Annotated in this window: 51 protein-coding genes (1 of these 51 running past the window's edge); 23 read left to right on the top strand and 28 right to left on the bottom strand. The window is 39.4% G+C overall.

Going from position 1 to position 57,671, the window contains the following annotated elements; all coding sequences use genetic code 11:
• Nucleotides 1-94: 94 nt before the first annotated feature.
• The 3 genes from MJX77_RS06285 to MJX77_RS06275 all read right to left on the bottom strand — a co-directional run bounded on the left by MJX77_RS06285 (nucleotide 95) and on the right by MJX77_RS06275 (nucleotide 5,730).
• Complete coding sequence (locus tag MJX77_RS06285) at nucleotides 95-2,068, bottom strand: 2-oxo acid dehydrogenase subunit E2 (RefSeq protein ID WP_252060887.1); 1,974 nt, start codon at nucleotides 2,066-2,068, stop codon at nucleotides 95-97.
• Between the two features lie 2 nt (nucleotides 2,069-2,070).
• Nucleotides 2,071-4,788 carry a pyruvate dehydrogenase (acetyl-transferring), homodimeric type gene (aceE, locus tag MJX77_RS06280; RefSeq protein WP_252060884.1) on the bottom strand — a complete coding sequence of 906 codons (2,718 nt, stop codon included), beginning with the start codon at nucleotides 4,786-4,788 and terminating at the stop codon, nucleotides 2,071-2,073.
• A gap of 249 nt (nucleotides 4,789-5,037) precedes the next feature.
• Complete coding sequence (locus MJX77_RS06275) at nucleotides 5,038-5,730, bottom strand: M23 family metallopeptidase (protein ID WP_005300632.1); 693 nt, start codon at nucleotides 5,728-5,730, stop codon at nucleotides 5,038-5,040.
• Between the two features lie 107 nt (nucleotides 5,731-5,837).
• Between MJX77_RS06275 and MJX77_RS06270 the strand changes: the two genes are divergently transcribed.
• Entirely contained in the window at nucleotides 5,838-6,278 is a 441-nt protein-coding gene (locus MJX77_RS06270; protein ID WP_252060880.1) for a DciA family protein, read from the top strand.
• 97 nt (nucleotides 6,279-6,375) lie between these two features.
• On the opposite strand, the gene lpxC is transcribed toward MJX77_RS06270, so the two are convergent.
• The 8 genes from lpxC to gshB all read right to left on the bottom strand — a co-directional run bounded on the left by lpxC (nucleotide 6,376) and on the right by gshB (nucleotide 15,611).
• Nucleotides 6,376-7,278: a UDP-3-O-acyl-N-acetylglucosamine deacetylase gene (lpxC, locus tag MJX77_RS06265; RefSeq protein ID WP_004790060.1), complete on the bottom strand. Its 903-nt coding sequence runs from the start codon at nucleotides 7,276-7,278 to the stop codon at nucleotides 6,376-6,378.
• 110 nt (nucleotides 7,279-7,388) lie between these two features.
• Nucleotides 7,389-8,564 carry a cell division protein FtsZ gene (gene ftsZ / locus MJX77_RS06260; RefSeq protein WP_252060878.1) on the bottom strand — a complete coding sequence of 392 codons (1,176 nt, stop codon included), beginning with the start codon at nucleotides 8,562-8,564 and terminating at the stop codon, nucleotides 7,389-7,391.
• A 164-nt stretch (nucleotides 8,565-8,728) separates the two neighbouring features.
• On the bottom strand, nucleotides 8,729-9,991 hold the full coding sequence (gene ftsA, locus MJX77_RS06255) for a cell division protein FtsA (protein WP_004790064.1): 1,263 nt from the start codon (nucleotides 9,989-9,991) through the stop codon (nucleotides 8,729-8,731).
• Between the two features lie 60 nt (nucleotides 9,992-10,051).
• Nucleotides 10,052-10,906: a cell division protein FtsQ/DivIB gene (locus tag MJX77_RS06250; RefSeq protein WP_005300619.1), complete on the bottom strand. Its 855-nt coding sequence runs from the start codon at nucleotides 10,904-10,906 to the stop codon at nucleotides 10,052-10,054.
• A gap of 2 nt (nucleotides 10,907-10,908) precedes the next feature.
• A complete protein-coding gene (locus tag MJX77_RS06245; protein WP_005300616.1) occupies nucleotides 10,909-11,835 on the bottom strand; it encodes a D-alanine--D-alanine ligase in 927 nt (308 codons plus the stop codon).
• Between the two features lie 36 nt (nucleotides 11,836-11,871).
• Nucleotides 11,872-13,320 carry a UDP-N-acetylmuramate--L-alanine ligase gene (gene murC, locus MJX77_RS06240; RefSeq protein WP_003654096.1) on the bottom strand — a complete coding sequence of 483 codons (1,449 nt, stop codon included), beginning with the start codon at nucleotides 13,318-13,320 and terminating at the stop codon, nucleotides 11,872-11,874.
• A gap of 11 nt (nucleotides 13,321-13,331) precedes the next feature.
• Nucleotides 13,332-14,429: an undecaprenyldiphospho-muramoylpentapeptide beta-N-acetylglucosaminyltransferase gene (murG, locus tag MJX77_RS06235; RefSeq protein WP_252060876.1), complete on the bottom strand. Its 1,098-nt coding sequence runs from the start codon at nucleotides 14,427-14,429 to the stop codon at nucleotides 13,332-13,334.
• 237 nt (nucleotides 14,430-14,666) lie between these two features.
• Nucleotides 14,667-15,611 carry a glutathione synthase gene (gene gshB, locus MJX77_RS06230; RefSeq protein ID WP_107880447.1) on the bottom strand — a complete coding sequence of 315 codons (945 nt, stop codon included), beginning with the start codon at nucleotides 15,609-15,611 and terminating at the stop codon, nucleotides 14,667-14,669.
• A 160-nt stretch (nucleotides 15,612-15,771) separates the two neighbouring features.
• Between gshB and MJX77_RS06225 the strand changes: the two genes are divergently transcribed.
• Complete coding sequence (locus tag MJX77_RS06225; RefSeq protein ID WP_252060861.1) at nucleotides 15,772-15,984, top strand: DUF1737 domain-containing protein; 213 nt, start codon at nucleotides 15,772-15,774, stop codon at nucleotides 15,982-15,984.
• A 229-nt stretch (nucleotides 15,985-16,213) separates the two neighbouring features.
• Entirely contained in the window at nucleotides 16,214-18,403 is a 2,190-nt protein-coding gene (locus tag MJX77_RS06220) for a TonB-dependent receptor (protein WP_252060858.1), read from the top strand.
• Nucleotides 18,404-18,452: 49 nt separating this feature from the next.
• On the opposite strand, the gene pyrE is transcribed toward MJX77_RS06220, so the two are convergent.
• Nucleotides 18,453-19,103 (bottom strand): orotate phosphoribosyltransferase, encoded by a 651-nt coding sequence (pyrE, locus tag MJX77_RS06215; RefSeq protein WP_005300604.1) that lies wholly within the window; start codon nucleotides 19,101-19,103, stop codon nucleotides 18,453-18,455.
• 38 nt (nucleotides 19,104-19,141) lie between these two features.
• Between pyrE and MJX77_RS06210 the strand changes: the two genes are divergently transcribed.
• Nucleotides 19,142-19,966, top strand: coding sequence for an exodeoxyribonuclease III (locus tag MJX77_RS06210; RefSeq protein WP_005300601.1), 825 nt, complete (start codon nucleotides 19,142-19,144; stop codon nucleotides 19,964-19,966).
• Between the two features lie 454 nt (nucleotides 19,967-20,420).
• Nucleotides 20,421-20,771, top strand: coding sequence for an arsenate reductase (locus MJX77_RS06205; protein WP_151827220.1), 351 nt, complete (start codon nucleotides 20,421-20,423; stop codon nucleotides 20,769-20,771).
• A 38-nt stretch (nucleotides 20,772-20,809) separates the two neighbouring features.
• On the opposite strand, the gene MJX77_RS06200 is transcribed toward MJX77_RS06205, so the two are convergent.
• Nucleotides 20,810-21,247 carry a DUF2147 domain-containing protein gene (locus MJX77_RS06200; RefSeq protein ID WP_002121971.1) on the bottom strand — a complete coding sequence of 146 codons (438 nt, stop codon included), beginning with the start codon at nucleotides 21,245-21,247 and terminating at the stop codon, nucleotides 20,810-20,812.
• Nucleotides 21,248-21,399: 152 nt separating this feature from the next.
• Here MJX77_RS06200 and MJX77_RS06195 point away from each other — a divergent pair, with 152 nt between their 5' ends.
• Together MJX77_RS06195 and MJX77_RS06190 are read left to right on the top strand one after the other, a co-directional pair.
• Nucleotides 21,400-22,311 (top strand): alpha/beta hydrolase, encoded by a 912-nt coding sequence (locus tag MJX77_RS06195; RefSeq protein WP_013196589.1) that lies wholly within the window; start codon nucleotides 21,400-21,402, stop codon nucleotides 22,309-22,311.
• Between the two features lie 174 nt (nucleotides 22,312-22,485).
• On the top strand, nucleotides 22,486-23,679 hold the full coding sequence (locus MJX77_RS06190) for a GGDEF domain-containing protein (RefSeq protein WP_252060855.1): 1,194 nt from the start codon (nucleotides 22,486-22,488) through the stop codon (nucleotides 23,677-23,679).
• Here MJX77_RS06190 and dsbD read toward each other — a convergent pair.
• The 4 genes from dsbD to MJX77_RS06170 all read right to left on the bottom strand — a co-directional run bounded on the left by dsbD (nucleotide 23,674) and on the right by MJX77_RS06170 (nucleotide 27,357).
• Nucleotides 23,674-25,509 carry a protein-disulfide reductase DsbD gene (dsbD, locus tag MJX77_RS06185; RefSeq protein ID WP_252060852.1) on the bottom strand — a complete coding sequence of 612 codons (1,836 nt, stop codon included), beginning with the start codon at nucleotides 25,507-25,509 and terminating at the stop codon, nucleotides 23,674-23,676. The two genes, MJX77_RS06190 and dsbD, sit on opposite strands and share 6 nt — an antisense overlap.
• An 18-nt stretch (nucleotides 25,510-25,527) precedes the next feature.
• Nucleotides 25,528-26,295 (bottom strand): transporter, encoded by a 768-nt coding sequence (locus tag MJX77_RS06180; RefSeq protein WP_023274357.1) that lies wholly within the window; start codon nucleotides 26,293-26,295, stop codon nucleotides 25,528-25,530.
• 12 nt (nucleotides 26,296-26,307) lie between these two features.
• Nucleotides 26,308-26,853 carry an ankyrin repeat domain-containing protein gene (locus MJX77_RS06175; protein ID WP_004790092.1) on the bottom strand — a complete coding sequence of 182 codons (546 nt, stop codon included), beginning with the start codon at nucleotides 26,851-26,853 and terminating at the stop codon, nucleotides 26,308-26,310.
• A gap of 153 nt (nucleotides 26,854-27,006) precedes the next feature.
• The gene (locus MJX77_RS06170) at nucleotides 27,007-27,357 is read right to left on the bottom strand and encodes an HPF/RaiA family ribosome-associated protein (RefSeq protein WP_001019316.1); all 351 of its coding nucleotides are present in this window, start codon (nucleotides 27,355-27,357) and stop codon (nucleotides 27,007-27,009) included.
• 252 nt (nucleotides 27,358-27,609) lie between these two features.
• On the opposite strand from MJX77_RS06170, the gene puuE reads away from it, so the two are divergent.
• The 5 genes from puuE (at nucleotide 27,610) to MJX77_RS06145 (ending at nucleotide 31,737) form a co-directional block, all read left to right on the top strand.
• Nucleotides 27,610-28,575 carry an allantoinase PuuE gene (gene puuE, locus MJX77_RS06165; RefSeq protein WP_252060849.1) on the top strand — a complete coding sequence of 322 codons (966 nt, stop codon included), beginning with the start codon at nucleotides 27,610-27,612 and terminating at the stop codon, nucleotides 28,573-28,575.
• 99 nt (nucleotides 28,576-28,674) lie between these two features.
• Complete coding sequence (gene uraD, locus MJX77_RS06160; protein ID WP_252060846.1) at nucleotides 28,675-29,178, top strand: 2-oxo-4-hydroxy-4-carboxy-5-ureidoimidazoline decarboxylase; 504 nt, start codon at nucleotides 28,675-28,677, stop codon at nucleotides 29,176-29,178.
• Nucleotides 29,175-29,498, top strand: coding sequence for a hydroxyisourate hydrolase (uraH, locus tag MJX77_RS06155; RefSeq protein ID WP_198307380.1), 324 nt, complete (start codon nucleotides 29,175-29,177; stop codon nucleotides 29,496-29,498). The genes uraD and uraH overlap by 4 nt, the downstream gene beginning before the upstream one ends.
• Nucleotides 29,499-29,522: 24 nt before the next feature.
• Nucleotides 29,523-30,890 carry a nucleobase:cation symporter-2 family protein gene (locus MJX77_RS06150; protein ID WP_252060843.1) on the top strand — a complete coding sequence of 456 codons (1,368 nt, stop codon included), beginning with the start codon at nucleotides 29,523-29,525 and terminating at the stop codon, nucleotides 30,888-30,890.
• 121 nt (nucleotides 30,891-31,011) lie between these two features.
• Entirely contained in the window at nucleotides 31,012-31,737 is a 726-nt protein-coding gene (locus tag MJX77_RS06145; RefSeq protein ID WP_009391378.1) for an outer membrane protein OmpK, read from the top strand.
• Between the two features lie 52 nt (nucleotides 31,738-31,789).
• On the opposite strand, the gene hpxO is transcribed toward MJX77_RS06145, so the two are convergent.
• The gene (gene hpxO, locus MJX77_RS06140; protein WP_252060840.1) at nucleotides 31,790-32,947 is read right to left on the bottom strand and encodes an FAD-dependent urate hydroxylase HpxO; all 1,158 of its coding nucleotides are present in this window, start codon (nucleotides 32,945-32,947) and stop codon (nucleotides 31,790-31,792) included.
• A gap of 199 nt (nucleotides 32,948-33,146) precedes the next feature.
• Here hpxO and alc point away from each other — a divergent pair, with 199 nt between their 5' ends.
• Both alc and MJX77_RS06130 read left to right on the top strand, forming a co-directional pair.
• Nucleotides 33,147-34,157 (top strand): allantoicase, encoded by a 1,011-nt coding sequence (gene alc, locus MJX77_RS06135; RefSeq protein ID WP_151988761.1) that lies wholly within the window; start codon nucleotides 33,147-33,149, stop codon nucleotides 34,155-34,157.
• Nucleotides 34,154-34,657, top strand: coding sequence for an ureidoglycolate lyase (locus MJX77_RS06130; protein WP_252061312.1), 504 nt, complete (start codon nucleotides 34,154-34,156; stop codon nucleotides 34,655-34,657). The genes alc and MJX77_RS06130 overlap by 4 nt, the downstream gene beginning before the upstream one ends.
• Nucleotides 34,658-34,779: 122 nt before the next feature.
• Here the strand turns inward: MJX77_RS06130 and parE are convergent, their stop codons facing one another.
• Both parE and MJX77_RS06120 read right to left on the bottom strand, forming a co-directional pair.
• Nucleotides 34,780-36,663 (bottom strand): DNA topoisomerase IV subunit B, encoded by a 1,884-nt coding sequence (gene parE / locus MJX77_RS06125; RefSeq protein WP_252060837.1) that lies wholly within the window; start codon nucleotides 36,661-36,663, stop codon nucleotides 34,780-34,782.
• A 14-nt stretch (nucleotides 36,664-36,677) separates the two neighbouring features.
• A complete protein-coding gene (locus MJX77_RS06120) occupies nucleotides 36,678-37,259 on the bottom strand; it encodes a YqiA/YcfP family alpha/beta fold hydrolase (RefSeq protein ID WP_252060826.1) in 582 nt (193 codons plus the stop codon).
• Between the two features lie 210 nt (nucleotides 37,260-37,469).
• Between MJX77_RS06120 and MJX77_RS06115 the strand changes: the two genes are divergently transcribed.
• On the top strand, nucleotides 37,470-38,813 hold the full coding sequence (locus MJX77_RS06115) for an alpha/beta fold hydrolase (RefSeq protein WP_005300558.1): 1,344 nt from the start codon (nucleotides 37,470-37,472) through the stop codon (nucleotides 38,811-38,813).
• Nucleotides 38,814-38,845: 32 nt separating this feature from the next.
• On the opposite strand, the gene MJX77_RS06110 is transcribed toward MJX77_RS06115, so the two are convergent.
• A complete protein-coding gene (locus tag MJX77_RS06110) occupies nucleotides 38,846-39,529 on the bottom strand; it encodes a hypothetical protein (RefSeq protein ID WP_252060823.1) in 684 nt (227 codons plus the stop codon).
• A 139-nt stretch (nucleotides 39,530-39,668) separates the two neighbouring features.
• Between MJX77_RS06110 and MJX77_RS06105 the strand changes: the two genes are divergently transcribed.
• Nucleotides 39,669-40,325: a haloacid dehalogenase-like hydrolase gene (locus MJX77_RS06105; protein ID WP_252060822.1), complete on the top strand. Its 657-nt coding sequence runs from the start codon at nucleotides 39,669-39,671 to the stop codon at nucleotides 40,323-40,325.
• A gap of 131 nt (nucleotides 40,326-40,456) precedes the next feature.
• On the opposite strand, the gene MJX77_RS06100 is transcribed toward MJX77_RS06105, so the two are convergent.
• The 6 genes from MJX77_RS06100 to gshA all read right to left on the bottom strand — a co-directional run bounded on the left by MJX77_RS06100 (nucleotide 40,457) and on the right by gshA (nucleotide 49,683).
• A complete protein-coding gene (locus MJX77_RS06100; protein WP_151821831.1) occupies nucleotides 40,457-41,140 on the bottom strand; it encodes a hypothetical protein in 684 nt (227 codons plus the stop codon).
• A gap of 6 nt (nucleotides 41,141-41,146) precedes the next feature.
• On the bottom strand, nucleotides 41,147-43,507 hold the full coding sequence (locus tag MJX77_RS06095) for a hypothetical protein (RefSeq protein WP_252060820.1): 2,361 nt from the start codon (nucleotides 43,505-43,507) through the stop codon (nucleotides 41,147-41,149).
• Nucleotides 43,504-44,067 carry a hypothetical protein gene (locus MJX77_RS06090; protein ID WP_151821835.1) on the bottom strand — a complete coding sequence of 188 codons (564 nt, stop codon included), beginning with the start codon at nucleotides 44,065-44,067 and terminating at the stop codon, nucleotides 43,504-43,506. Before MJX77_RS06090 ends, MJX77_RS06095 begins: the two co-directional genes overlap by 4 nt.
• A gap of 11 nt (nucleotides 44,068-44,078) precedes the next feature.
• Nucleotides 44,079-47,408, bottom strand: coding sequence for a type VI secretion system Vgr family protein (locus MJX77_RS06085; RefSeq protein WP_252060817.1), 3,330 nt, complete (start codon nucleotides 47,406-47,408; stop codon nucleotides 44,079-44,081).
• 165 nt (nucleotides 47,409-47,573) lie between these two features.
• Nucleotides 47,574-48,089, bottom strand: coding sequence for a disulfide bond formation protein B (locus tag MJX77_RS06080; protein WP_005300544.1), 516 nt, complete (start codon nucleotides 48,087-48,089; stop codon nucleotides 47,574-47,576).
• 16 nt (nucleotides 48,090-48,105) lie between these two features.
• Nucleotides 48,106-49,683 carry a glutamate--cysteine ligase gene (gshA, locus tag MJX77_RS06075; protein ID WP_005300539.1) on the bottom strand — a complete coding sequence of 526 codons (1,578 nt, stop codon included), beginning with the start codon at nucleotides 49,681-49,683 and terminating at the stop codon, nucleotides 48,106-48,108.
• A 168-nt stretch (nucleotides 49,684-49,851) separates the two neighbouring features.
• On the opposite strand from gshA, the gene MJX77_RS06070 reads away from it, so the two are divergent.
• The 5 genes from MJX77_RS06070 (at nucleotide 49,852) to MJX77_RS06050 (ending at nucleotide 54,994) form a co-directional block, all read left to right on the top strand.
• Nucleotides 49,852-50,391 carry a DUF924 family protein gene (locus tag MJX77_RS06070; protein ID WP_252060814.1) on the top strand — a complete coding sequence of 180 codons (540 nt, stop codon included), beginning with the start codon at nucleotides 49,852-49,854 and terminating at the stop codon, nucleotides 50,389-50,391.
• A gap of 59 nt (nucleotides 50,392-50,450) precedes the next feature.
• On the top strand, nucleotides 50,451-51,014 hold the full coding sequence (locus MJX77_RS06065; protein WP_016139827.1) for a CC0125/CC1285 family lipoprotein: 564 nt from the start codon (nucleotides 50,451-50,453) through the stop codon (nucleotides 51,012-51,014).
• A gap of 13 nt (nucleotides 51,015-51,027) precedes the next feature.
• Nucleotides 51,028-52,338 (top strand): DUF445 domain-containing protein, encoded by a 1,311-nt coding sequence (locus MJX77_RS06060; protein ID WP_049837549.1) that lies wholly within the window; start codon nucleotides 51,028-51,030, stop codon nucleotides 52,336-52,338.
• Nucleotides 52,339-52,366: 28 nt separating this feature from the next.
• Complete coding sequence (locus MJX77_RS06055) at nucleotides 52,367-53,521, top strand: pyridoxal phosphate-dependent aminotransferase (protein ID WP_252060812.1); 1,155 nt, start codon at nucleotides 52,367-52,369, stop codon at nucleotides 53,519-53,521.
• A gap of 105 nt (nucleotides 53,522-53,626) precedes the next feature.
• The gene (locus MJX77_RS06050; RefSeq protein WP_252060810.1) at nucleotides 53,627-54,994 is read left to right on the top strand and encodes an MATE family efflux transporter; all 1,368 of its coding nucleotides are present in this window, start codon (nucleotides 53,627-53,629) and stop codon (nucleotides 54,992-54,994) included.
• 56 nt (nucleotides 54,995-55,050) lie between these two features.
• Here the strand turns inward: MJX77_RS06050 and MJX77_RS06045 are convergent, their stop codons facing one another.
• Complete coding sequence (locus MJX77_RS06045) at nucleotides 55,051-55,884, bottom strand: SDR family NAD(P)-dependent oxidoreductase (RefSeq protein WP_004790118.1); 834 nt, start codon at nucleotides 55,882-55,884, stop codon at nucleotides 55,051-55,053.
• A gap of 212 nt (nucleotides 55,885-56,096) precedes the next feature.
• Here MJX77_RS06045 and MJX77_RS06040 point away from each other — a divergent pair, with 212 nt between their 5' ends.
• Nucleotides 56,097-56,768, top strand: a complete 672-nt coding sequence (locus MJX77_RS06040; RefSeq protein WP_016142718.1) for a TetR/AcrR family transcriptional regulator — start codon at nucleotides 56,097-56,099, stop codon at nucleotides 56,766-56,768.
• Nucleotides 56,769-57,022: 254 nt separating this feature from the next.
• Nucleotides 57,023-57,671, top strand: the 5' portion of a protein-coding gene (gene phoB / locus MJX77_RS06035) for a phosphate regulon transcriptional regulator PhoB (RefSeq protein ID WP_000650776.1). 62 nt of this gene lie beyond the right edge of the window; only the first 649 of its 711 coding nucleotides appear in the window; its start codon is at nucleotides 57,023-57,025; the stop codon falls past the right edge of the window.

The raw sequence follows: 57,671 nt of genomic DNA, 5'->3' as shown, positions 1-57,671 counted from the left end.
CCTTCTTAATCTTTAGATTAACCTAAAATCAATTAAATTAAATACCAAAATAAAACCCCGCCGAAGCGAGGTTTTAATGATTCATTTCAAAATATTAGATTAATAAAGTACGAATATCTTTAAGAAGTTTCGTAAGTTTATTGGTAAATCGAGCGGCATCGGCACCATTAATTACACGATGGTCATAAGACAACGACAACGGCAACATTAAGCGTGGATCAAAGTCTTTACCATTCCAAACTGGTTGCATCGTTGCAGGTGAAATACCCAAAATCGCAACTTGTGGCCAGTTTACAAGTGGTGTAAATGCTGTACCACCAATTGCGCCTAAACTTGAAATGGTGAAATTCGCACCTTGTAAGTCTTTCGGTGTTAATTTCTTATCACGTGCTTTTTGACCTAACACACCCAATTCAACTGCGATTTGCTTAATTGATTTTTGGTCTGGGTTACGAAGTACTGGCACAGTTAAACCATCAGGTGTTGCTACCGCAATTCCCATATGGATTTCATTGCGTAAGAGCACTGATTTACCGTCATCAGATAGATGACCTGCGAACTCACGCTCTTCTTTTAACAAATACGCAACTGCTTTGATAATGAATGCCATAATCGTCAGGCTGATACCTTCTTTTTTGAAGTTGCCTTTTAGCTCATTACGCCAATCTTCTAACTCAGTAATGTCAGCCAAATCAAACTGGGTGACTTGCGGAATAAAGTTGTTCAATGACAATTGCGGAATTGATACTTGCTGCAAACGCGTCAGTACTTTTTCTTCCACGCCACCAAACGCAGTGAAGTCAGGAAGCTTTGGCAAACCCGAAACAGCTGGTGCAGCCGCAGCAACTGGTGCAGCTTGTGGCGCAGTTAAACGAGTCTTCACATAAGCAAAGATATCTTCTTTAACAACACGGCCATGCTCACCAGAAGTTTTAACTTGTGACAAAATCACACCAAGTTCACGAGCAAGCTTACGTACAGCAGGACCTGCATATACTTTAGCGTTTTCGGCTTCTTGCTCTTTGGTTAACTTGTCACTACCAGATGCTGGAGCAGATACAGCCTGAGTCGGAGCAGGAGCTGCCACTTTAGGTGCTGCTGCCTGTGGAGCTGGAGCTACTTCTGCTTTTGCCGCTGGTGCAGCAGCAGGAGCTTGGCCTTCAGCTTCAATTGTTGCAAGCAATATACCTTGTGAAACCTGTTGGCCTGCTTGCAAGTGAATCGCTTTCACAACGCCCGCAACAGTACTTGGTACTTCAACAGTCGCTTTATCTGACTCAACCACAACAAGGCTTTGGTCTACATCAACTTTATCGCCAACTTGTACCAAAATTTCAGCAACAACTGCTTTGTCTACACCCAAATCAGGAACGTTAATATCAACTGGTCCAGATTGAGTAGCAGCCGCAGCTACAGTTTCTTGTTGAACTGGTGCAGGCGCTGCCGCTGGAGCTGCTGTAGAAGCAGGAGCTTCAACTGGCGCATTTGATGCAGATGTTGTTTTCACTTTAATGAGCACAACACCTTCTTTAACTGTATCGCCTTCTTTAACTTGAATGCTTTCTACAGTACCAGCAACACTACTTGGTACTTCTACAGTTGCTTTGTCAGATTCAACAACAACGATGCTTTGCTCAACATCGATTTGTTCGCCAACTTTTACTAAAATTTCACCAACAAGTGCTTTTTCAACACCAATGTCAGGAACTTGAACTTCAACCACTTGGCTAGTGGTTGCAGCTGCTGGTTGTGCAGCAACTTGTGGCGCTGCAGCAGGTGCTTCTTTTTCAGCTGCTGGTGCAGGTTTTGCCACTTCTTCTGCTTGAGCTACAGGTGCAGCACCCTCAGCTTCAAGTTCAAACAATACCGTACCTTCAGTTACGCTATCGCCTTCCTTGATTAAGATGCTTTTTACAACACCTGCTGAAGTGCTAGGCACTTCAACAGAGGCTTTATCTGACTCAAGCAGAACAAGGCTGTCATTTTCAGCAATGCTGTCACCAACTTTTACCAAAATTTCGGCAACAACTGCTTTATCTACACCAATATCAGGGGTCTTAATTTGCATGCTTAGTTCCCCTCACCTGTTTGCGTTTCATGGTATTCAGCAACTGCCTGAACTTCTGGATGTGCTTGTGGAGCCCATGCCACTGGACGATCAGTATCTAACTCAAAGTTAGAAATTGCATCTTTAACTAAACGTGCATCTACTTCACCTTCGTCAGCTAATTTTTTCAAAGTAGCAACAACGATATGTGCAGCATCAACACCAAAGAAACTACGCAAGTTAGCACGTGTATCTGAGCGACCATAACCATCTGTACCCAATGCAACAAATGGGCGACCATCTGGAAGATAAGCACGGATTTGTTCGCTATACGCACGCATATGGTCTGTTGCCGAAACAACAATACCTTCTGTACCGCGTAATTGTTTAGATACCCAAGACTCTTTCACTTCTTCAGTAAGTGGGTGTAAGCGGTTGTATTCTTCACATGCCATACCATCACGCGACAACTCATTGAAGCTTGTTACACTCCAAACGTTTGAATGGATTTGGTATTCATCACGTAAGATTTTCGCAGCTTTGATCACTTCACGAAGAATTACACCTGAACCAAGTAATTGAACAGTTGCTTTTTCATCTTTTTCGAACAAGTACATACCACGTTTAATGCCTTCCTCAGCGCCTTCTGGCATTGCAGGATGCTCGTAGTTTTCGTTCATTACAGTTAAGTAATAGAACACACGCTCTTGGTTCACATACATACGTTGTAAACCGTCATGTACGATTACAGCTAATTCGTAACCAAAACATGGATCATAAGATACACAGTTTGGAATCGTGTTCGCCAAGATATGTGAATGACCATCTTGGTGCTGTAAACCTTCACCGTTCAATGTGGTACGACCAGCAGTTGCACCTAACAAGAAACCTTGAGCTTGTGCATCGCCCGCAGCCCATGCAATATCACCAATACGTTGGAAACCAAACATTGAGTAGTACATGTACATTGGAATCATTGGCAAGTTATTAGTTGAATAACTTGTTGCCAACGCAGCCCATGCGCTCATCGCACCAGCTTCGTTAATCCCTTCTTGAAGCATGTGACCATCACTTGCTTCACGGTAATGCATTAATTGCTCTTGGTCTTCTGGAGTATATTTCTGACCGTGAGCAGCATAAATACCAAGCTGACGGAACATACCTTCTAAACCAAATGTACGTGCTTCATCTGGAACGATTGGCACTACGCGGTCTTTAATTGCTTTTTCTTTAAGTAAAGCAGCAATTAAACGAACCATCACCATCGTAGTAGATTGCTCTTTACCACCTGAACCGTTTAATACTGCATCAAATACAGATAATTCAGGAATCGCTAAAATTTCACTCTCACGACGACGTGCTGGCAGGTAACCACCTAACGCTTCACGACGCGCTTTCATGTACTTCATTTCTGGAGAGTTTTCACTCGGGCGATAGAATGGAAGCTCTTCTAACTTATCATCTGTAAATGGCAGGTTAAAACGGTCACGTACATATTTTAAAGAGTCGATCTGCATTTTTTTGATTTGGTGAGTTTTGTTCACCGCTTCAATTTCTTCAGACAAACCATAACCTTTAACAGTTTTCGCAAGAATAACTGTTGGTTGACCTTTGGCTTTCATTGCTTCTGCATAGGCTGCAAAAACTTTGTAAGGGTCATGGCCACCACGGTTGAGATTATCGATGTCTTCATCGCTTAAATCTTTTACAAGTTCCGCAGCTTCTGGGTACTTGCCAAAGAATTTCTCACGTGTATATGCTCCACCTTTCACTTGATAGCGTTGGTATTCACCATCAACAGTTTCTTCCATTACCGCTTTTAAAGCGCCTGTGTTGTCTTTTGCAAGTAGCGGATCCCAATGACGGCCCCATACTACTTTAATGACACGCCAGCCCGCACCACGGAATAAAGATTCTAATTCTTGAATGATTTTACCGTTACCACGTACAGGACCATCTAGACGCTGTAAGTTACAGTTAACAACCCAGATCAAGTTATCAAGTTTTTCACGACCAGCAAGTGAAATTGCACCAGTACTTTCTGGTTCATCCATCTCACCATCGCCAAGATAAGCCCAGACTTTACGATTTTCTTCTTTGATCAAGCCACGGTTCATCAAATATTTTTGAATGTGCGCTTGATAAATCGACATGATTGGACCAAGACCCATTGATACAGTTGGGAATTGCCAATAGTCCGGCATTAAATATGGATGTGGATAGCTTGGTAAACCGTTACCGCCAACTTCACGGCGGAAATTACTTAACTGTTCTTCAGTTAAACGTCCTTCAAGGAATGAACGTGCATAAATACCAGGAGCACAGTGTCCTTGGTAATAAATCATATCTCCGCCAAAGTTATCGCTATTTGCGCGGAAGAAATGGTTAAAACCTACGTCATATAATGTTGCACTTGATGCGAAGCTCGCCAAGTGTCCACCTAAATCATCACCTGTTTTATTCGCACGAAGTACCATTGCTAAGGCATTCCAACGAATCAATGCACGAATACGGCGTTCCATATCTTGGTCGCCTGGCATTGCAGGTTGTTCTTCAACAGAAATTGTATTTAAGTAAGGTGTATTGAGACGTTGAATTGGAACATGCTTAGCAATTGCTTGTTGGTAAAGTTTTTCCAATAAGAATGCTGCGCGCTCAGTTCCCATATGTTGTAAAACTGAATCGAATGCATCTTGCCACTCTTGGGTTTCTTGTGCATCGGAGTCACCGTAAAACGCCATAATTCACCTGTTCCTTGTTCTTTAATCTACTTTGTATTTTTACCACGTTTTACCCCTCTCTAGTTATTGCCACGGGTGAATGTGAGGGGGGCCTATTATTTTCTGAATGAATAGTCATTGACCGAGCATTAAACAAAATAACAAAAAAACGCCAATAATGGCGTTTTTTTATACAATCCTTACGTTAAAAAAGGTTTAGGCTAATTTCAGATTCATAAATTTAATAACCTTAACTTTTTAACCATGCTTTTAAGGAAGCATCGCCAAGTAAGTCGTTGGATTCTTACGTTGACCATCTTTTACTACTTCGTAGTGCAAATGTGGGCCAGTACAGCGACCAGTACAGCCTACATTGGCAATATGTTCACCTGCAGATACTTGGTCGCCTACACGTACCATTAAGCGCGAAGCATGAGCATAGCGTGTTAAGTACCCATTACCATGGTTAATTTCAACATATTGACCATAGCCAGTGCCCCAGCCAGATTTCGTTACAATACCTGGGCCTGTTGCATAGATTGGCGTGCCACTCGGAGCAGCCATATCTAAACCACCATGATGTTCGGCACGACCACTCATTGTACGACCACCGAAGTTTGAAGAAACTCGTACAGTATCAGGAAGAGGGTGAGAAACTAACCAAGAGTAAGCATTTGAAGAAGAGGCATTAAAAGAATTCTTTGCACTCGTATTGCCATATTTTTTTGCGAGCGATTCATTGTTGAGCTCAACCGTTTTTTGGCGTAAGGTCACTGAAACTTTCGCACTCGCCGGAAGATCTAAATCATCAGGATGGGTGTATGAACCTTGAGATAATGTTTTTGATAGTTGTTCCAATCGATCTGAATCAGTAGATTGGTTAATTGTTTGATAATCTGCAAAAGCAACTGATGCTGCCGAAGCGGCAAGTGAAAACGCTAATAAAATACGACGCGTGTGCATAAAAACCTCTTGAAACTGTTCTTACTCAAGTTCCTTATGATCTCTTCCTTGATATCAATCGAAATGAACGCTTAAGATGAAGACAAGAATCTATCCGAGAATGACCCATGTCTAAACCCGATAACGTTTTTCAACAAACCGGAAAACACATAAAAACAGGAAACCTTACGTTTCTAACAACGCAAGTCGCGCAATGGCAAAGACTTACGAAAATAATCCAACCCTTATTGCCCCAACCGGAACAATGGCAGGTCGTGTGTTATCAAAATGGTTCTTTAATCATTACTGGTGAAAATCAGGCGATGATTAGTCAACTCAGTTACTTACAGAACCAATATGTATCTAAATTATCTCAACTTGAAGGGTTAAAAGACTTACAAAGAATTCAGGTTCGCTTGAGAAATAAAAACCCTCCCAATATACCCTCATCTGAGCCATCTAAACCCATCCCCCCGGAAACACAAGAAATGTTACGTAGTGCAGCCGACTTTGTGAGCGACCCTAAGCTTAGCCAAGCTTTACTACGTTTGGCAAGCAATAAAAAATGATGAGCTTTCTATTTCTTAATTAGAATCGTTCTTATTATGTGATAATAATCACACTTTGAAACGTTACAATATAACGTAGCCAAGTAAAGACAATGACTTATGTCACACTGACATATGGAATTGGACATTCATTCTCGTCATTAAATGTTACAATTTCATAATTACTCGGATCACTTTGAACATTGCGTAACAACTGATTATTTAAAGCATGTCCCGATTTATAGCCATCAAACTTGGCAATAATTTGATGACCAAGTAAATACAAATCACCTACTGCATCCAAAATCTTATGTCTCACAAATTCGTCAGCGAAACGTAAGCCTTCTTCGTTCACAACACCTGTGTCATCTACACCAATGGCATTATCTAAACTTGCACCCAAGGCTAAGTTATTTGCTTTGAGGTAATCTAGATCTTTCATAAAACCAAAAGTACGAGCTTCACTGACTTCATATACAAAAGTTTCAGTAGAAAAGTCGATAGTGGCAGATTGATATTCTTTAGCAAATGCCGGATGGTCAAAATCAATCGTAAAATTTAACTGAAAACCATTATGCGGGCTAAAAATCGCTTTTTTATCATCTATTAATGCTTCAACTGGTTTTAATATTCTTATAAATTTTTTCGGCGCATCCAGCTCACGTAATCCACCTTGCATTAATAGGTAAATAAATGGGCCGGCGCTTCCATCCATAATCGGAACTTCGGACGCAGATACCTCAACAATAAGGTTATCAATTCCTAAGCCTGCAATTGCGCTCATTACATGCTCAATCGTTCCAACTTTTATATCTCCAATCACTAAATTGGAACACATGAAAGCTTCTTGAATGAGTAAAGCATTCGCATGGATTTCAACGGGCGGATCTAAATCGATACGACGAAATACAATACCTCCATCCGCGGTATGTGGAATGAAATTGATCATCACTTTTTGACCGCTATGAAGACCTATTCCACTCGCTTTTACCACACGATTGAGAGTACGTTGTTTCACCATGCTTTGTAACTTCTTTTTTAAAACCGCTATACGTTAGCATATTTAGTCATTGATCAAAAACAAAAAAAGGCAGTGTTTAAACACTGCCTTTTTTTAAATTTAATAATTTTTTACTTACGTTGCTGATTTTTCAAGTAATCTTGAATACTCATCGGAGAAGAACGCGGAGAAGAACTTGCGTTGCTACTCACTTCATTGTCTACGTTTTGACGCTTATTAATAGCAGGAACGTCATCTTCATCAACAGATTGAGCTGATTGAGTTGATGCATGACTTACTGTATTACGTTTTCTCGGCTCTGCATCTGCTGCATTACGAGTTAAACCAGTCGCAATCACTGTTACACGCAATTCATCACGCGCATCTGGATCAAATACTGTACCGTAGAAAATTTCACCTTCATCAAGGTCAACAATCTGGTTCACGACATCAGTAATGATTTCTGTTTCACGTAGAGTAATATCATCACCGCCAGTAATGTTAATCAACACACCTTTAGCATTGATAATATTTACGTTATCAAGCAATGGACTACGAATAGCCTGTTCAGCTGCTTGACGTGCACGATCTTCACCACGACCTAAACCAGCACCCATCATTGCGTAACCACGAGTACTCATTGCAGTTTTCAAATCGGCGAAGTCAAGGTTAATGTGACCACGGTTTACAACAAGGTCAAAGATACTACGTACAGCGTTTAACAATACATCATCAGCTTTTTTATAAGCATCTTTCATTGAAATATCACCATATACGCTGAGTAAGCGTTGGTTAGGGATAATAATCAATGAATCAACATGTGCTTCAAGCGCTTCAATACCGCGTTCAGCAGATTTTAAACGGCGACGGCCTTCAAAGTTAAATGGGGTTGTTACAACACCAACGGTCAAAATACCCATTTCTTTGGCAACTTCAGCCACGACAGGAGCCGCGCCCGTACCCGTACCACCACCCATACCAGCGGTAACGAACACCATATCCGTACCTTCAAGATGGTGACGAATAATTTCACGGCTTTCTTCTGCTGCAACTTGACCAACTTCAGGGTTAGCACCAGCACCTAAACCACGCGTACTTTGCTCGCCTAACTGAATTTTGAAAGGTGCATTCATACAGTCTAGTGCTTGTTTGTCTGTATTGGCACAAACGAATTTAACACCTTGAATATCAGACTGCACCATATGTTGAACGGCATTACCGCCACCACCACCTACACCAAATACAGTGAAACGGGCTTGACCGTTGCCATCGTTTAGTTCATCTTCTATAAATTCAAATGAGGCCATGACCTTTAGGGTTCCTAATACATTATGGCAGTCACTTCAGCCCGTATACTGCCTTGATTTTCAAAAATAACTAATTTTAAGAATGCTGTGCAATACAAACCTTGTCAAGTACAGTGGTTTTCTCTTACAACTTCCTAACAATTCTACCAATAAATCCATACATCCTAAAAAATGGCTTTTAGCTTGCTATTAAATGCATTCCAGCCATTTACCATTCGCTCCCATACCGAACGGTCATTTGCCTCTTCAGGCTCTTCAACAGCTTCTTGCAACTCACTTTGGCTAAACATGAGCAAACCAGCTGCTGTTGCATACATCGAACGACGTAATGCTGCTTGATGTTGATCATCAGCATAAACCTGTAACGGCGGATTACCCAAATGGGCAGATACCCCCAACATACGGCGAGCCAAACTCACCATACCTTCGATTTGACAAGCATCCCCTGTCAACACTACACCATGATATAAACCATGAATTGCACCGCTGTTTTCAAGCTCATCGCGAATCTGGCTAAAGATCTCTTCATAGCGGGCAATAATAATTTCTGACAACTCAATTCGACTAATAGTTTGAGGGCCGTCAATTCCTTCTACCTGAATCATGTGATCTGGCTTTACAGCACTTAAATCAACACAACCATACAGAATTTTAATACGTTCAGCTTCTTCTGTCGTAGTTTGCAATACAGCAGCAATATCACGCGTAACGTGTTCACCACCGCGTTGCAATGTACGTGCCAGAGCCAAACGTCCATCTAGATAAACGGCAAGATTGGTAATGCCTGCGCCAATATCGACCAGACAAACACCATACTCTTTTTCATCTTTAAGTAAGCTTGCCTCAGCGGTTGCCAGACAAGATACCACCATTTTTTCAACCCCGATATTTGCACCTTTCATAGCGCGATCAAGGTTTTGCATAGTCGCAATTGGCATCATCATTAACTGATAATGTCCGGTCATACTATGGGCAGTCATGTTAATTGGATTCTGCACCCATTCAGCAGAATCACCTAATTCAAAGCCTAACGGCACTGCACTTGCTAAATAGTAATCAGAAGTCACATGACTTGCTTTTGCCAATTCTAACGCGCGCACGACTTCATTTGTTGTAATAACATGTGCTGGATTAGCAACTGGTGTGCGGCCAGAGGCATAAAAACTTTGCAACTCGGTACTCGGAATCGATACCCATGCGCTATGAATGCGACATTCGGCCATATTTTCCGCTTCAGCGACAGCATTTTTAATCGCAGCGATAACTTTATCGAGGCTTACGATTTTTCCTTTATTCATGCCACGATTGCGAGCAGTTGCCATACCGATAACTTGAATGTTATCCGGCGCATGAATTTTTCCAATCAAAACTGAAACTTTATGCGTCCCAATGTCAATCGCAACAACTGAGGGAACAGCTTCATTCATCACTCATACCATTTCTTTGTTGTTTAATACCAGGCAAATTGCCTATTTTAAAGCCACGTATTATGGCTTTGCTTTTGTTCCACCTGCAATGCTTGTGTCATCAATCGTTACAACAAACTGACCATTCACAATTTTAGGTGGTGTTGCGTTCTTCCATTGAATAGATAATCCATTACGATATCGCAAATCAATGGCTGAGATTTTCGACCACACCGGTTTTAAGTCAGATTGTGCCAGATGGCTTAAACGTTGCAACTTATTCATTGTTTGATCTTGGTCAACAATAATTCGTAAACCTGAGTCAAACTGCATAAACCAAGTCATTCGCTCCGTCAGATATAACTCTTTTAGACGCAAATTGGCAGGGTGGAATAATTGATTGATTTCATTATAGCGTCGCATCATCATTTTCGACTGGCTCACCGGACCATGGAGTAACGGAAGCTCAGGATGAATTGTCGGCTCTGCCTCACTGAATACATCGCCTCCATCGCTTAACAAGCGACCTGTTCCCCAACGGGCGATGGCATGTCTAGGCATGACACGAACACGAATACCATTGGGCCAAGCACGAGAAACGACAACTCGGTCTACCCACGAAATTTCCAATGTCTTATCACGAATCTGTTCTAAATCAGATGTGAAATAATTCGCTTTTATAATTGGAGCAACATGCTGCATCACTTGTTGGGTTTCAACTGAAGACGTCGACCCCACAACTTCTAGCTTTGCAACTGTTGCATCTGTAATAACTTTATATAGCCCATAAATTCCGACTGCCAGCACTACAAAAGCAATAACCAACAGCACCCATCCACCAGCATTTGCAAGCTTCTGCTTACGTGTAGGTGGTTTATCATGAATAGAGGTGATGGCCGCACGTTTACGGCGCATGGAAGCCGGAAGTTGTGCCATATTTAAGCCGTACCTTCCAATGTTTGCTCAAGAATGGCAACACACAATTCATCAAAACTATAGCCAACAGCTTTCGCAGCTTTTGGAACTAAAGAGTGGCTGGTCATACCTGGCACAGTATTTACTTCTAAAAGCCAGAAATTACCCTGCTCATCCTGCATCGCATCAATACGGCCCCAGCTTTCTGCACCAACTGCCTGAAAAGCACGTAAGCACAATGCTTGTAGGTTCTTCTCTTCTGTCTCACTTAGACCGCAAGGAATACCATACTCTACATCATTACGTTGATATTTCGCTTCGTAGTCGTAGAAAGCAACATCTGCTGGTGGCTGTAAACGAATAACAGGTAAAGGCTGACCATTTAGGAATGAGATTGTGAATTCACGACCTGTGATCCACTTTTCTGCCATCACAACAGCATCGTGCTGAGTCGCCTTCTCAATTGCAGCTGCAAAATCTTCTGCTTTCTCAACCTTACTCATGCCGACACTTGAGCCTTCATGTACAGGTTTGATAATGACAGGTAAGCCTAACTCAGCAATCACCGCATCTAAATCTGTTTCTTTAGTAATAATGCGATATGGCGCTGTAGGTAAATCGCTACCTTGCCAGATTTGCTTGGTTTTGACTTTATCCATGCCAATCGCAGAACCTTGCACACCAGTTCCTGTATAAGGCAAATTTAACCATTCAAGCACGCCTTGAATCTGGCCATCTTCACCGCCACGACCATGCAACACAATAAATGCACGATCATAATTTACAAGTTCAGTCACACTGCGGTCTTGCGGATCAAATGCTTCAGCCTGAACACCTGAACGCAATAAAGCGTCCAGAACTGCCTGACCACTATCTAAAGACACAGCACGCTCAGCCGATTTCCCACCAAATAGCACGGCAACTTTGCCGAATTTTGTAGCATTTGACACGTTTAAATCCTTAACCCGATAATTCAATATTTTTGTTTATTTCACATACAAATGGTGTTGTGCAAGTTCTACAGAAATTGCTCCCACGTTACCCGCACCTTGCGTTAATAACAAGTCATTTGGTTGTAACACATTTTGCATGATGTTTTGCAAATTACCTTCAACCGGATCAACCAAAATCGGTTCAACCTGTCCACGTAAACGAATACTACGCGCTAGAGTACGGCTGTCTGCACCTACAATAGGCTTTTCGCCAGCAGGATAAACTTCCAATAATAATAATTGATCGACCTGAGAAAGCACTTCAATAAAGTCATCAAAACAATCGCGGGTACGAGAGTAACGGTGTGGCTGGAATAACATCACCAAACGACGATCTGGATGGCTCTGACGAGCAGCTTTAATAGTTGCTTCTACTTCTTTCGGATGATGTCCATAGTCATCAACTAACTTAACGTTACCATCGGCAAGTTCGAATTCGCCTTGTACTTGGAAGCGACGACCAACACCACTGAAGCCTGCTAAAGCACGGCTAATTGCGTCATCAGAAACACCTTCATCAGTTGCAACACCAATAGCAGCCAAAGCATTCAAAATATTATGCATGCCCGGTTGATTAATCGTTAAACGTAGCGGCTCACGACCTTTACGTAACACGGTGAAGTGTGAACGCATACCATCTTGTTCAACATCAATTGCGCGAATGTCGTTGTCTTCGTTAAAACCATAAGTAATGACTGGACGGCCTACACGCGGCATAATTTCACGAATGTTGGCGTCATCACCACAAACGACGGCCAGGCCATAAAATGGTAAGTTATGAAGGAACTGTACGAACGTATCTTTTAATTTATCAAAGCTACCTTCATAGGTATCCATATGGTCAGCATCAATGTTCGTTACAATCGCTGCCATTGGTTGTAAATAAAGGAAAGATGCATCGGATTCATCAGCTTCAGCTACGATAAAACGGCTTTCACCTAATGCAGCATTTACGCCTGTACTATTAAGTAAACCACCAATAACATAAGTTGGATCAAGGTTTTCTTCAGCCAACATGGTCGTTAAAAGACTTGTGGTTGTCGTTTTACCATGTGTACCAGCTACAGCAATACCATGACGGTAACGCATAAGCTCACCTAGCATCTCTGCGCGGCGTACGATTGGAGTACGTTGCTCAATCGCTGCTTTAATTTCCGGATTTTCTGGATCAATCGCTGTAGAAACTACAAGCACATTGGCATTTTTAATATTTTCCGCTTGATGGCCGATATAAACCTTGATGCCATTTTGCTCTAATTGTTCTGTAGTTTTAGATGCTTTAATGTCTGAACCAGAAATTTTATAACCTTGGTTACCCAATACCTCTGCAATGCCACACATCCCAGCACCGCCGATTCCCACAAAATGAATGTGTTTGATACGGCGCATTTCAGGCACTTTAATCAGTTTTTTTGCTTGGTTCGCAGCTGTTGATGGAGACATAGTAAATCCGATTACATTTTTTGGATAAGATCAACCACATGCTGAGTCGCATTTGGTTGGGCATGTTGACGCGCTTTCACTGCCATTTCTGTAAGTAACTGGCGGTTCATCAGCGAAGTGAACAATTCATTTAAAACATCTGGTGTCATAGTCGATTGCTGACAAATTTTTGCAGCACCGAAATCGGCCAGAAATTTGGCATTTGCAGTTTGATGGTCATCAACTGCTATAGGAAGTGGCACAAAAACTGCGGCCACACCTGCTGTTGCAACTTCTGTTACCGTGAGTGCTCCAGCTCGGCAAATAATTAAATCTGCCTCACTATAAGCCTTTGCCATATCTTCAATAAACGGCAAAACGTGTACAGTTAAATTGGCTGGTGCATCTGCATAGAGTGCTTGAGTTGCCTCAACTTGTTGCTGACCGCACTGGTGAAAAATATTAAGTGGAACTTGTAATTGTTTTAATGCTGGAGGTAAGCGTTCGTTGAGTGCTTTGGCACCTAAAGAACCACCAACAATTAGAATATTTAGAGGCTGCCCTGCTTGCGCACGCTCATCATAGCGCCACTTTGGGCTTAAAATATCTGTGATTTCATGACGAACAGGATTTCCTGTTGTAACGACTTTTACACCCGCAGGAAATGTATTTGGAAATGCTTCACACACGACTTTAGCAACACGAGATAACTGCGCATTGGTAAAACCAGCAACCGCATTTTGCTCGTGAATAAGTACAGGAATACCTAACAAACGTGCTGCTAAACCACCTGGGCCTGCAACATAACCGCCAAAGCCTGCAACTGCATCAACTTTAAGCTGTTTCATATAACGCATTGCGCTTAAAGTAGCTTTTAAAATTTTAAAAGGTGCAGCAATTTTACGGACTAATCCATTGCCACGAACACCTTGAATATCAATTTGATATATTGGAATATTTTGATCTTTTAATAATCGGTTTTCCATACCTGTTGGCGTGGCTAACCATGAAACCTGACAACCTTGTTGTTGAAGTTTTTTGGCTACGGCGAGGGCTGGAAAAACATGTCCACCTGTACCGGCAGCCATCATCATGACATGTTTAGGTTTGCTTTGCTGTGAATCGGTCACGGTCTAATTCTTCAACTCAAAAAACAATGGAAATTGTCATCTATTTTTGTAGCCGTTTATTTTAATCCTAAAGCTTCATTAACGAAAAGCTAATTTCACTCGTTTATAACAGAAAGATGTGCTTTTTTGAAAATATGCCTACAAAGCTGTGGTGTATTTAGTATTGTTATTTTATTAATTCATATATTTTCAGGTGATTTCCAATAAATACCGCTGAAAATCACCTGAAATAAATAATTAAGCTGTGCGACCAGCTTCTAATACATCAAATAAATCATCGGCAATTGATGTACCAAATTGAGCATCAATTTCACGAATACACGTTGGGCTAGTGACATTAATTTCAGTGACATAATTACCAATTACATCTAAACCTACAAAAACTAAACCTTTTTCGCGTAAGAAAGGACCAATTTTAGCTGCAATCAGCTTATCGTTTTCAGTAAGCGGACGCGCTTGGCCTAAACCACCTGCCGCTAAGTTGCCGCGTACTTCACCATTTTGTGGAATACGAGCTAGACAGTAAGGAATAGGTTCACCATTCACCATTAAAATACGCTTATCCCCTTCTACAATTTCAGGAATATAGCGCTGAGCCATAATTGGACGGTTGCCTAGCTCTGTAAGCATTTCTAAGGTAGAACCAATATTTACACCGTCTTGGTATAAACGGAAAATCCCCATGCCACCCATACCATCAAGCGGCTTAACAATGACATCGCCATGTTCTTTAATAAATTCACGAATTAAACTTTGCTGTGATGTAACAAGTGTAGGTACTTGTAGCTCTGGAAATTGCGTTGCAAAAAGTTTTTCGTTGCAATCACGCAATGATTGAGGCTTATTAATAATCCATGAACCTTCACGTTCAGCTTGTTCAAGCACGTAAGTCGTGTAGACAAAATTCATGTCAAATGGCGGATCTTTACGCATGAGTACTACATCGTAAGCCGCGATAGATTCTTTTTTCTTTTCGCCAAGCTCATAGTAATGATTGTAATCTTCAAAAACTTTTAACGGTGAAATTAGACCGTAAGCTTTACCTTGATCGATATATAAATCTTGCTGTAATGCATAACCTAATTCATGTCCACGACGGCTCGCCGCCCACAACATTGCCATGGTTGAATCCTTTTTAAGGTTTACGGTTTCAATCGGATCCATGACGACAAGTACACGCATGCTCAAGCTCTTCTTAAAATTTAAATTAACATGAGTATAGCTGAGATTTTTCACTGGTTTTTCTTAATTTCAGTAAAACATTATCTGTTATTTCTTGATCTGGAATTTAAGTAAATTCAGTTAAACTATGACCATAAAATATTATTTTTAAAGGCTAAACATGAAACTTTATCGCTATTTAACTGGTCCTGATGACTCTGCTTTTTGTGCACGCGTGACTAAAGCACTGAATCATGGCTGGGAATTATATGAAGCGCCAACCATAACCTTTAATGGCACGCATGTCATTGTTGGACAAGCAATTTGCAAAACAATTGACGAGAATTATGACCCAGAAATGGATATTTTAGATGTTCTGAAAAATAACGCTTAATCTCAAGGAGGAGTTTTTATTGGTAAAAGCCCCTCTCCAAAAACAAATTAACAAGAAAAACTAATGAGTTAATTCACATAGTTTGCTTAATTTACTCATTACATTCCTAAAAAATAGTTATTAAAAAATAAATATGTCATTTTTTAAGGCAATAGTTCTTTTATTCTAAACAATTAAATGATTATAATTATCATTTATACTTTTATTTTTGTTAACTGATTTTATTTTTATGTTAAGAATTTCTATATCATCTCCCCAAATTAAGCGTCTTTTCCCGCTGAGCTTACTCAGTTTAATGATCTTGAATATTCAAGGTGCCTACGCAGAAGACTTGAGTGACTCATCATCGAAAGTGGCAGCTACTATGCCCACTATAAAAATTGAAGCTATGAGTGAACTCGACCCAATTAAAAGTTATATCGACTATGACAAAGCCAATGTCACACGTAACGGTTTAGACAAAAAAGATATTCCTCAAACCGTTGATACGATTGATGTTCAGAAATATAAAATTTATGGATCAAATGATTTAAGCGTTATGCTACAAGGCACCCCAGGCGTATCAACCAGTTACGATATGCGTGGTGATGGCATCACGATTCGTGGCTTTGGTGCCGATACAGGTGATATTTACCGTGATGGCATACGTGAAAGCGGACAAGTACGTCGTAGTACAGCAAATATCGAACGTATTGAAATTTTAAAAGGTCCCGCTTCTGTTTTATATGGTCGTAGTGCTGGTGGCGGGGTTGTGAATATGGTGAGTAAGTTCGCCAATTTTGACTCTAAAAGTTCAGTTGGTGCTTATGCAGGTTCTTATGATAACTACGGAACAACTGCCGACATTAACCAAGTCATTAGTGACAATTTAGCAATACGTTTGACTGGAGAATATGGTGAGTCAGGGAGCTTCCGCTCGGGCATTGAAAATAAAATTGAAATGTTTTCACCAAGTTTCACTTATAAAAATGATGATGGAACTCTCACTTGGACTACACAATATACCTATGACAAATTAGGTCGTGTGCCTGATCGTGGTCCAGCATATGAAAACTTGCCTGCGGGAACCTCAATTAAAATGGGATTTGCCCAAGACGGCGATTATGTTGATGATATTTTGCAAGTGATTCGCACCGATGTGAATTATCAATATGCGCCTGATTGGAACTTTCACTGGGCAGCAAGTTACCGACAAGCAGAACAAAACTTTGATCACTTTTACTTTGGAACTTATTGTGGGTTAGATGGAAACGACCTAAAAGGTAAAGAATGCAACACTAAAAAAGGCTACATCAATCAAATTTACTACTGGCAACAAACCAGCAATAAGACCACCACCAATACATTTGATATTAAGGGCAAGTTCAAAACAGGCTCACTTGAACATCAAATCATGATGGGTACAGACTGGACATATGAACAACGAGAGCCACGCTTAGCAAATGAAGCTAAAAATGGTTCTATTTACGGCTACGTTAATCCAATCACTGGTGAACGCGAGTACAGTCGTGGTAATGGCCCATTAAAGATGAGACAGCATAACTATAATGAAGGCACAACTTATGGTGTATTTATTCAAGATTTAATTGGTCTAAATAACCAACTTAAACTGATGATGGGTGTCCGCTACGATTACTTCGATTTTTCAACCACCAACAAGTTAACTAATGAACACCGTAATGTAAAAGATAGCAGCTTTAGCCCAAATGTTGGTTTGGTATGGCAACCGCTTCCGGAACATAGCTTTTATACATCTTACTCTAAGAGCTTTGCACCATTTGGCGGACAAATGGGTGTTAACCAAGTTACTGGAAGCACCGATGTCACAAAAATGGATAAAGAACCTCAATATAACGAACAGTACGAAGTCGGGGTAAAAAGCGAATGGTTAGATAGTCGTTTAAATACTCAATTTTCTGTCTTTGATATTCGTAAAAATAATATCCGCTATAAACCAAATCCTAATGACCAACCAGATGTATGGGCAACTGCTGGTCAGCATCAATCTCGTGGTCTTGAATTTAGCTTTATTGGCCGCGTACTTGATAATGTTTTCGTCCGCGGTGGTTATGGCTACACAGATGCAAAAGTAAAAGAAGACAAACAAAAGCCTGAACAAGAAGGCAACTATTTAGCCAACACATCTAAAAACACGGGTAATTTATTTATTCGCTATTTACCAACCGAGCAGTGGTATACCGAGGTGGGCGTGACTTATGTCGGGTCTTATTATCCAAATATTAATAATCAAGTAAAAATGGAAGGCTTTAACCGTGTTGATGCGGCGATTGGCTATAGTGCAGACCCATGGAATGTCACACTTGCGGTGAATAACTTAACCAATAAAGAGTATTGGCGTTCAGACAGCATGCCAGGCACACCACGTAATGTGTTATTGCGTTTGAATTATCAGTTTTAAGTAAATATTAAAAAGGCATACCCCTATTTAGAGGTATGCCTTTTTCTTTTTAGATACCGTATTTTTCGCGATACGCTTGCATATTTGCTAGCGCTTCTTTTTCGCCTTTCGCCTCTAAATAATCCATTAAATCTTTCATGGTAATCAGTGCGTGCACAGGAATTTCTAATTCTTTTTGAACTTCTTGAATTGCAGAAAGCTCACCTTGACCGCGTTCTTGACGATCTAATGCCACCAAAACACCCGCAATAGTTGCGCCTGCATTTTTCAAAATCGTTACAACTTCACGAATCGCTGTACCTGCGGTAATTACGTCGTCAATAATCCAGACTTTTTTACCCTCAACCGCAGCACCAACTAGAACACCGCCTTCACCATGATCTTTGGCTTCTTTACGGTTAAAGCCCCATGGCACACTTTTGTTATGTACTTGCGACAAAGCAACAGCAGTCGCTGCTACAAAAGGAATACCTTTGTAAGCTGGCCCAAAAATCACATCAACATTTTGGCATTGTGTTAATTTATCAGCATAGCCTTGCGCTAAAAGAGATAAAGCTTCACCATCGTTGAGTAGGCCTGCATTAAAAAAATAAGGACTCACGCGTCCAGATTTTAAAGTAAACTCACCAAATTTAAGCACACCGCGTGATAATGCGAGTTCGATAAATGCTTGCGGGTGAAATGACACAGGCGTTGTCATGAGGTGCTCCAAATTCACAATTGAGGTTAAATTTTCGCATGATACCAAAGGATCAGTATCCAAGTGATGTAAAAATTCTTCGAGTCGTTTCCATTAACGTAAATGGCTTACGTTCTTCAGTAACGAAAGGCTTACTTGAATGGTTAGAACAATCAGATGCCGATGTCGTATGCATGCAGGAAAGCCGCATTACCCATGAACAATGGACTGAAAAATTTAGACCCGAAGGATGGCATACCCATCTCTTTCCAGCAGAGCGTGCAGGTTATGCGGGGACTGCGATATATAGCCGCCTACCCTTCGTCTCTGTTAAAGATGGTTTAGGGTTTGAGCTAGCAGACAGTCAAGGCCGCTTTATTTCTGCGGAATTCGATTTAGGTTTGTCACATCCGGTACATATTGCATCATTATACTTACCTTCAGGCTCAAGTGGTGAAGAAGCGCAAGCACGTAAAGATTTATTTTTAGGTGAATACGCAAAAATCTTGAAACAATGGCGTGATGAAAACAAGTCAGTCATCATTTGTGGTGACTACAACATCGTTCATAAACGCATTGATATCAAAAACTGGTCAGGTAACCAGAAATCATCTGGCTGTTTACCACATGAGCGTGCATGGCTTGACCATATCTACGATGAGCTTGGCTATGTCGATACCTTCCGTGTAGTTCGCGCAGAAGCAGAACTTTATTCATGGTGGTCAAATCGCGGTCAAGCTCGTGCAAAAAATGTAGGATGGCGTATTGACTATCAAGCGTGTTCCCCAGACTGGAAAACACGTGTAGCAAACGCCTGGGTCTTTAAAGATCAATGGTTTAGTGACCACGCACCCGTTATCATCGACTATAAAATTCAAGAGTAAGTGAACACTTGTTCACTTGCATTGTCGTTTTCGCTTACAGCATATGTCGTTTTTGAGTATTTTTCTTACACAGCTTTAACGGCATTATAGCTGCACGGCACAGGGAAGCAGTCAGGATGACGCAAAAGGATAGGACGCCGTAGGAAGATAAAATAAACTTATGATAAGTTTATTTGCAAGGATGTGACATTGGACGTTGAAATGAGACCCGCATGATCAGGATGATTAAATGCGGGTTTTCTCTTTTCTGTCTCTTCTTTTTTGCGCTAAGTTCTTTTAGTTTTAATTTCTTCTTATTAAGCTCATTATCGCTTTGTCTTATGACAATAACATGACATTTCTCTTTCGATTAATCATTAATTTTCATTTGTTTTAAAAGTATCGGTATAAAGTAGTGCTCACATGCATTTTGAGTTAGGCTGTGTGCTCTCTCTTTTTGACATGGTCCGATAAAATGTTAAAAATTTATGGAATTAAAAACTGTAATTCAATGAAAAAAGCATTTGATGCTTTGCAAGCCAAATCGCTTAACTATGATTTTCACGATTATAAAAAACAAGGCATTGATGCAGATACTCTAAAGATCTGGTTAAAAGAAATTGGGCAAGATACAGTTCTCAACAAAAAAGGAACGACTTGGCGCAAGCTTTCAGAAGAAGAACAAAATCGTGCTTTAAGCAGTGAAGATAACCTTATTGAAGCACTCATTGCTCAACCTAGTTTAATTAAAAGACCTGTTTTACAAACCTCACAAGGTTTCATTGTAGGTTTTGATGAATCTACCTATCAAAACATCCAAGCATAAAAAAACGAGCCATATGGCTCGTTTTTTTATTAAAACTTTTAGTTAGCGCGAATCCATGTTTGGTTACGACCAAGTGCAGAAACGCCAATATAACCACGTAATTTAAGCTTTTTGCCGCCATCGGTTAACTCACCTTTCAGTTTGTAAGTTTTACCAGATTTTGGGTCTAAAATCGTACCGTTTTCATAACTGTTACCACCTACATTTTTTAAATTATGTACAATGGTGACACCTTTAAGTGGTTTGTTTTTATACGGACCTTCACATTTTGTACAAGCGTTTTCTTCGCCCGGTGTCAAAATGTTTTGAATGGTTGCAGTTAAGGTTCCGTCCTTCTGTTCCGTAAATTTCACTACGGCTTTTGGCTTGTTGGTCTGATCATCAATCGTTTTCCATACCGTTCCATTGAGTGAATCAGCCGCATTGGCAAATGCAGCCATACCAATGAGTCCTAAAGCTAAAGCAATCTTTTTCATTTTTGTAATATCCTTGGGTCTTTCAAGATTTTTAGTATTCAGAAGTCGCAAAGATATTGCAATTTTTGAATGTGACTGTTTCGTGTAACCTTGTAATCTTGCAAAATAAAATTTACAAGAAAACAAGAAACTAGCATAAAAATGGATGCTCTATGAATATATCAAATGTTTGGAAATATTATTTTACAGAAACTTTTCTTAAAACAACAATTCGCAAGCCAAGTCAGCTAAATTTGCCGGCTACCGCCTTACGCCCCGTTCTAGATCAGATGTGTCGTGCTTTCCCAAGACAAAAAAATGTTTCTGTACGCCCAATTCGACTAGCAGGCATTAAAGGTGAAGAAATCAAACCACAAGATTCTGCCACTCAACTGATTTTTCACATTCACGGCGGCGCTTTTTTTCTTGGCAGTGTCAAAACACACCATGCTTTCATGACGGATTTAGCTGCTCGTACTCAAATGCAGATTATTCATGTGGACTATCCACTTGCACCTGAGCATCCTTATCCTGAGGCAACTGAGGCTCTATATGACATCTATCAATCTTTAGTGGTACAAGGTGTTCAGCCTAAAGATATTATTTTGTCAGGTGATTCATGTGGAGCAAATTTAGCGCTAGCACTTTGCTTACGTTTAAAAGAACAACCTGAGCTCATGCCAAGTGGCCTGATTTTGTTATCTCCATTTTTGGATTTAACACTCACGAGTGAGTCTCTCAGATTTAATAAAAAACATGATGCCTTACTATCTATTGAAGCGCTGCAAACAGGAACTCAGTACTATATAGGCAATCATATTGCAGCTGATGACCCACGTGTTTCGCCTATTTTCGATGACTTGCATGGTCTACCGCCCACTTTGGTTCAAGTCGGGTCTAAAGAAATCTTATTAGACGATGCCAAACGTTTTAGGGAAAAAGCTGAAGATGCTGGCGTTAAAGTTCAATTCAAACTTTATACAGGCATGTGGCATAACTTCCAGATGTTTAATGCATGGTTTGATGAGGCTAAACAAGCATTGGCAGATATTGCTGAATTTGCTCACGAACTTGATAAAACTTAATTTATCTATAAATGATGTGAACGGTAAATAAAACTTTTCACATCATTTACTTTATAAAAAGTGATCATGTATAAATTGAAAATCATGTTATGTTTAAAATGTAAATTATTTAAACAATCCAATTTTAGGATGGTCCAACAAAGAGGCATCTATATTTAGGAGCCCTTACTTATTATGAAAAGTCGTTTAATCACTCATCTAATACATAGAATAAAACAGGTGATAATCGATTTCATCCACAATAATCACATCATTAACTGGACGCCATTACAAAAGAGCGCCCTGATGCTCACACTTGCCTGTGCAATGAATTTCAGTTGGATTTTATGGAAAGGTTATATTCTAATTACCCCCAGTGTCTGGCAATGGACACATTTACCTTTAGTTGAATCGCAACTCTGGCTCAATTTATTAACCTTATTTTTATTGGCTCTTTTAATTATCCCCTGCTATCGCTATAAAAATGATGAATGGGCTCAAAGAATTATTCCTTTAGTGAGTGTGCAGTTTTTTACGCTTATGCTATGCCACGATGGATATTTAATTGGCAGTATTAGCCCCGCTACCATGGTGGGTTATGTCGGTACCATTGGTGTCGGTCTGGTGTTATTTGACCGAAAAATTGTTTATAGCGCTTTCGTACCGGCGACAATTATTTTAACTGTATGTACTTATTTAAGTATGAAAGGTGCTTTGCCTTATGCGCCTTTATTTAATCTTATTGCTATGCAACGTGCCCAAACTAATCCATTTTGGTTAGGAAGCATGGCATTTTTTATTATGCCCATCTTATTGGCCTGTTTTATTTTATTTGAAATATTACTCACCCAATGGCGTCAGCGAGAAACTTATATTCAACGCTTAAGCCAAATCGACCCATTAACGAATGTATTAAATAGGCGGAGTTTAAACACACATTTAGAATCAATGCACCAACAGCAATTTGAATATGCGGTGGTACTTCTTGATATCGATCATTTTAAAAAAATTAATGATATATACGGACATCACCAAGGTGATCAGGTTTTAATAGAAATTGCTCAATGTCTTTCTGAAAACTTGCGCAATGAAGATATTATTGGTCGATTTGGTGGAGAGGAATTTATTTTACTACTCCCCCATACCGATATTATTCAAGCAGAAACAATTGCTGAGCGTTGTCGTCATGCTTTGCAAGAATTGCCTGTTTGTAGCACTCAAAATAATCCAATTCACATTAGTGCAAGTTTTGGAATAAGCTGTTCAACTTTTGCACAGGACCCTTATCTTGTTATTCGACAGGCAGACCAAGCTCTCTACGCGGTAAAAGCTTCAGGACGTAATCAGGTACGTACATTTCATCAAACTGAAGCTGTTAATACACTATGATTTTTTTAGTTTTGCCAAACTCACGAGTTGCTGCAAAAGCTCTTGCTGACTAAAAGCACCCGTTAAACGCAAAGCGCGAATTTCTTTTTGCTCTGGGCTTAAAAATAGATAAGTCGGCGGCCCTAAAATATTCCACTGCTTGAGTAGCGCTTCATGTGACTGATCATAATGGCTCAAATCAAGCTTAATGAGATAGTAAGGTGCAAGAGCTGACTGAACTTCTGGTGCTTTTAAAATACGGTGCTCAATTGGTTGGCAAGCAACACACCAATCTGCATAGACATCAACCACAATAGCCCGATCAGTAGGCGCTGCTGCTAAAATCTTTTGGAAGTCTGCCGCGCTAGTCGCAACATGCCACTCGGCCATGTGGTCAGAACTTTGCAAAGTTCGATTTTGAATATGTTGATATTGGTTATAGGCTACAAAAGGGGTAACGATTAATAATAAGATCGCGTAGAGCCATTGTAGCTGCCCTTTTTTCCAGAAAAACTGATAAACAGCATAGGCTATAAAAGCGAGGCCTAGTACTAAACTAAGTACTTGCATACCCCAATCTGGCAATAAAGGACGAATAAAGTAGAGGCTTAACCCCAACATCAGAAAAGCAAAAATCACTTTAATCTGATGCATCCAGTCGCCCGCTTTAGGCAAGAATTTTGCCCCTAAAATACTTGCCAGCAGTAGCGGAATTCCCATTCCAAAACCTAGGCAAAATAAAAGCAAAGCACCTTGCCATTGGTTTTGTGTTTGAGAAATAAATAATAAAGTTCCAGCGAGAGGTGCGGTCATACAAGGACCCACTAAGAGTGCAGAAACCACACCCATGACTCCCGCACCGACTAAAGTGCCGCCTTGTTGCATCGACTGAATACGGTCAAGTCGATTTAACCATGTTTGCGGTAAACGAATTTCAAATAAGCCAAATAAGTTCAGAGCAAAGATAATAAACAACAAACTAAAAGCAATTAAAGTCGCAGGCTGTTGTAACCAGCGTTGAAAATTTAAGCCTGCTGAAGAAGCAATTAAACCCAAGCCTGCATAAACCAATGCCATGCTACAAACAAAAGTAAGTGCAATGGCCCAAGCCTTTAGACCTTTATGTTCTCGAATAATTAATGAAGTTAAAATAGGCAACATCGGTAAAGAACATGGCGTAAATGCGAGCAACGTACCTAAACCGAGAAATAATAAAATTCCATACCAAAGCGAGTGTTCAATTAACTTAGCTGACCAGATCTGATCTTGTGCAATTTGTGGCTCTGAATCTGTAGATGATTCTATTACTGGCTCTTTACTCTGCTCTTTTTCTAAAAGTTTTGAATCTGAGGAAGCTTCTGGTTGATTATTTGCCAAATCCAGCAATCGTTTTGGCGCTGTTCCTGCTTGGTTTTGCACACCAACCAAACCATCTGCATCAGTTTGAAACTCAATAGTTTGTGGCGGATAACAAATACGATCTTTAGCACAGCCCTGCCAAGTCACACTATAGTGCTCTGAAGGCTTTGTTTTAATTTGGAAATTAACTTGATGGTAGTAAACCTGACTTTGCCCATAATTTTCATCATATTGAGCAATCGCTTTAGGTAACTTTAAAGCTAAAGGTTGAGTACCTTGTTGTACGGTAAATTTATGCTGATATAGATAATAATTTGGCTGAATCTGCCAAGACAAACTCGCTGTATGCGGCTCAGAAGATTCAACCGAAAATGAAAAAGCTTGTTCGGGTGAAAGCAGCTTATCTTGTGCGGAAACCAACTGGCTAAACACACAAACGGCGACTGCTAGAAAATAAAGAATTCCCTGATGAATAAGCTTTTTCATTAACATAAATTTAAATTGCTTCGATTAGAACAAGAACGCCACGCCTAAGCCACCGTTGTAGCTCTTATCTTGACCTTCTAAATCGACCCCGATACTTGCGTCAAGCTGAGTACGATTATTTACAGCGTAAACTAAACCTGTACCTAAACCGTATTCATAGTCTTGGCTTTCAGCTTTACGGTAAATGAATTCAGAATATCCAGAAAGTTTACCAGCTATCTTATAGTTGATTGCTGGAATTGCAGTCACAGCCCAATTACTGTTTTGCACTTCGTAACGCATAGTAATTGAGGTATCAATCAAGTCATCATATTTATAAGCCACTGCTGAGCTTAGGCTATAAATATCATCATGCGCAGTAAATTCATCATTACCAGTTGCAATGACAGCCTGAGCTAACACAGCCATTGATAAGTTTTCATCATCAAGATCAATTGCTTTTTTCAAACCGATGCTTACATCACCAAAGCCTGAATTGTCAGTTTTTTTACCAGCACGTTTGGTTTGAGTCCATGCTGGACCTTGCCAACCTAATTGTAATTCTAAGCCATCAGCCAAACCTGTACGGAATAGCATATCTTCACTTACAGTTACGGTTTTTTCTTTAACGCCATCGACAGTCGACTCTGTATAAGTCGCGCTAGGTAAACCTTGTTCCCAAGCTAACTTACCCACTGGTGTAATACCTGTTCCGAAGCCTGCTCCAGGACGGTCAAAAGAAAACTCTGCTGCGAAAGTACTTCCGGCAGCAACAGTTGTAAGGGCAAAAGTTAAAATTTGTACTATTTTCATTTTAATGTCCAATCAAGTAGTTAATTCTTTTGTCATTTTAGCCCCATGACGGCGCAATAATTCTAATGTTTCACGCTCTTCTTCAAGTGATTCTGACCAATCTATTTCATCAAAATCACAATCAAAGAACAACTGACTGATTGAAGATAAAACGGTGAGTCCTTCTTCATCACGTGAGTTTGGATCAACTTTTTCATCGAGTAAACGTTGAACAGCTGGAGCACATGCCGAGCTTGCAGCATCCCATAACGGACCATAAAACTCTTCTGCATCCCAAAGGTGTACATTGGCTTTAGCTTGAATTAGGGCTTCAAGAATATCGAGATAAACTTGTAACGCTTGTTGCTTCTCTTCTTTTGATAATGGTGTACCTGCTTCATAAGCTTCCGATACATTTTCCCACCATTTAAAAATTCCGTCACAGATAATTGATACAGGTGGCCCTTGCTCCGGATCAATAAAGTTCGGATCAAGTCCGTCAGCAAGTAATTTCTGCACTTGCGCGAGTTCTAATTCTTCTATGGCTTTAATTAAAGCTTGCTGCTGGGTGGTTAACATGACCATCTCTCAAAAATATATTAGGGCTATTATGCCTAATCTCTTCTCCAGATTTTAGAGGTTGATTGCATCGCATTGCAAACCTAATGTTGTGAATAGTTTTATTTTCATCGAATATAAAAAAAGCCCCGAAGGGCTTTTTAGCATTTTCAATTAAACTTCATCATCAATGAATTCTGGTTGCCCACCTCTCGGGTGTTCTTTTTTCTCAAAAGTATGTTCGAGGCTACGTTTTAATTTTTCAATCGCGCCATGAATTGAAGCGTCAATATTTCCTGCTTTATGGTGCACTGCAACCGGTTTCAAACCTGAAGGACGCGCTTCAATCATACAGTGGATATCTTTGTCACCACCTTTGTCCCCATTTTCATCACTAAAATGAACCGAAAAATGCGTAATACGTTCGCTATGACGTTGGAATTCTTGAGTAAGTTCTGCACGTACATAAGTAATTAAACGTTCGCTGTTATGGATGTTTTTATCTGTGCGGATTTCAATATTCATAAATACCATCCTCTCTTTCTTACTGTGGATCTTTTCTATGCAAAACTTTTTTATGTTGGCATGTTTTAAGCATGCATGAACTGACTTCAATTGTACATTTTGATGGTGTAATGGTTTGTTATCTCCTGACTTAAACGTACTGGTTTTAATTTATTTTGAAGATCTTCATATCTTCAATATCAGTCCATCTATAAAAATATGCAAGCTGATTTTTTAAATATTTATGAAAAATTGAACAAAAGGAGAGCAATCGTGTCCAAATCTTATCTATCTGGAGCCGAGCTCATTGAGCAAATTCAAAAGTCTCCTTATTCACGTGATTTGATCGGTTATCACGGACAGCCTCCACAGGTGAAATGGCCTAACAATGCCAAGATTGCAGTGCAATTTGTTCTTAATTATGAAGAAGGTGGCGAAAAACATATTGAGCACGGCGATGAAGGCTCAGAACAGTTTTTATCGGAGATTATTGGTGCTGCAAGTTACCCAGCCAAACATATGTCGATGGACTCGATGTACGAATATGGTTCACGTGCTGGTTTTTGGCGCATTCATAATGAATTCCAAAAGCGCAAACTTCCAATGACCATTTTTGGAGTTGCAATGGCACTTGTCCGCAATCCTTATATTGTGGAGGCGATTAAGCAAGCTGATTATGATGTGGTTTCTCATGGTTACCGTTGGCTTCACTATCAAGATACTGATATTGAGTTAGAAAAACAGCATATAGAACAAGCTTTATCTGTTTTAGAAAACTTGTTTGGAAATAAAGTGATCGGTTGGTACACTGGACGTGATAGCCCTAATACACGTCAATTACTTGCAGAATTCCCGCAAATTCAATACGACTCTGATTATTATGGCGATGATCTGCCTTTTTGGACGACTCTCAACAATGCTGCGGGTGCATCACGCCCTCATCTGATTATTCCGTATACTTTAGAATGTAACGATATGAAATTCTGCTCACCCGGTGGATTTAATAGTTCAGAACAATTTTTTCAATATTTAAAAGATAGTTTTGATGTGCTGTATGCAGAGGGAGAAAATGCACCAAAAATGATGTCGATTGGAATGCATTGCCGTATTTTAGGGCGCCCAGGCCGTTTTAAAGCACTACAAAAGTTTCTCGACTATATTCAAATGCACGATCGAGTCTGGATATGTAGTCGTCAAGACATTGCTGAACATTGGTATAAAAATCACATAACTAAATAATTGATTTTTTAATTTTCCAAATTCACAACCGAATCATGCCCCCTCTTGGCACTGTTATTGCTAAAACTCTGTATCACGACAACGAGTTTAGGAATAACAGTGTTTTTAGCCGAGTTTAATCAAGCCCCACCCGAACAACTCAAGACTTTGTTAAAAAACTGTGTCCACATTCCAGCATGGGCCGAGAAAATCACCTCAGAACGTCCCTACTCATCAAAAGTATCTCTTTTAGAGCATGCAGAAAATTTAAGTCAAATGTGGTCATGGCAAGACATTGAAACTGCTTTAGCAACCCACCCAAAAATTGGTGAACGACAAGCAAAAAAACAACTCAATGCAAAAGAGCAACATTTTTCAAATCAGGAACAAGCTGGCATTTCTTTAGATGAACAAACGCAACAAGCGCTGCTACAAGGCAACCTCGATTATGAACAAAAGTTTGGCTTTATTTTTTTAATTAAAGCAGCGGGTCTCAGTAGCGATGAGATTTTAAAAAAGCTACACGAACGTTTACAACATGACTTAGCTATCGAAAAAATAATTGTACATGAGCAACTCTCAGCGATTGCTCTATTACGTCTATCTCAGGAAATACAAGCATGATCAGCACTCATATTTTAGATACGAATTTAGGCAAACCAGCTGCACACGTAGAAGTGAAGTTGTTTCATGCAGAAACCCATGAGCTGATTGCAACCGCAACCACTAATCCAGACGGTCGAGTGGGTGATTTTGGAATAACCGACTTTGCCAAAGGTGCTTATCAACTTGAATTTGAAATTGCACCTTATTTTTCATCTCAGCAAATTAAAACTTTTTTCCCACGTGTTTGTATTCAATTTTTTGTAGAAGACGTCAATCAGCATTATCACATTCCATTACTGATCAGCCCGTTTGCTTACTCCACTTATCGCGGTAGTTAATTCAAATATAAATAGGAGAAAAATATGAATCATCAGCAAAAAAATGCGATTTCTCCAGAGCATGAATATTTAGGAATTTCCAAAAGTTTTGCTTACGGCTTACAGCATGTGCTGACCATGTATGGTGGTATTGTAGCCCCGCCACTCATTATTGGAACAGCAGCTGGCTTAAGCTCAGCACAAGTCGGAATGCTCATTGCAGCTGCCCTGTTTGTCGGGGGATTGGCAACACTGATTCAGACCATTGGAACGAAATATCTAGGTGCAAAATTACCTTTAGTTCAGGGTGTATCTTTTGCGGGCGTGGCTACCATGGTAGCCATTATCACCACTGGTGGCGGCTTACCTGCTGTGTATGGTGCGGTGATTGTCGCATCTCTGATTGGACTATGTCTTGCGCCTTACTTTTCAAAAATTATTCGGTTTTTCCCACCCGTTGTGACTGGATGCGTCATCACGATTATTGGGCTATCGCTGTTACCCGTTGCGATTCGCTGGATGATGGGTGGCAACAATAAAGCACCTGACTGGGGTAGCGTAGAAAATATCTCTTTAGCCTTACTGACCTTAGGTATTGTGATTGTTCTAAATATGCTGCCGCAAGCAAGCATTCGCCGCCTATCGATTTTGTTGGCTATTGTTGCTGGTACCACCCTCGCCTACTTTATGGGTTTTGGTGATTTTACTCAGGTCAGTTCAGGCGCATGGGTCCAATTCCCACACTTATTTGCATTTGGCTTGCCGACTTTCGAGCTTAGTGCAATCTTATCGATGTTGATTGTGACCTTGGTCATTATGACTGAAACCACAGCAGACATTATTGCTGTCGGAGACATTGTAGGAACTGAAGTCGATTCGAAACGAATCGCCAATGGCGTACGTGCCGATATGTTTTCGAGTGCTTTTGCGCCTATCTTTGGTTCTTTCATGCAAAGTGCTTTTGCCCAAAATGTTGGGTTAGTTGCCATTACAGGTATCAAAAGCCGATTTGTAGTCGCAGCAGGTGGTGTCATTCTCATTATTTTGGGCCTACTCCCCATTATGGGTCGTTTGATTGCCGCGATTCCAATGCCCGTACTTGGTGGTGCAGGTTTGGTCTTGTTTGGGTCGGTTGCAGCGAGTGGAATTCGCACTTTGGCAAAAATAGATTATAACGATCAGAAAAATTTGATTATTGTCGCGACCGCTTTATCAGCAGGGATGATCCCAATTATTAACCATGAGTTTTATGCTCATTTTCCAGTTTGGGTACAAACTTTGTTCCATTCGGGCATTAGTTCAACATGTATCTTTGCTATCTTGTTGAATTTATTATTTAATCATTTACCCTCATTTCGCAGCTCGCGTACCCCACATTTAAGCCAAACAATAAACACAAGAAATACTCATTAAAGATTTAGTTTTTAGCGCCCCACTTCGGTGGGCTTTTTTTTAACCGTTGATCAAATTTGGCTTCATTTTTGCTTAAGACCCTGTATCCTTAGCGTGCTTTATTTGGGGGGAGATCATTTAAATGCAATTAAAGCAACTTGCGGCGACTTGTGCCTTGTTATCTGCAACTGCCATGGTTCAGGCAAAACCAATCTGGCAAGATTTTAGTGTGACTGGACTTTATGGTGAAAACTATGAAGTTGTAGATGACAAAGAAACTACGATTACTTTGGAATATGCTGCGAAAGTTAAATACGCTGATGTGTTTTTCTTCATGGACCGCATGCGCGGTGAAGATGACTACAAAAGTACTTACTTTGAATTATCACCACGTTTAAGCTTAGGCGAAGTGTCTGGTAAAAAATTGGCGTATGGTCCAATTAAAGATGTGTTAATTAGTACTACGTGGGAAAGTAACACTCAAAGTGGCAATAACTTCGACAACTTCCTTTATGGTTTTGCAGTTGACTTAGATATCCCATATTTCCAATATGCGAATTTAAACTTCTACCGCGCGAATAATGAGAAAACTGACGACGATTATCAAATGACATTCGTTTACGGCGTTCCATTAAAATTAGGATCTGAAGATTTCTTGGTAGATGGTTTCCTTGACTGGTCAACTGCTGAAGGCGACCATGCCAGCGAGTTGAACTGGACAACACAATGGAAATGGAATGTAGGTAAACACATTTCTCCTGACACACGTTTATACCTCGGTATTGAGCATTCTGTGTGGAATAACAAATTCGGTATTAAAGGTGCAGACGAAAATAACGTCAGCGCATTGGTTAAATACCACTTCTAAAATTATGATTTAGAAGATAAAACAGCAAGGAATTATCCTTGCTGTTTTTGTTTTAATCGAGTGGATTACCCACAATATTGCTAATAATCCCCTGCATAATATGTCCACCTTGTTCACGGCGTAATTCTGCATACCATGCTTGTGTAACGCTTTCATCTTTCATATGGGTCACGTCACAGCGTTTACGCGCACGAAGTACCAACTCATTTGCACGTTCATTACGCTTGTTTTGATAGCGACGTAAAGCATCTTCGATACCTAAAGTGTTAATTTGCAGAGAACGCGCTAAATAAATCGCATCTTCCATCGCTTGGCAACCGCCTTGACCAATATCAGGTGTGGTGCTGTGTGCAGCATCTCCCAAAATCACCACACGACCTTTATAAAATTGAGTAAATGGTTCAATGTCATGGATTTCTACCCGATTGGTTTTTTGCGGGTCTAGGCGCTCAATGAGTTGCTGTACTGGCAAACACCAATCCGCAAAATATTGTTTTAAAAGTTTTTTATAGTCATCTCGATTATTGTCTAAACCTGCTGGCAAAGGCACATCTAAAAAGAAATAGAACTTACCATCTGCAACTGGCATTAAAGAAGCTCGCTTGCCTTCCCCCACATAAGTCGTCCATTGCTGAGCTGGCGCTAAATCTTCAGATATTTCAACCAAACCATTCCAGTTCACATAACCCGCATAACGGCGCTGTACCTGTTGGCCTAACACATAGGTCCGTGTAAGTGAGTGGGTACCGTCAGCCCCAATTAATAGATCAGCCTGTGTTGAACTACCATCTGCAAAATGCACCTCAACATAATCAGCTTTGTCTTCAAGGCTGACCATTTTTTTGCCTAAATAAATCTGATCTCTGCCAAATTCATCCATTAGCATATTTTGTAAATCGGCACGTGCAACCGGATATGGCCGTTGACCTACTTCTTCGATTAATGGCAGTAAACTGAATTGTGTCATCACATCTCCAGTTAAGCCATCGACATAGGCCAAGTCATCCATTTGTCCACCAAGTTTGGCGATTTTCTCGGTTAATCCTAGATAGTTCAGGCATTTCACACCATTCGACCATAGCGAAATTGCCGCGCCAACAGGAAGAATCTTTTCAGTTTGTTCAAAAATACGAACTTGGTGACCAAATTTCTTTAATGCAATGCCTGTGGTTAGACCTCCCATTCCCGCACCAATAATCACCACATTCATAACACGCTCCTATAGATATTCACCTATAGGGTGCTTATGCTAAAAACATGCCATCGTTCAAAATTTATTTAGCTTTTCCACAAATCTGGCATGCACCATGCTTATATATTTAAATGTAGAACTCGTCTCGGCACGCTCTGTGACAGCGCAGTTTTAAATGAAAAATCATGTTTTTAACAAGAAATACGGATACTCCACTATGGCAACATTGCATGCTCCAGCTTTTGAACTTCCTGAGATTTTGAATACCAAAACCAATTTGGCAGATGCCCGAATTGGTGCACAAGTCATTGAGTGTTCAGATGATTTCTTTGCAGAAGCAAAGCGTATGCTGCAATTTGAAGCACCTATTTTTGTTGAAGATAAATTTGATGATAACGGCAAATGGATGGACGGTTGGGAAACGCGTCGTAAACGTCATGCGGGCTATGACTGGTGCATCGTAAAACTAGGTGTAAGTGGAAAAATCAGTGCACTTGATATTGATACCAGCTTTTTTACAGGAAATTATCCTGCATCTGCATCATTAGAAGCATGTTATGCACCAAATGGTGACCTTACAGGGGCAAAATGGGAGAGTCTTTTAGGAAATACGGAACTCGGCCCAAGCCAGCATCATATTTTTATGGTCAATAATGATGCACTTTTCACTCATATACGCCTCAATATTTTCCCAGATGGTGGTATTGCCCGTTTACGTGTCTATGGAGACGTTCATATTCAGGTGACTGATAGCGAACAAACTCTGGATTTATTAGCCCTTGAAAATGGTGGTCGTGTAGTTGCCTATAGCGATGCGCACTTTGGACATCCACGTAATTTGATTAACCCCGGTCGTGGCGTCAACATGGGCGATGGATGGGAAACTAAACGCCGCCGAGCTCCTGGTTATGACTGGTGTATTCTTGCATTGGGTAAGAGCGGAAAAATTGAGAAGCTTGAAATTGATACGGCGCACTTTAAAGGCAATTTCCCTGCCCAAGTATCCATTCAAGCGGTTTACCTTGAAAATGCAACCGATGCACAGCTGATTCCACAAAGTATGTTCTGGTCTTATTTACTTGAAGCTCAACCAATGCAAATGGACCATATTCATGAATATGTGAATGAGATTTTACAGCATGAAAAAATCTCTCATATTCGTATTAACATGATTCCAGATGGTGGTATTAGTCGTGTTCGTTTATGGGGAAAAATTGCCAAGTCATGATCATGAAGAATGTTCAAATTCAGCCCTTAACAATTGAAAACTTTCAGCCCTTCGGAGAGGTCATCTGTTGCGACGGGCATGACTTTTTTCATATTAACGATGCCCACACCGAGCGCTACCATGCGCTCGTTGAAACTGAAATTGAAGGGGAAGCAAAGGCAGGAATTAGTATTTTCCGTAATATTAAGGCCAGTGTGCTACCTCTGGAAATTTCAATTCTAGAGCGCCATCCCAAGGGGTCTCAGGCATTTATTCCATTACAGCAACAAAAGTTTTTAATTATTGTCGCGCCCGCTTTAGACGAGAATACTCCCGACATTTCAAAGCTATGTGCATTTGTTTCAAATGGGAAGCAAAGTATCAATTATCGGGCAGGCATATGGCATCATCCTTTGCTTACCTTTGAGGCACCAAGTGATTTTGCAGTGGTAGATCGAATTGGAGGTGGAGCGAATTGTGATGTTTTTCAATTTCCACAGGCTATAAAAATTACGACCTAAATTAAAATATACAGATCTGTCTATTTTTAATTTTATGGCAAAAACCGTTGTGATGATTTCCAATAACTTAGGTTTACAAAAAAATCCCCGCCTATTGAGCGGGGATTTTTTTTAATTCTATTTTAAACAGTGATATCAGCTAAGTTACCCTTTTGCTCAAGCCACTGCTTACGATCTGCCGAACGTTTTTTGGCAAGTAACTTATCAAGTAAACCCGCTGTAAAATGAGCATCATCTAGATCGAGCTGCACTAAACGACGAGTGTTTGGATCCATGGTTGTTTCACGTAGCTGGCTCGCGTTCATCTCACCCAATCCTTTGAATCGGGTAATTTGCGGATTACGATTGCCTTTTACATTCTTCAAGATGACTTCAAGTTCATCATCATCAAGCGCGTAATGGACATCTTTACCAATATCAATACGGAACAATGGTGGCATCGCCACATACAAATGACCTTCTTCAACCAATGTTGGAAAGTGTTTTACGAATAAAGCGCAAAGCAAAGTCGCAATGTGTAAACCGTCCGAGTCCGCATCGGCCAAAATACAGATTTTGCCATAACGCAGCTCTGATAAATCATCACTGCCAGGGTCTACACCAATGGCAATTGCAATATCGTGAACCTCTTGAGAAGCCAAAACCTCATCAGAAGAAACTTCCCATGTGTTTAAGATTTTTCCACGAATTGGCATGATAGCCTGAAAGTTTTTATCACGCGCTTGCTTGGCACTACCACCTGCTGAGTCACCCTCGACAATGAATAACTCACTGTCTTCTCGCGTTTGCCCCACACAGTCAGCCAATTTACCCGGTAAAGCAGGACCAGAAACAATCTTTTTACGCTCGACTTTTTTTGCTGCTTTTAAACGACGACCTGCTTTAGAAATCGCCATTTCTGCCAGTTGCATAGCAATTTCAGCATGTTGGTTTAGCCAGAGTGCGAAGGCATCTTTAGCAATATTTAAAACAATATTAGATGCTTCCCGACTCGAAAGACGTTCTTTGGTTTGACCTGAAAACTGCGGTTCTTGGAACTTGAGTGACAAAATATAGTTCACACCATCCCATACATCTTCTGCCGAAAGTTTGAGGTTACGTGGCAACAAGTTACGCAGCTCACAGAACTCACGTAACGCCTCAGTTACACCTGAACGTAAACCATTCACATGAGTACCGCCTTGTGCGGTTGGAATCAGGTTGACGTAACTTTCTTGAACCTGCTCACCGCCTTCTACATTCCAGCAAATCGCAAATTCACACGCCGCCCGGTCTGCCTGACCATTACTCACAAAAGCGGGATTTGGCAAAATTTCGCGGTCTTGTAATTCATCCATCAAATAATCGACGAGGCCATTTTCAAATTGCCATTCGATTTTTTCATCGTTAATTTGATCGATATAGATAATTTTTAAACCAGCCGCTAAAACAGCTTTGGCTTTTAAATTGTGTTTAAGTGCTTTTAAAGCAAATTTTGGACTATCAAAATATTTCGCTTCCGGCCAAAAATGTACCGTTGTACCTGTCGCGCGCTTTGGAGCCTTACCTTCGAGAACAGCTAAAGGTGCTACGGGTTCACCTTGCTCAAAGGCCATTTGATATAGGTTACCCTGACGTTGAACTTCGACCTCAACACGTGTTGATAAAGCGTTTACAACTGAAATCCCCACACCATGCAAACCACCTGAAAACTGGTAGTTATCGGTACTGAATTTACCACCCGCATGGAGCTTGGTCAGAATGATTTCGATACCACTTTGGCCATATTCAGGGTGAATATCCACTGGCATACCACGGCCATTATCTTCAACAGACAATGAACCATCTTTATAAACCGTGACACATATTTTGTCGGCATGACCAGCTAATGCTTCATCAACAGCATTATCAATAACTTCTTGGGCTAAATGGTTAGGTCGAGTCGTATCGGTATACATCCCTGGACGACGACGAACAGGGTCTAAACCAGAAAGGACTTCAAGCGATTGAGCCGTATATTGTGTCACGTTGTACGTTTTCCTTATTTGATGGTGTGCGCAAAGAATTCGATCACTAACGGTAATTTTTCTTCAAAATCTTCCATAGCATGATTGCCATGAGCATCCGTCAAAATCAATGAGGATGGCGTTGCAGCACTATAATAGCGTTGTGCTTGACGATAATCCAAAATTTCGTCGCCTTGTTGCAACAAGACGAGTATTTTGTCAGCATTTTCAGGTTGTTTCAGTTCCAGTTGTTGTAATTGTCGCAACTGAATATGGTCAATTGACCATTGATCATTCACCACATAGGGCATGCTTTCAACTTGGAATAACTCATCAAACAACTTCCATGGTTGCATAGCAGGATTAATCAGTACAGCCGGAATATTATATTTCGCGACAAAATATGTCGCAAAAAACCCGCCGAGACTACTACCGACTAAAGCCACGTCTTGCAACGATTCAATAAGCGCTGAAACTTGCTCTACCACTAGATTAGGAGATCTGTTTAGGTCTGGCAAATGCACATTTATGCCTAATTCGCTACAATACTGCTTCAGGCTTATCCCTTTAATTGAAAGAGAGCTACTATTAAAGCCATGGAGGTAGATAATATTCATATATTTCCCTCTAAATTGAGAATAAACTCACATTTTTGTTCTCAGTTTGTATATAAAAACACTATTGTCAGACAAGAAAAACCACTCAACTAACCATTCATCAGTATTTTAAAAACATGTGTTATTTAAACTACTAAGATGGAAACGTTTACTGCCGTTGATAAAAAGTACAGCTTAAAACGTCGGTTATAACGTATATGGGGAAAAGATATGCCGAGCTTAACACCACTACATGAAACTTATTGTAAATGGGATCGTACGCCACCGAGTCAGGCAGACGTACTAGAAGGTTTAGCTCAACTGTTCAGTACCAGCTTAAATGGTGTACATGAATTAATACAAGTTATTAATATTGAAGTATTAAAAAATGCTTTTGGTGTAAGCACACAAAATGCTAAAAACTTTCAAAAACGACCATTTGTGCAAAAGGCATATCAATTTTCTTATGGCGCATTACAAAAATATGGTAGCCACTTTTTAGCGCCAAGCTTACGTCACATTATTGAAAAATATCCCACACTTCACGAAAAACCACTCACCCCGAGCTTACATTTTTTAGTCGGAATTTTGAATGGAATTTTTGGGGATTATCTACTTAAACAACATAGCCCTCTCGCTTTACCCATGGTGCTATACGATCACTACGGTGCAATACAACAAGGGGAACTTGCAGGTCGTATTGTGATTTTGGTTCATGGTTTGTGTATGAATCATCTTAGTTGGTCAAATGCACATTATGGCGGTATTGGGGAGCGTCTGTTAGCACAGCGCGACCATAACACGATGCTGTATTTAAACTACAATACAGGTCGACGTATTTCAGCCAATGGGCGCAGTTTTTCAAATTTATTAGAAGACTTGGTACAGCGTAATCCAAGAATTACCAGTATTGATATCATTGGTCATAGTATGGGCGGACTAGTTTCTCGCAGTGCCTTGTTTTATGGCAAACAAAACATGTATCAATGGATTCATATGGTCGAGAATCTAGTATGCATTGGCTCTCCACACCATGGTGCAGTGTTGGAGCGTTTTGGTTTTACTATACAAGATAAGCTCGGGGCCTTCCCTTTTGTGGGTTTACTCGGTCAACTAGTTAATATTCGTAGTAATGGCATTTTAGACTTACGCCACGGTAGCGTTCGTGATGACGACTGGGAATATATGGATGCCCGAATTGGCATGATGGATGATAACCGTGCCCCAGCTCCGTTACCTTCCCATATCAATACCTTTTTAGTGGCAGGCACACTCGAATTTGAAAAAGTACGTAACAAAGCGCTTACTGTGATTGGCGACTATTTGGTGAGCGTAAAAAGCGCGCTAGGCGAACACCCTAATCCACGTTTTCAGCTCAAAGTTCCAGACTCTCATAAAGCCGTATTTTATGGCTTAAATCACTTTGAAATTCAGTATCACTCGAGTGTTGCGGAACAGATTACTCGCTGGCTATATCCTAATGTTAATGATTATGTGCAAGAAGGTATTCAAACCCATATTATTGATATGCCGAACTATACGCTCGAAGATTTAGAAGGAATTGTAGAGACGTAAAAAAGAGCCCAACTTAAGTTGGGCTTTTTTAATTAATTAGCTTTTGTAGCAGGAAGAGCCCCTATTGTTTCGCATCCTAAAGTAGAAGAAATACATTTTAAGTTACTATTAAAAATAGTTTTGACAGATTGTATTTTCCCTGTTTTATAAGATTTTATATTTGCTAAATAAATATATTGTCCTTTTTTTGAATCATAAGTTAACTGATCTCCTTGTAAGATATCTGTCGCCTTACTTTTATCCTCACTATCTGAATTTAAAACTGGTACTTCAATAAATTTATTATTTAACAAATTATAAAAATATGCATTTGCAGTGAAATTTTTATATGGTTCTTTGACATAGTCTATATTACTAATTTCCCGAGTCCTAAAAGCCACAATATTTTTATCATTATATAATAAAGTAAAATCAACATTTGACTTTAGGGGAACTTTACTTTCAAAAACATTATACACTTCTTTCTTGTTTAAAATTTGAACTCCATACTTTTTCAAAGAATATTTAATCTCCTTTTTAGTTTTTTGAATGTCACCAAAATCTATTAATTTAATTTTTAAATTTGTATTTATAACCGTATATTTATTATAAGTATCTATATATTCTATAGGTGATTTTATTTGGGTGGAATCTTGCAAATAATCATTCCACTTATCTACAGTTGCAAATGTATTACTAGAAAGGACAAACAATAATAAAAAGCAAAAATTTTTCATTAGATTAGTTTATAAACAATAAAATCAAAACATTACAACAAAATTACAATAAAATATTTTATAAATTTATAAAGTAAATATTAAAATATTCCTTTTAAAAAACTAATTCTTATCACTATTACTAAATTTAGAGAAATATATGAAGGAAATCGTTGTTTTTGACTTGGACGGGACATTACTTTCGGGTGACTCTACAAAGGCATGGTTAACAGGTAAATTGAAATCTAATCTTCTCAGATTTATCGCTGCAATTATTGTTAGTCCGATTGCTTTACCTCTTATGAAATTCAAGAAATATAAATCTAGAGGTGCTTCATTGTATTTGTGGATTGCAACGTATAGCTTGAACGAAGAAGAATTAGAATACAGTTTTAAAAAATTTTCCAATAATATCAAAGATGCTACTTCTGATTCATTATATTGGTTTGAGCAGGGTATAACAGAAGTTAAAGATCATTTAGCCAGTGGAAGAATTGTGTTTATTGCCACGGCTGCACCAGAAAAGTTAGCGAATGTTTTACTAGAGTCTATTAATCTAGATGTACAAATTATTGGTACTCCTTTGCAAAAGAAACTAGGAGGATGGATAAGTGGGATACATTGTAGGTCTCAAGAAAAAGTAAGAAGATTGAATAAACTTGATATCAAACAACCTTGGTTCGCGACATACAGTGATGATATTGAAGATGACTTGCCTATTTTGATGGGTGCCAAACTCTCCTACTTAATTAACGGGGATAATAATAAGATTAAACATATAAAAATCAAAAATTTAAAACTATTAAATTGGTTTTAAAGTTATGATATTAGTATTTTTATAGAAGCCATCTAACAACTAATTAACCAAAGCTGGTATAGGTTAATATAGGCACTTTTAGCAATAAAAGTGCCTATATTATTTAAATTAAATATTTCAGACACAATTCATTAATTTTCTCTATATTTATTTCTTATATCCAACAAACCTTTACTATATATTTTTTCATTTTCAGTACATGAGGCTTGTAAGTTCATATCTAGGTAAGTATAACGATGTAACAACTTTTCTTCATTATTATGTCCTCCAAAAATATTAAAATGTGCACCTTCATTTGAAAAACATTCAGTTATAATGTTAGGAATTCCATCCCCTATTAAATCAACTCCTCTAATTTTATTATTTTTATACAAGATCTGATCTTTATTTAATTCAAAACCATAACCCCGCACTAAATCCTTACTTTTCTTATTAATATTATAAAAATAATTAGGTTCATCGGTAACAAAAGCCAACTCGGAAACACAATCACTACTATCTTTCTTCAATATTGGATTCACAATATCATATTTAAATTTTTCGTCCTCTTTATAGACAATTACAATATCTTTATTAAGAGGTTTTTCACTTACTATACAACCCTCATCAGAATCCAATAATACATAAATCTTGTTATCTAGCATTTTTTTTATATCTTTACTAATCTTCAACTTCTCTACTGTAGGTAGATTTTCTTGTGGCTTCTCTATTTTTTGCTGTTCAATAGGTTTAGTGTGAGTAGTATCACTCAAATGTTTAGTATCACAAGCACTTAAGCCTAATAAACACATACCTATTAATATTTTGTAAATCACTTTTACTTACCTACCTGTGTGTGACCAATGAGGTGCATCTTTACTACCATACCAAATTACACCATATTTTTTGCCTAATTGCGTTAATGTTGCCCAACTTGTAATTTTTATACTTTCACCATCAATAGTCACAACTTTTCCAACATAATTAGATATTCTCATATCTACTGCTTTTTTTCTATTATGGTTTGAAGAACCTGGTTTACCTACTGGATTCTTGCCTATACCATATTTTTTATACATTGCTTTTGCTGCTTTTATTGCTTCAGTTTTATTTCCTTTATGTGCCCAATCAATATTTACTCCAGGAAACGGAGGTACTTTATCTACAGCAATTTCTCCTCTTGCTATCGCTGTAGAATAATACATTAAATAACTTCTTTCAGATGGACGCCAAGTTGTATTAATTACAACAGTAATACCAGCATTTTTCATACCATTAATAAATTTTGAAGCGCTGGTTTTGAAAGGCTCAGCTAAATCACTTAAACTATTACTTTGTAAAAACAAGTTACACCAATCCACTCCGCTAACTTTTAATTGAGATGAATCTGACTTAGTAACATTAATCGATATAGGTTTCATATCTTTTTGTAATATTACTTGAGTCAATAGGTTAGTATTTTCAAATATTTTTATTGTTTGTCCGGCTTGGCCCTTATGTATTTTTGTACCTAGACCACTAACACCGCTAATATGAGAGTTTTTATTTCCTTTATACTCAATTATATATTCACAATTACTAACTAATTGCTTAGTTATTTTGTCATAAGTTAAAATTTTAAACTCTATATCACTATTATCTATAACAATAGTTTTAGGATGGCCTTCTGTACTGGTTTTTACTTTTTCATCTCTCTTAGGGGTAGAGTCATGAGTTTCAACTGGCTTATCAACTGGTCGCTTATGTTTAGCTGAAGGAATTGGTTGTTTAGATTGAGATATTTCTACAACTTTAGTCCCTGTCTTTATATTTTTTGATGCTTGCTCTATTGCTGAGGAATCAACATCGATAACACGAAGTGATTTATTTTTATCAACTTTGATAGTTAATAAATTCCGTTCATCTCTTAATTTATAATTTAGTTCGAATCCTGGCATTGCACTAACAGTTATCTTTCCATTACCATCAGTCTTTTTTTGCTTTATCTGGTTTCTATATTTTTGAATTAAATTCAAATTTGTTATAGGTTTTTTTGTATCGCTATGTCTGAACAAAATATTAAAAGTATGTAAATTAAGCTTTACAGTCTTTTCCCCCATACCTTCTTGTGCTGTAAAACGAATAATTTCTTGTTTTGAGTCCAGCCCACTAATTAAGACTACAATTTCTTCACCACTTAATGCTGCTAAGTTATTTTCAATACCATTAGCGCCCACATTATGCTGCTTTTCAGCATTTTTATATTTCAGAAAGTAAGAAAAATTTGGAATTACCTTATTTTCGCTATCTATGATCTTAATACTAAAATTAACGTTTTTTTGTTTAGTATCCTTCTCTCCGACTTCTGCGTTTTTTTCATTATTTACTTCAGCTTGAGTATCTTTTTTTAAAGATTCTTGCTTTTGACTAGGTGATGCCTGTTGGTTATGTATATCAGTTTGAGATTTTACTCCACTACTACCACTTGCAACGACTATAACCGAAGAATGATTTTTCCCATCAGCAATTAATAAAACTTCTTTATTGTTATTATCAACTACTTGAATACCATCAATAGTAAATCTTGCTCCCCAACCATCTTGCACAAGAAATGATCTAATTTTACCTTGATTATTAGTAACCAAATTACTTAACGCTGGTACTACTTTTGTTTTCTTGTACCCAATACTTACACTAGACTTAACAAGTACGTTCGCACTTCTATCAACAAATTGGACATAGAAACGTGATGTGCCTTTATATCTATACCAACGCATATCATCATTTTCTGTTCCTTTTATTTTTACTTCTTCAGTCAAGGGACTTTTAGCAAAATCTGGAACTAGTGAAGTATATTTTTCTGGATTTTTCTTATGTAAAGCTGCTTGAGCTTTAGGGCTAAAATATAATACAACTCCATTTGTTATATCCTCCTCCTGTCCCTGATAAATTGGTGATATTGCTTCAATAATATCTTGCGTATGATCAGATATATTCCCAGAATGCATTTCTGTCACAGCTTTTTTAAAAGGTGGATTTTTATCAGTAATAGCATCGAAATTCTTTTTTAAAATATCACTGACATTTCTTGCATTAATCCATTCTCCAAAACCAATCCTATTTTTTATACAGTGTGCCACAACTTTCCAAGTGGTTGAACTACATCCTCCAGCTTCTCCTGCCACAGTCCCAACGAACTTTATAAATTCTTCTGAATAACTCATTTACTGTTACTTCCACAAGGATTTTGGATTTTCTTTTTAAACAGAATTTCACCGTAATCATTTGCAATTAAATTAAGATCTCCAGCATTATCAAATTTAGACATCTCACTAAAATCACTGTAATAATTAAATTTTGATGGAAGAATATTGAATTTCTTATCACTTAGGTCTATTAAAATTTTTCTATTATTAGTGAACATCTTTTTTGCATATATTTTCTTTTTACGACTATCACTTTCTATAATACATTTAGACTTAATATCAAAACTAATCAACTCCTCAGTATAGTCTTCCTCATTTTTTCCAATAAAGTAATGCCCTACACAAGGTGAGCCACATGAACTTACTACATGAAAGATGTCTTCACTAACTTTTTCAATATTTGGTGATTTTATATTACGTAATAAAATACTTTTTTTACCATTTACTGTTAGCATAACATTACAACTTGTCTCATATTCGTCTGTACACTGCGAAATAAGATTAAAATCTTCTTTTGCATAACTTTTCAGTGAAAATAAAACCAAAAAAAGGCAAGCTATATTTTGTTTATTAAACATCATTAATTCTCCTAATCATTATGTGTATGTTCAGGGTCAATTCCACACCCACAGCCATTGATCTCGTCACCATCTAGTGATTCAGCTTCCTGTTCAGGAATTAGCTCTTTAATTTCTGTTAAATAAGCTCCTGGTACTAAAGCGAGTTCTACATTATCAATAGAGTCACTATAAACTCTCGCACTGCTTTCTTGATCAAATTCATATACAGCTTCGATTTTCTTAGAGTGATTAATCAGTTTATATTTCATATTTTTTAATATCTTAGTATCAAATATCTCACTTAAATCAAATCTCATACTGTACATCCCTGTTGCCGGCATTTTCGGCAACTCAGCATTTACTGTTGCCCCACCCGTAAACAAATGCTGCCCAGCTTTACTTTCAAACTTACCGCCTGTTGTTGAAAATACGCCATCCGCATTAATTTTGAGCTGCGACCCACCTGCTGTTAATACAATTTCTTTTGGACTTGTAAGCTCGATTTTTTCTTCTGTAGAAATGAGCTTGATGACCTTCTTAGCAATTGCTTCAATAGCATCGTCTTGCGCTTGTAGTTCGAGCTTTCCTTTTGCTGCATAAGCGCGGAAACCCTTTTGTGCAGCAAACAAGCTGATTTTGTCTTGTGCATGCCCAATAATATTTTTCTGTGCGCTTAAATTAATTGAACCGCTGGCACTTTCAGCAATATCTTGTGAAGCTTGCAGAATAATATTTTCAGGTGTCGTTAAAGCAATACCATTTGGCGATGCTAATAACATCAGAGCTTGCCTAAAGATTTTGCCTTGTTCTTGTTGTTTCGTATCTGCACTACTTTCTAAACCTTGGGTATAACCCTCCATAAAGCCTTGCAAAGAACTCAATGCTTTTGATGGTGATACTTCTAATTTACTGCCTTTACTAAATGTTCCACATACACTCATCATGTCAAAGTCTTTGGTCTCCACATTCCCTAAGACTTTTCCGACCTCTTTAATACTTTCAAATGGATTTTTATGAATCCGATCTTTAATGCTGGCAAGTTTTCCTTTAACAATCTCAGCGCCATGTTCTTCAACATTTTCGATGAACGCTTTTAAATTCTCTACCGCATCTTTAGCATCGGTAAAGAAAGCATTAAATTCGTCTACAACACCTTTTGTATCGCCACCTAGTGCACCCATGTCTTGAATAAAGCCACCACAGTCTTTTAATGCGTGAATAGGGTCGTTATTAATGCCTTCCTTAAATAGGTTTATCGTACTATTTAATGCCTGTCCTGTGGTTTTTAGCTCAAGGGACTGGATGAATTTGGGTAATCGATTAATCACATTCAAAGCATCAGTTTGTTGCTTGGCCGCAACCTCACTGAGCATTTTCATGCTGTCATAACCTTGTGAAAGTAAAGATTGTGCTTGTGCAGCTTCTAAATGGTCTGCAATTGCCTGCTCTTGTGCATAGGTACTAATGAGCATGCCTTTACCTGCACGCACAGCTCCCCACGCATCTGTTCTAAGCTCAAAACCCTCACCACGACCTTGGCTCGTAGCTTGTTCTTTCGGATGGCTTAAATTACCTAAATTCAGCTGTGTTGCTGCATGACTACTTTGTAGTTGGGTACTGATTTGCCCCGTTGTGTCATCAAAGCGTAATTGGTTAAAACCACTACCGCTGATTTCCTGACTGCGAATCCCGCTTAGTTTTTTAGTCGCAGGAAGCTGCCCTTTTACATCGAATTTGGTTGGCGAACGCTGCGCTTCATGGATACGCCCCGTCACAAATGGACGGTCAATATTGCCATCAAAGAAGTCTATGACAACCACTTCACCAATACGTGGTAAAAACCGTGCTCCATAGCCTTCGCCAGCCCAAGGAGTTAGTACATCAACCCAAGCCGAGTCAGTATCGTTGTCATTGCTCCCTGCACCACCGTCATGTCCATGATCATCACTACGGGTAAATAGAAAACGTACTTTGATACGTCCCCATTCATCGACATGAATAGTCTCTCCCTCTGGCCCCACGACTTTCGCTCTTTGTGGGTAGGCAATTGGTCGATGCTGTTCTGGATTATATTCAGGTGCAGTTTTAATTTGACGGCGTATTAAGGTTAGCTCATTACCTTGGCGCTCAATATATTCATAACCATGTTTATCCCAACGACTTTGGGTTAACAACTGGCTAACTTGCTGATGCAAATCTTTCGGTAGGTTATTTTGGTTATAGAAATTTTTAGCAATAATCAGGAACTCTTGATCAGCCCCTTCATGCTGATCAATTTCTGGATGCTCCTGTAGGTTAAACCAATAACCAACTTGGCTATCACGGACACTACTATAGGCCTTAAAGTATTTGGCCTGACTTGCGTACATATGTGTGAAGTGCTGATTTAATTTCTCTAGCTGATTACCACTTGAAGCGGTAGCTTGATCTTCCCCTTTTAAATCTTGCATCCAAGCTGGGCTCATGTGCCATGCTTGTTCAAGGCTCAAACTCGCTGAATCAAACTGCTCTGAATGTATGTGTGTAGTAATAACTGAACCTACACCTTCTTCGTGTGCCAGAGCATCGGGTTGCCAACGCTGCACATGTACCGCTGTCGGTTGCAAAGTCCGCACTGCTACAAAACCCGTAATGCTATCTTGATATTCTGTTGCGCTACTTCTGTGATAGCGAATATTACGACGTTCTAAAGCTTGGTACTGGCTATTGTCATCAATGAGTCTTAGTTTTTGAGCCTGTATTGGCGCAGTAAAATGAGGAACAAAAAGTTCGGCTTCATCAATTAGCCAGCTAACGCCTTCACTTCGCCATAAGCGTGTCAGAAAGTCATAATCAGACTCATTGTGCTGCATGATAAATGGGCGAATATCATAACTCTGACTTAACCCACTAAGATCGAGACTTAAACTTGTCGCAAAAAGCTGACTTTTTTCTTGCCACTCTTTAAATAAAACTTCCGAGACTTCAATAATACTTTTATTCATAAAAACACGACTATTACGGCGCTTGTGCCATAAGTTTGTCGCGTCTTTTAAGGTCAGTTTATAAAGCGTTAAAGCACCGTCACTTTGGCCATAACTGGCTTCAGTCACAATTCCTGTAGTTCGGAATAATTGTCCTGAATCAGTGACCTGATCAACAGCAACCTGTACCCCTATAAATTGCTTCAATGCAATTTGGGCACTCGTCGAAAGGCAAATCAACTCAGCTTCAACTCCCCCATTTAGCTGGTGTTGGCCTTCGATACGCTGTAAAAAAACTTGGTTATTGAGTAGTTCATTAGAAAATTGCACGTGAATCGCGCGTTTCTGTGCACTTAACCCTATTTTTTCCAAAACATTAAAGATATTAAAAAACATTTTTTATAATCATAAGGATATATAAACGGCTGCACTTTATAAAAAACAGACCTATCTGTCTATATCATTATTCTTTTTTTCAATTTGTTTTTTTATAGTTTGATTAATTATAAAACAATAAAAAAAGCCCAATATAATTTTGGGCTTTTTTTAATCTGTTTAAACTTACTTTTTAGCAGTCTTAAACACTGGATAAAAACGGAATAACTGCCATAAGCAGACCAGTAAGAGCAAAACGAAATAAACCAATGACCAAACTGGTAAAGATTGACCTAAAAAGGTCCAATCAATTGCAGCACACTCACCTGAACCAGAAAGCACTTCTTGCAAAACTGCTTTCATAGGTAAAGCATCAATTAAATAATTTAAACCCGGTCCACAACTCGGTACTTGATCTGCGGGTAAATGCTGTATCCACACATGACGCCCTGCGACACCGACTGACCATAAAATTGCGATGCCAGCCAAAAATGCATAAAAGCGTTTAATCGCATTGGAAACTGGGTTATGCAAAAAAGCGACGAGCGCCACAAAACCCATCGCCATTAAGCCAACACGTTGAAAAATACAGAGCGGACATGGCTCTAAACCTTTTACATGTTCCAGATACAACGCAAAAGACATGCCGACAATACTTGCTAAAACAAGTAGCCCACTCACCAAACGGTAACTTAATCGCATGTAAAACCTCGTTTTATTATCGATATTGTTCAAGATATTGATCAAAACTGACCTGAGTATCTTGCTCAAGTTGTTCTTGCTGCTGTAACGACTGTGCAGCCAATTGTTCAAAATGTTTCAAGGTTTCCACACTAAGCTCATGCTCTTCATAACTTTCAGCATGTAATTGCGCCATGTGGCTACCAAAACTCCATGTTCCACCATGTTTTAACGTATCGTCAATAACATGGGCAGATAAAGTCTCATCAACTTCATCAATTCGTGCTTGCATGATCGCTAATGCTGAACCATACAAGTCCGTTGCGTAGGTCTGATCGAGTAGCTGTGCACAATCTTGCATTTTTGCAATATATAAACGTGCCCAATCTTCGATGTGATATGACCCTGTTAAATCTGTAATGGTTGCGTTCGGTGCTCGACCTCGGTTTACCACCTCGGTCTGATTTTTCTCAACCAAGTCTTGCTCAGGACCTAACAAGTCTGGGCTATCACTTAGCAAACAATAAAGTGCTAACACTTCAAGGAAGCCTGCTGTCGTTTCATCAACACCAATTGCCGAGTATGGGTTTACATCAACAGCACGTAGCTCAACATACCCCACCCCTCGATTTTTCAAGGCTTGAGACGGTGTTTCACCTTTTTGAGGCACCTGTTTTGGACGTACAAGACTGTAATATTCATTCTCGATCTGCAAAACATGATCATTAATTTGCAACGGCTCACCAGAGGCATCATTTAACCCTAAACGGCTAAATGGTGGGTAAGGAGAATGAACGGCTTTTTGTAAACCATCCAGATAGCCAGTCAAATTGTTGTAATGAATACCTAAGCTTTTTTGAGCTGAGTTTTGATAGCCCAATCGTCCCATACGGAGTGCTGTAGCATACGGTAAATAGTATGAACCTTTGATTAAAGGTAATAACTGATGTTTATGTCCAGTTAAGAAACAACGACATACTGTTGGGCTAGCGCCCACTAAAAACATAACTAACGGTGTTAAACGGATAAAATTACGAATAAGACCAAAATAACGATGGCTACGATAATCCTGCAAACTTAATGATTTTAATTGTTCGTCAGTTTCATGAGCTTGTAGCTCGGCAAAAAGTGTATCTGGAAAAGATAAATTGTAATGCACGCCTGAAATGGTTTGCATACGGCGACCATATCGAATTCCCAGCCCACGGCGGTATAGTGTTTTAAAACGACCAATATTAGAGGTGCCGTATTGTGCTAGACGAATCCGTTCTTCATTGTCGTCTAACATACATGGCATAGACAGCGGCCAGAGTTTTTCACCATTTTCTAAATGACGATGCACAACCGCATGAATATCGGTGAGCTCATTCAAAGCTTCACCAATGGTTGGCTTAGGTGAGGTAATAAACTCCATTAATGCTTCTGAATAATCAGTCGTAATTTGTGGATGCGTTAAAGCCGAACCCAATGCCTTTGGATGTAACTCTTGTGATAAGAACCCATTACTTTGCATACGTAGGCTTTCACGCTCTATTCCACGTAACATGCCTTGTAGTAGCGACGAATCCACCCAAGCAGGAATAACTGATTGAGAGGGTGTAGTGGGTTGACTCATGCATTTGCTCGCTTATTAAAGATCACTATATACAAAATCGTGAGATGATACGGCTAGTTATATACTCACATCATTCCAGTTTGGCAATTTTTATCACAATCTTGTTATTTAAGACACGAAAGAATTGTGATTTTATTGAAGAATAATTGCTAAAGAGTTGTCAATATCATGAACGAACAAGACATTTTAAACTTCTGGTTTTCTCCTGAACACCGTTCACTTTGGTTTGCAAAAAGTGATGATTTTGACAAAAAAATTCGTGAAAATTTTTCTGACGTTCATCGACAGGCAACTCAAGCAGAACTGTGGTCTTGGCGAAAAACAGCGGAAGGCCGTTTGGCAGAGATTATTGTACTAGACCAGTTTTCTCGCAACATTTATCGTGATCAACCCGAATCTTTTGCCTATGACAGCTTAGCATTAGCTTTGGCACAAGAAACGATTAGCTTGCAACTCGACGCACAGCTTAATCCAGAGCAACGTTCTTTTTTATATATGCCGTTTATGCATAGTGAATCGAAGCTGATTCATGAGTTTGCCTTGAAACTCTTTCAACGCCTCGGCAGTGAAATTAATTTAAGTTTTGAGAAAAAGCATAAAGTCATTATTGATCGCTTTGGACGCTATCCTCATCGAAATACCATTCTCGGGCGTGTTTCTACTCCAGAGGAAACCGAATTTTTATTAGAACCGAACAGTAGTTTTTAAAACTTCTTAATTTTTAATGCTGAGTCATCTATTTTATAATGCTCAGCTGGGAGTTCATCATGAAATATCTCTCTCTTTGTTTAGCCTTAGGCACTGCCTTAACTTTAACTGCGTGTGCAACGACTCCAAGTAAGCCAAGAACCTTTGATCAGCTTGGCCAGTTTTCAGCATATCCTCTAAATGCCCAAACGTTCCGTATTAGTTTTCAAGCCGACCCAAATATGAGTTATGGCAGAGCTGAAGAAATTACCTTGGTGAAATCAGCACAAACGACGATACAAAAAGGTTTCCGCTTTTTTAAAGTGCAAAATGATCCAAGTAATCAGAGCCAGAAACCACAACGTCAGGCTGTGGTTTATCCATCAGCTCCAAGCTTTTACCCATATGGTTATGGTCGTCGCTACCCAGGTTTCTGGCATGATCCGTTCTATGATTACCCACAAGTGGTCAATATCGACCCTGTTCAAGTGTCGTATACTATTGAATGTTATCGGGATCAAAAGCAGGCTCCACAGGATGCTTTTGATGCAACCTTGATCTTGAAATCAATCGGACAAAAATATGGATTGAGTCCGACAGGAGAGCTGTTGCCACCGCCTGAGCCTCCAGTAAAACAAAAATGAATAGGATAAATTTATGAACATGGCAGAAGAAGTTCACCACGTGCCCAGTCTAAAACGTAGCAAATATTTTGCTACTCTGGCGCTTATTATTGTCGTTGTGCTGTGGATTGCACTGATGGTGGCTGATCGTTTTCTGCCAGAGTACACAGGTTTTATTCATATTTTAATGTTAGGGGCAGAAGCCGGTGTAGTCGGTGGTTTAGCCGACTGGTACGCGATTACGGTTCTGTTTCGGAACCCATTTGGTAAGTTACCCATTCCTAAGTTTTTACGCGACCATACCGAGATTATTCCACGCAACAAAGCTCGCATTGCTGAGTCAATGGGTCGTTTTGTACAAGAAAATTTTCTTTCGCCTCAAGTGGTCGAACGAAGCTTAGAAAAAACGGACTTAAGCCTCGCAATCGGCCAATGGTTAGCAAGTCCACAAAACAATACCCAAGTGGTGCAGCTCATTCAGCAAACTGTTCCGAAAATTTTTGAGTTTGTTAGCCAAGATCAAATTGCCAATTTTGTGCAAAACAATAGTGTGCAATGGGTGCGTAATACCGAGGTCAATAAACTCGCAAGTGAAATGCTACGCGCGGTATTGGAAAATGATTTCCATCAAGACGTTTTACAGCGTGGACTCGATATCGCTCATGAATGGGTGGTACAAAACCCAGATAAAACCCGTGAATTAACCCGAAAAATGTTTAAAGCACTTGGTGTCTGGTCACTTGCAAAAGGCGCAAGCTGGATTGGTATTGATGTTCAACAACGTACCATCGATTCACTCGTTGAAAAAGTAGAATCGATGTTGGCAGACCCTGAACACCCATGGCGACAAGAAATTGAAACCATTGCCCACTCTCTCATGCTTGAGCTGGCAAAACCAGACAGCGTTGCTAGCCAACGTCTCAACAGCGGTAAAGATGCCCTTCTTGATAGCCCACAAGTCCTCAATTTCATCAGTGGTGCCGTTACGATTTTGTGTAATGCCATTAAAGAAGATTTAATGAAAGAAGACTCTGGCATTGCAATGAACCTAAGAGCTGCTATTCAGCAACTGGGTGAAAACCTTGTTCAAAATGCCAAAGTACGTGAAGTGCTCAACAAAGAAATGACAGGACTTGCGCTGACTTTTACAGATCAATATAGCCATAAAATCATACGCTATGTCAGTGAACGCATTCATGAATGGGATTCACGCGAAATGATCGGGAAAATTGAAAATGAAGTCGGTGGCGACCTACATATGATCCGAGTAAATGGCGTTGTAGTCGGTGCATTTATTGGTTTAACCCTCGGTGTAATTCGAGCAGTGATTGAATCAATTTTATAACTTTAAATATTTTTAATAAGAGAACAATATGCTTCAACTAGAGTCAAAATTGGCCACTCAAGGCGTGACTATTTTTAGTACCATGACGGCAATGGCACATCGTTTAGGTGCTCTCAACCTGTCACAAGGCTTTCCAGATTTTCCGGCACCACAAGCCTTACTGGAAGCTTTATCTCAGGCGACTTTAGCTGGGCATAATCAATATCCACCTGGCGATGGTATTCTCGGTTTACGTGAGCAGCTCGCTTTACAATTTCAGCAGCGTGACCAACTTCAACTTGATCCTGTAACGCAAATCACGATTACTCCGGGCGCAACCATTGCAATTTTTTGTGCCATACAGGCATGCATCAATGCAGGTGATGAAGTCATTATTTTTGACCCAAGTTACGACAGCTACGGCCCTTCTGTGCAGTTAGCAGGTGGTAAAGCAGTTCATATCGCACTTGAGGCACCTGACTTTAAGGTGAACTGGCAGCAAGTTAAAGATTTAATTAATGACAAAACCCGTATGATTGTGGTGAATACTCCCCATAATCCAACAGGTACCATCTGGGCAAAACAGGATTGGTTAGAGCTTATTGCACTGATTCAAGATAAAAACATTGTGGTTTTATCCGATGAAGTCTATGAACACTTAGTCTTTGATGGTCAGCAACACTTTAGCGCATTGCATTTTCCAGAGCTCAGAGAGCGTAGTTTTGTGATTGGGTCTTTTGGCAAAACCTTTCATGTGACGGGCTGGAAAACAGGTTATTGCGTCGCTTCACCTGAGTTAATGCGTTTATTTCGCCAGATTTACCAATATGCGAATTTCTGTGGCACGACACCTTGTCAGATTGCCCTAGCGCAATATATGCAGCAACATCCGGAACATATTCAAGAGCTTTCGCAGTTTTATCAAACTAAGCGAGATCGTTTTAATCACGCTATTCAAAATAGTCGTTTCTTACTAAAACCATCTCAAGGTACTTATTTCCAAAACCTTGATTACAGTCAGATTAGACCTGACTTAAACGATGTAGAAATGTGCCAGTTTCTTGCGGAGCAACATAAAATTGTGGCTATTCCTGTTTCGGTTTTCTACCAGCAAGCGCCAGAGTCTTTACGTCTGATTCGCTTCTGCTTTGCTAAAAATGATGAGACATTGCAAAAAGCAGGAGAAATCTTGAATGAATGTTAATAAATTTAGAAACTTAGCATAGTAAAACACTACAAGAAATTTCATCTAAATATGCTAAGTTGAATGTCTGCCCCGCTCATCAAAGAGATGGGCGATGGAGAACACATGCCACCAAGACAGTCTTTAATTCACCAGCAAAATCTATGGAAAACATTTTTCGTTTTCTTGCTCCCCCTCATTGCAACCAATATTTTGCAGAACTTGTCGGGGACGATTAACACCATCTTCGTTGGTCAAATGATGGGAGTTGATGCGATTGCTGCCGTCTCGGTTTTTTTCCCTATTTTATTCTTGCTTCTCGCTTTTATTATCGGGATTTCAACGGGTACTACTGTTTTAGTAGGGCAAGCGTGGGGTGCACAAAATATAGAGAAAGTCCAAAGTGTGGTCGGTTCTACCCTATTTATGACTCTGATTGGTGGGGTAATTACCGCGATTATCGGCGTATTTTTTGCCCACGATATTTTAGAGTTATTGGGTACTGACCCAAAGGTCATGCATCTTGCTTTGCCTTATGTGCAATGGATGCTGGCAGGTAGCCCGCTTCTGTTTGTTTATATTATTTATACCTCAATTTTACGTGGTGTAGGCGACAGTACCACGCCTTTACTTGCATTGGCATTAACCAGTGTAATTGGCTTAGTGATTACCCCGATATTGCTTAAAGGTTATTTTGGCTTACCCGCTCTGGGAATTATCGCTCCTGCAATTGCAACGATCACGGGTTATGTTGCTATTTTGATTTTTCTAGCAATTTATCTCAACAAGAAAAATCATCCACTTCGGCCGAATCGTCAGCTTCTGCAACATATCCGTCACAATCCAGAACTGAGCAAAATCATTTTGCGCTTAGGTGTTCCAACCGGCATTCAAATGATTACCACCTCAATGGCTGGCTTGGTTATTGTTGGGTTGGTTAACCATTATGGTTCACATGCTACAGCAGCGTATGGTGCAGTGAATCAGGTGCTCAACTACATTCAGTTCCCTGCCTTATCGATCTCAATTGCGGCTTCAATTTTTGCTGCACAAGCGATTGGTGCCGGCAAATCAGATCTGTTAGCACGGGTAACCCGCACAGCTTTGGGAATGAACTTTTTATTTACAGGTACCTTAATTGCACTTGGCTATCTATTTTCAAAATATTTAATGGCTTTGTTCATTACCGACCCAACTGTGGTGGTGTTAGGACAGCAACTTTTATTTATTGTCCTTTGGGCAATTTTATTCTTTGGTGCAGGTGCCATTTTTGCATCGATCATGCGTGCCAGCGGAACCGTGACTGTTCCAATGCTACTTAATATTTCTGCTATTTTATTTATTGAAATTCCATGTTCTTACTGGTTTAGCTCAATATGGGGCCTTAAAGGAATCTGGGTTGCTTATGCTTTGGCATTCGTTAGTTTATGTATTATTCAAGGCCTGTATTACCAATTTATCTGGAAGAAAAAGAAGATCAAAGTTCTTATTTAGAACTAACTAAACCACATAAAAAAAGCCATCATTTGATGGCTTTTTTAGTTAAAAAATTACTTCATTAATTTGGTCACAATGGTTGAAGCACGTTGATAACCCGTTGGGAATAAACGCTGGAATGCATCAAGAATTTTTGCATCACTACCAATCAATAAACGGCGCTTATTTTTTAATACCGCTTGTAAGATTTGACGAGCTGCTTCTTCAGGTGGAGTACGTAGTAGCTTGTCAAAGTTTTGGATCGATTTCGTCGGGTCCATACCCAAACTATTCAGGCTATCACTCATTTTTGCAGATTTAGCAATATTGGTACGGATCCCGCCTGGATGTACACACAACGAGCTTACGCCACTTTTTTCAATATCCAACTCTTGGCGTAATGATTCGGTAAAACCACGTACAGCAAATTTAGTCGCGTTATAACCAGACTGAGTCGGTTGAGCAGTCAGACCAAATAAGCTTGAGATGTTAATAATATGGCCATCTTGAGTTTGCTTAATGAACGGTAAAAACTCTTTAGTTCCGTACACGACACCCCAGAAGTTAATTCCAACAATCCACTCTAAATCTTCGTAGGTCGCACCTTCAACAGTTGAGCCTAGCGCAACACCAGCATTGTTAAAAATCAGGTTAACAGAACCGTGATCTTGCACAGTTTCTTGTGCCCACTGCTTTACCGCTTCGCGATCCGACACATCAAGCTTTTTGGTGGTAACCGTAATATTGCTGTACGGTTTTAAAAGCTCGACAGTTTGTTGTAATCCTTTTTCATTAATATCACTCAACGAAAGATGGCAGCCCTGTTTTGCCAAAAGAATTGCTAACTGTTGCCCAATGCCAGAACCTGCGCCCGTAATAGCAGCGACTTTGTTTTTAAAATTTTTCATTGTCCATCCTTTGTTTTTCGATATTTGCACAACCGGTTCATTGCATGTGCAGTTCAGACATCTTCAATATAATTTTGACAATATACATTGTCAATATAGTACACTGTAATTTCAGATAGAATGGCACAATTCTTCTGAGGGCTTTATCATAGTGAGCATATTTGGCCAAAACCTATAAATTAGGAAACCAATCTTTAGGAAACGACTTATTTATGACGACTAACGACTCAACCAGTAAAAAGAAAACAAAAAGTGTGAGTAAAGAACGTCAGTTCAAAGGGTTATCTCTGTCTGAGCGTAAAGAGGCGCGCCGTGAAAAACTGATTGAAGCAGGGATTGCGACCTACGGAACACTCGGTTTTTTTTCCGTGACGGTAAAAGATGTATGCCAAGAGGCAAAACTCACAGAACGTTATTTTTATGAATCATTTAAAAAGAGTGAAGATTTATTCCAAACCATCTTTTTAAAAATGATTGAAGAATTACAGCAAAATCTGATGCAAGCCGTGATTAAAGCGGCACCCGATCCAGAAAAAATGGTCGATGCTGGTTTAAGAGCACTGCTGACGACATTAAAAGATGACCCAAGATTAGCTCGTATTGTCTATGTCGACGCAGTTTTGGTACAAGAGTTACATAATCAGGCCACCATTCAAGAAACACTTGCGCAATTTGATCGCATGATTCAAGCCTTTGTTATGCTGACCATGCCGCAAATTCAACACCATGAAAATGAGCTTTCTTTAATCGCAACTGGCTTAAATGGATATGTCACTCAAATAGCAATTCGATGGGTCATGGGAGGGTTTGAACAGTCGCTTGAGCAGGTTTTAACCGCATGCCGTATCGTTTTCTTATCTTTATTAGCGCAAGTTTCAAAATAATATTAAAGTTTTTTGACAGCCATAAATGTGCAAAACCAGTTAAGCCATTAAAGTGATAACCCATTGAATGATTTTAAGAAAATTAAAGTCTCCATGTCACAATTTGGTCATAGCTTTGCCTTAGTTTTGTCACAAATTATTGCTAAATTTAATTTTATAGACTTTTCTGCAATGAAATTGTCATAATTAATCTTTGTAATAAGCCTGTCATAACTACAAAACGGTTCACCGTTAAATCTATAGGATATTGCGCTGTGAAAGATGACTATATTTTAATTGTCGATGATGAGCTTCCTATTCGCGAAATGATCCATACTTCTTTGGACATGGCAGGCTTTCAATGTTTACAGGCAGAAGATGCCAAACAGGCTCATCAAATTATCGTCGACCAACGTCCGGCGCTTATCTTGCTTGATTGGATGTTACCTGGAGGCGTAAGTGGTGTCGATTTATGTCGCCGCTTAAAACGAGATGAAAACCTAGCAGAAATTCCAGTCATTATGTTGACTGCCCGCGGAGAAGAAGACCACAAAGTACAAGGTCTTGACGCAGGTGCAGATGACTACATGACTAAGCCTTTTTCAACACGTGAACTGGTTTCACGTATTAAGGCAGTTCTGCGTCGTGCTAATGCATTAAGTGGCGAAAAAACCATTGATGCCAATGGCTTAATTCTTGATCCTGTAAGCCAGCGTGTTAGCTTTGGCAACAGCATTTTAGATATGGGCCCAACTGAATATCGCTTACTTGCATTTTTTATGACCCATCCAGAGCGTGCATATACACGTGCCCAGTTGCTCGATCAGGTATGGGGCGGTAATGTATATATCGAAGACCGCACTATCGATGTGCACATTCGCCGTTTGCGTAAAGTTTTAGAACCTTTTGGTGTTGACCGATTTG

Source organism: Acinetobacter sp. AHP123 (genome assembly GCF_023757925.1).
In the GTDB taxonomy this organism is placed as follows: Bacteria; Pseudomonadota; Gammaproteobacteria; order Pseudomonadales; family Moraxellaceae; genus Acinetobacter; species Acinetobacter oleivorans.
The sequence above is the reverse complement of the archived record's forward strand: the minus strand, read 5'-3'. Positions and strand labels throughout refer to the sequence as shown.

What these genes read in the sequence shown, in the direction of transcription:
- MJX77_RS06285 (WP_252060887.1), bottom strand. Translation starts at nt 2,068, where the DNA reads ATGCAAATTAAGACCCCTGATATTGGTGTAGATAAAGCAGTTGTTGCC.
- aceE (WP_252060884.1), bottom strand. Translation starts at nt 4,788, where the DNA reads ATGGCGTTTTACGGTGACTCCGATGCACAAGAAACCCAAGAGTGGCAA.
- MJX77_RS06275 (WP_005300632.1), bottom strand. Translation starts at nt 5,730, where the DNA reads ATGCACACGCGTCGTATTTTATTAGCGTTTTCACTTGCCGCTTCGGCA.
- MJX77_RS06270 (WP_252060880.1), top strand. Translation starts at nt 5,838, where the DNA reads ATGTCTAAACCCGATAACGTTTTTCAACAAACCGGAAAACACATAAAA.
- lpxC (WP_004790060.1), bottom strand. Translation starts at nt 7,278, where the DNA reads ATGGTGAAACAACGTACTCTCAATCGTGTGGTAAAAGCGAGTGGAATA.
- ftsZ (WP_252060878.1), bottom strand. Translation starts at nt 8,564, where the DNA reads ATGGCCTCATTTGAATTTATAGAAGATGAACTAAACGATGGCAACGGT.
- ftsA (WP_004790064.1), bottom strand. Translation starts at nt 9,991, where the DNA reads ATGAATGAAGCTGTTCCCTCAGTTGTTGCGATTGACATTGGGACGCAT.
- MJX77_RS06250 (WP_005300619.1), bottom strand. Translation starts at nt 10,906, where the DNA reads ATGGCACAACTTCCGGCTTCCATGCGCCGTAAACGTGCGGCCATCACC.
- murC (WP_003654096.1), bottom strand. Translation starts at nt 13,320, where the DNA reads ATGTCTCCATCAACAGCTGCGAACCAAGCAAAAAAACTGATTAAAGTG.
- gshB (WP_107880447.1), bottom strand. Translation starts at nt 15,611, where the DNA reads ATGCGTGTACTTGTCGTCATGGATCCGATTGAAACCGTAAACCTTAAA.
- MJX77_RS06225 (WP_252060861.1), top strand. Translation starts at nt 15,772, where the DNA reads ATGAAACTTTATCGCTATTTAACTGGTCCTGATGACTCTGCTTTTTGT.
- MJX77_RS06220 (WP_252060858.1), top strand. Translation starts at nt 16,214, where the DNA reads ATGTTAAGAATTTCTATATCATCTCCCCAAATTAAGCGTCTTTTCCCG.
- pyrE (WP_005300604.1), bottom strand. Translation starts at nt 19,103, where the DNA reads ATGACAACGCCTGTGTCATTTCACCCGCAAGCATTTATCGAACTCGCA.
- MJX77_RS06210 (WP_005300601.1), top strand. Translation starts at nt 19,142, where the DNA reads ATGATACCAAAGGATCAGTATCCAAGTGATGTAAAAATTCTTCGAGTC.
- MJX77_RS06205 (WP_151827220.1), top strand. Translation starts at nt 20,421, where the DNA reads ATGTTAAAAATTTATGGAATTAAAAACTGTAATTCAATGAAAAAAGCA.
- MJX77_RS06200 (WP_002121971.1), bottom strand. Translation starts at nt 21,247, where the DNA reads ATGAAAAAGATTGCTTTAGCTTTAGGACTCATTGGTATGGCTGCATTT.
- MJX77_RS06195 (WP_013196589.1), top strand. Translation starts at nt 21,400, where the DNA reads ATGAATATATCAAATGTTTGGAAATATTATTTTACAGAAACTTTTCTT.
- MJX77_RS06190 (WP_252060855.1), top strand. Translation starts at nt 22,486, where the DNA reads ATGAAAAGTCGTTTAATCACTCATCTAATACATAGAATAAAACAGGTG.
- dsbD (WP_252060852.1), bottom strand. Translation starts at nt 25,509, where the DNA reads ATGTTAATGAAAAAGCTTATTCATCAGGGAATTCTTTATTTTCTAGCA.
- MJX77_RS06180 (WP_023274357.1), bottom strand. Translation starts at nt 26,295, where the DNA reads ATGAAAATAGTACAAATTTTAACTTTTGCCCTTACAACTGTTGCTGCC.
- MJX77_RS06175 (WP_004790092.1), bottom strand. Translation starts at nt 26,853, where the DNA reads ATGTTAACCACCCAGCAGCAAGCTTTAATTAAAGCCATAGAAGAATTA.
- MJX77_RS06170 (WP_001019316.1), bottom strand. Translation starts at nt 27,357, where the DNA reads ATGAATATTGAAATCCGCACAGATAAAAACATCCATAACAGCGAACGT.
- uraH (WP_198307380.1), top strand. Translation starts at nt 29,175, where the DNA reads ATGATCAGCACTCATATTTTAGATACGAATTTAGGCAAACCAGCTGCA.
- MJX77_RS06150 (WP_252060843.1), top strand. Translation starts at nt 29,523, where the DNA reads ATGAATCATCAGCAAAAAAATGCGATTTCTCCAGAGCATGAATATTTA.
- MJX77_RS06145 (WP_009391378.1), top strand. Translation starts at nt 31,012, where the DNA reads ATGCAATTAAAGCAACTTGCGGCGACTTGTGCCTTGTTATCTGCAACT.
- hpxO (WP_252060840.1), bottom strand. Translation starts at nt 32,947, where the DNA reads ATGAATGTGGTGATTATTGGTGCGGGAATGGGAGGTCTAACCACAGGC.
- alc (WP_151988761.1), top strand. Translation starts at nt 33,147, where the DNA reads ATGGCAACATTGCATGCTCCAGCTTTTGAACTTCCTGAGATTTTGAAT.
- MJX77_RS06130 (WP_252061312.1), top strand. Translation starts at nt 34,154, where the DNA reads ATGATCATGAAGAATGTTCAAATTCAGCCCTTAACAATTGAAAACTTT.
- MJX77_RS06120 (WP_252060826.1), bottom strand. Translation starts at nt 37,259, where the DNA reads ATGAATATTATCTACCTCCATGGCTTTAATAGTAGCTCTCTTTCAATT.
- MJX77_RS06115 (WP_005300558.1), top strand. Translation starts at nt 37,470, where the DNA reads ATGCCGAGCTTAACACCACTACATGAAACTTATTGTAAATGGGATCGT.
- MJX77_RS06110 (WP_252060823.1), bottom strand. Translation starts at nt 39,529, where the DNA reads ATGAAAAATTTTTGCTTTTTATTATTGTTTGTCCTTTCTAGTAATACA.
- MJX77_RS06105 (WP_252060822.1), top strand. Translation starts at nt 39,669, where the DNA reads ATGAAGGAAATCGTTGTTTTTGACTTGGACGGGACATTACTTTCGGGT.
- MJX77_RS06095 (WP_252060820.1), bottom strand. Translation starts at nt 43,507, where the DNA reads ATGAGTTATTCAGAAGAATTTATAAAGTTCGTTGGGACTGTGGCAGGA.
- MJX77_RS06090 (WP_151821835.1), bottom strand. Translation starts at nt 44,067, where the DNA reads ATGTTTAATAAACAAAATATAGCTTGCCTTTTTTTGGTTTTATTTTCA.
- MJX77_RS06085 (WP_252060817.1), bottom strand. Translation starts at nt 47,408, where the DNA reads ATGTTTTTTAATATCTTTAATGTTTTGGAAAAAATAGGGTTAAGTGCA.
- MJX77_RS06080 (WP_005300544.1), bottom strand. Translation starts at nt 48,089, where the DNA reads ATGCGATTAAGTTACCGTTTGGTGAGTGGGCTACTTGTTTTAGCAAGT.
- gshA (WP_005300539.1), bottom strand. Translation starts at nt 49,683, where the DNA reads ATGAGTCAACCCACTACACCCTCTCAATCAGTTATTCCTGCTTGGGTG.
- MJX77_RS06070 (WP_252060814.1), top strand. Translation starts at nt 49,852, where the DNA reads ATGAACGAACAAGACATTTTAAACTTCTGGTTTTCTCCTGAACACCGT.
- MJX77_RS06065 (WP_016139827.1), top strand. Translation starts at nt 50,451, where the DNA reads ATGAAATATCTCTCTCTTTGTTTAGCCTTAGGCACTGCCTTAACTTTA.
- MJX77_RS06060 (WP_049837549.1), top strand. Translation starts at nt 51,028, where the DNA reads ATGAACATGGCAGAAGAAGTTCACCACGTGCCCAGTCTAAAACGTAGC.
- MJX77_RS06055 (WP_252060812.1), top strand. Translation starts at nt 52,367, where the DNA reads ATGCTTCAACTAGAGTCAAAATTGGCCACTCAAGGCGTGACTATTTTT.
- MJX77_RS06050 (WP_252060810.1), top strand. Translation starts at nt 53,627, where the DNA reads ATGCCACCAAGACAGTCTTTAATTCACCAGCAAAATCTATGGAAAACA.
- MJX77_RS06045 (WP_004790118.1), bottom strand. Translation starts at nt 55,884, where the DNA reads ATGAAAAATTTTAAAAACAAAGTCGCTGCTATTACGGGCGCAGGTTCT.
- MJX77_RS06040 (WP_016142718.1), top strand. Translation starts at nt 56,097, where the DNA reads ATGACGACTAACGACTCAACCAGTAAAAAGAAAACAAAAAGTGTGAGT.